The organism is Methanonatronarchaeum thermophilum, from assembly GCF_002153915.1.
GTDB classification, from domain to species: domain Archaea; phylum Halobacteriota; class Methanonatronarchaeia; order Methanonatronarchaeales; family Methanonatronarchaeaceae; genus Methanonatronarchaeum; species Methanonatronarchaeum thermophilum.
Window position 1 is genome coordinate 245,001 of the sequence record NZ_MRZU01000004.1, and the last position, 57,500, is coordinate 302,500.

Consider the following 57,500-nt stretch of genomic DNA (forward strand, 5'->3'; position numbering starts at 1 on the left):
GTATTTTTGTTGTTGTTTGCACGGTGATTGTGTTTTGGTTTTGGGTTTTTCCGGTTTTTTGGTGTATTATTGGTTCTATGAGTGTTTTGTATATTGTTAGGCATGAGGTGGGGTATCCGGGTAGTCCTATTATTAGTGTGTTGTTGTGTTTTGCTGCGAATGTTGGTTTGCCGGGTTTTATTTTGAGGCCGTGGAAGAGTAGTTTGTTTTGTAGTATTTTGTAGAGTATGTCTGTTTGACCTGCTGAGGTGCTTCCTGTTGTTAGTATTATGTCGTTTTCTTTGGCTGCTTTTTTTAGTGTTTTCTGTATTTTTTGTTTGTTGTCTGGTGTTACTCCGTATTTTTGGGGTTTGGCGCCTGTTTCTTTTATTGCGCTGTATAGTGTGTTTTGGTTGATGTCGTATATTTGGCCTGGTTTTGGTTTTTTGGGTGGTGTTGTTATTTCGTCTCCTGTTGATATGATTGCGATTTTGGGTGGTTTTTTTGTTTTGATTGTTTGGTGGCCTGTTGCGGAGAGTAGTCCGATTTCTCTGGGGGTGAGTGTTTTGTTTTTGGGTATTATTTTTTCTCCTGTTGTTATGTCGGTTCCTGCGTGCATTACGTGTTGTTCGGGGTGTACGGGTTTTCTTATGTTTATTTTTTGGTTTTGTTGGTCTGTGTGTTCGATCATTACTACGGCGTTTGCGCCTGCGGGCATTACTGCTCCGGTTGCTATTTCTATTGTTTCTCCGGTTTTTATTTTTTGTTTTGGTGTTTCTCCGGCTTTTATTTCTCCTTTTATGGTTAGTTGTTTTGGGTTGTCTTCTTCTGCTCCGTATGTGTCTTTTGCTTTTACTGCGTATCCGTCCATTGCGGCTCTGTCGAATGGTGGTACGTCGATTGGTGATTTTATGTTGGTTGTTGTGGTGTGGCCGGCTGCTTGGTGGATTGGTATTTCTTGTGTTTGTGTTTTTATGTGGGGTTTGATTATTTTTCTTGCTTTTTCTATTGAGATTAGGTTGTGGAATTGTTTTCTTTTGTTTTGTTTATTCAATTGGGATCACCTCTATGGTTTCTCCTTTGTCTTTTCCTTCGCTTTGGCTGGGGATTATTGCTATTCCGTCGGCTCTGGTTATTGAGGTTATTATTCCTGCGCCTGATGTTCTTAGTGGTGTTGCTTTGTTGTTGTTTAGTTTTACTCTTGTGTAGGTTTGGTATCCTGGTTCTGAGTGTATTTTTCTTGTGAGTGTTGCTTGTGTTTTCCATTGGTGTTTTGGTTTGATTTTTCCTTTTTTGTGTATTGTTGGTTTTAGGAATGTTTGTGCGGCTATTGCAGCTGCTACTGGATATCCTGGTAGGCCGATTGTTGGTGTGTTGTTTGTTTTTCCGAGTATTGTTGGTTTGCCGGGTTTTATTGCTATTCCTTCTATGTAGATTTCTCCGTTTTGTTTTATTACTTGGGCGGTGTGGTCTCTTTTTCCAACGGAGCTGCCTCCGATCACTGTGATTATGTCTTTGTCTTGGTTTTGTTGGATTGCTTTCTCTATTTTTTGAGGTTGGTCTGGTGTTATTGGGTGTGTTGTTGGTTTTCCACCCCATTTTTTTATCATCATTGATATGGCTATTGAGTTGCTTTCTATTACTTGTCCGGGTTTGGGTTTGTTGCCTGGCTTTATGACTTCGTCTCCGGTTGGTATTATTGCTATTGTGGGTTTTTTCATTACTGTTATTTTTTCTATTTGAAGTGTTCTTAGTAGGCTTATGTCCATTGGTTTGAGGGTGTGGCCTTGTTTTAGTATTGTTTGGTTTTTGGTTACGTCTTCGCCTTTTTGGCTTATGTTTTCTCCTGGTGAGACGGGTTTGTAGGTTTTTAGTGTTTGGTTGTTTTTTTCTGTGTTTTCTATTTTTATGACTGCGTCTGTTGTTTTTGGTATTTCGCTGCCTGTGTGTACTCTTACGCACTCCATTTGGTTTGGGTTTTTTTCTTTGATTTTTAGGGTGATTGGGTTGGTTTGTGTTGCTCCGTATGTGTTTTCTGCTTTTACTGCGTATCCGTCCATTGCGGAGCGGTTGTAGTGTGGTAGGTCGGTTGGTGATTTTATGTCTCTGGCTATAGCTCGGCCTAATGATTTTTTTATCTGTATTTTTTCTGTGGTTTTTATTGGTTTTATTTTGTTTAGGTAGGTTTTTTTTGCTTTTTCTATGGGTGTGAGGTTTTTGAATCCATTTTTTTTCTTCATTATATCAATTCCGAGATTTTTTTTGTTTAGGTTGGTTTTTGAGTGTGGTAAGTTTGATATTGGAGGAAGTTTTAGTTTTTTGTATGCAGGTTGAATTGGTTATTGATGGTAAAAAACTCCCTATCAATGGTTTCGTGCAGAGAATGATTGGTAACTCTATGGAGGGTATGATTGAAGCTTTACATGGGGTGGATGAGGATTGGGATGGCGTTGAGATAAAGATTGTTCGTGATGAATGAGCTTTTTTTATCTCCTCTTCCTTATGTTTTTGTTTTTGATTTACTTTTCTTTGTAGGGTGGATAATGGTTTTTGTATTTGGATAGTTTTATTGTCTATTGTTAGGATGAGATGTCAAGATGAAGAGAGAACCTATTGTTGAGGTTTATATAAGATCTGGTGACACTAAGTTTAGGTATAAGGATCTGGAGTTGTTGAAGTCTATTGAGGAGTATGGCTCTATCAATAGGGCTAGTAAGGTGTTGAGTAGGTCTTATTCGCATTCTCAGAAAAGGATTGACAGACTTGAGAATGCTTTTGGTAGGTTGATAGATAGACGTAGGGGTGGGGTTGATGGTGGAGGTAGTGAACTAACTTCGTTGGCTGAACAGTTGGTTGAGACGCTTGAAAACAAGATAACAGATTTGGTGGTAACTGCGGATACCGAGATGACCGTTGTTGAAGGTAGGGTTGTGGAGATGGATAGAGATCTTGCGGTTATTGATACGTCTATAGGTCGTTTAAACACTATTAAGAAAGGTTGGATGGAGTTAGGCCAGGTGACTAGGGTTTTGATTAGAGCTGATATAATAACACTTCAAGATCCTGGTAGAACTCGGAGAACGAGTGCTTTGAACACAGTTTTAGGTGAGGTGGTGGGGTTGGATAGGTCTGAGTCTGGTGGAACGGCGATAGTATATCTAGAGGTGGGTGGCACGACAATTAAAGCGGTTGTTACAAAAAACAGTATAAAGAACTTGGATATAACGCGCGGTAAGGAATTGACAGCTACGTTTAAAGCAACTGCTACAAAGGTAATACCTGATGCGAAACTACCCGATTTTTATAATAACAAATAAACTTATTGGATGTTTATTTAATTGGTGGGAATATGAAGGGTAGAGCAAAGGCTTGTGGTGCGATAACGATAGTGAACGCTATAGCGGGTTGGCGGGGAGCAGCTCTTGCTGTTGATTTGCATACGACTGCTGAGGTCAATTTAGATTCTGAGGCTGATGGGGTGATGGGTGATGCTGGTGGTCTTGACCCCACGTTGATAGAGACCTGTGTTGAAAAAACACTTGATTGGTTCGGCTATGATTTTGGGGGTGGTGTTAAGACTGAGAGTGAGATACCTCCGAGCAGGGGGTTGAAAAGCAGTAGCGCTGCTGCTAATGCGGTTGTTTTAGCTACGGTTTCGGCTTTAGGTAAGGTGGATGAGATTACGGAGAAAGAGGTGCTGGATATCGGTGTTGAAGCTGCAGTTGAGTCTGATGTGACGATTACCGGTGCTTATGATGATGCGTCAGCATCTTTGTATGGTGGGCTAACCATAACCGATAATTGGGAGCGTGAGGTATTGAAGCGTAGAGAGATAGATGAAGAGGTTTTGATTTTGGTTCCGGATAAACAGGCACATTCCAGCGAAACGAATGTTGAGAGAGCTGAACTACTTGAACCCCTTGTATTGAAGGCGCATGAGATGGTTGTTGATGGTATGTTGTATGATGCATTGACTTTGAATGGGGTGTTGTATTGTGCAACACTTGGATATAAACAGGATATTGCTTTAGATGCTCTTGAAGCGGGAGCCAAGGCTGCAGGGCTGTCTGGAACCGGTACGGCATATGCTGGTTTGGTTGAATCAGGTTCAAAGGAAACGGTTAAGGAAGTATGGCAAGAATATGGAGACGTAATAGAAACGAAGGTGGATAACGAAGGAGGTATTGTTTTATGACACTTGATGAAATAAGAGATGAAATAAGAGAGATAGATCAAGAGATAATTGATTTGATAGATAAAAGAACTGCTTTAGCCAGCGATATAGCAAAGATAAAAAAAGAAAACGACATCCCGGTTAGGGATATGGAGCAGAATAAAAAAGTGTTGTCTAGAGCGACTGAGATGGCTGTTGAGAGTGGATTGGATACCGGGCGGGTTAAAAAAATATTTGAAACTTTGATAGAGATGAATATCGAGAAACAGGAGAACCTTATGGGGAAAGGAAAACTACCCTAATCCTTTCCTCTCAATTTGGATATTTCTCTAGTTTTCTAGGTTTGTATTTTTTTGGTTTTTTTGGTTTTGTATGTAGTTGTCTATGTTTTCGATTATTTGGCTGAGTTTTTCAGTGTCTTGTGTCTCTATCGTTTCCAACATTTTTTGGTAGTCTTTTATTGTTTTTTTATGTATCATTGGTATGTATCTGTTGTGTGTTTGTATTGAGGCGTATAACTCTGGATTTTGTACCAATATTCTGTCGAGGTCTTTGTGCAGCAGTCTGAATGTTGGTGTTGTTAGGTCGTTGTTTTGGTTTATATTGAATTTCTGGTTTTTAAGGATTGAGCCGAACAGGATAAGTAGTAGGTGGGATGCTCCTTGAACAACTGCCATGGCTTTGTCGTGTTCGCTGGCAGTCATTGTTCTTATGTTCCCGCCTTGGTTTGTTATGTATTTTTTAACTTTGTCTAGCCATTTATCTGCGTTTATTGGCACTAAAACGATGTTTTTATCTTTGAAGGTGGTTCCCTCTGGGCCGAACAGGGGGTGTGTGCCTATTTTTTCTACGTGTTTTGGTACGTGTTTTTTCATCGCGTTGACTGGCTGTTCTTTTATTGATGTTACGTCCATTAGTAGTGAGTTTTTTTTCATTTTGGGGCCGACTTCTTTGATTACTTTGGTGGTTGCTTTTATAGGTACGCTTATTATTACGATGTCTGAGTTTTTTATTGGGCTGTAGTTTTGGTGGTATTTGATCTCCAGTTTTCTAGCTGTTTTTTTTCCCTTTTTTTTGTTTTTGTCGGTGATGTGGATTTCTGTGTTTTGGTTTTTTAGGTTTTGTGCTATCCAATGTCCCATTCGTCCTGCTCCACCGACTATTGTGATTTTTTGTTTTTTGTTCATTGTTTTAGCTCCCTGTGTACGGCTTCCCTCATTTTATCTGTTGGTGGTTCTCTGTTTGTCCATATTTTGAAGGATTCTGCTCCTTGTTGGACAAGCATTTCAACTCCGTTTATTGTTTTTGCACCAACCTCTTCGGCTTGTTTCAGTAGTTTTGTTTTTATTGGTCTGTAGACGAGGTCGAAGACAATGAGGTCTTTATGTAGGTTTTCTTTTGTGGTAATTGATTTATTGGTGTTTGGATACATGCCTACAGGGGTTGAGTTTATAAGTAGGTCTGCGTTGGATAGTTCTTGGCTTAGTTTGTTCAGTGGCCGGTAACTGGATTTTGTGTTTTGTTTCTGTAGGAGTTCGCTGAGTTCGCGTGCTTTTTTAGGTGTTCTGTTGATTATTGTTATCTGTTTTGCGTTGTCTTTTAATGCTATGCATACTCCTCTTGCTGCACCACCTGCACCTACGATCACTGCTTTTTCGTAGTGTTTTTTTGGTTGTGTAACTGCTTTTTTTGCTCCGATTATATCTGTGTTGTATCCATGGATTTTTTCTTTAAGGTCGATTGTGTTTACAGCGCCAGCTATTACTGCTTCTTCACTGGTTTCTGTACAGAGTTTTAGGGCTTTCTGTTTGTGGGGAATTGTTACATTCAACCCACCTAGGTTTAGTGCTTTCGCTCCTTCGATTGCTTTTTTTAGGTTTTGTTTTTTAACGTGGAACAAGTGGTAGGTGTGTGGTAGTTTTTTTGTTTTAAAAGCAGTGTTTTGCATCTGAGGAGATAGGCTGTGGCTTACAGGGTCGCCTATCAATCCATATACCTTTTGTTTCAAAATAATTCCCTCAACAGCACTTTGATTTTATCAAGCGATATCTGGCCTGGTGCTGTTTCTGCTCCAACGGGGGCGTATATAATGTCGGAGCCGTATGCAGGGCCTATTACTCTGGAGTGTTTACCGGTTTCACCCATAGCTATTGAGCAAACCGGTTTACCTATCTCTTTTTTTGTTGTGTATGTGGCTTCCATGAGTGATAGTACGTCGAGAGGTGTTTTAGCCATGTATGCAACTTTGGCTATATCCCCCAACTCCATGCATTCCTCTATCTTCATCTTAATTTCGGATTTGTCTGTTGTTTGTTGGTGGTTGTGGTGGGAGACTATAACTGGAGTTCCTTTCTCATTCGCCTTATCGATTATCTTTTCTCTTTGTTGTTGCGGGGTCTGCAGCTCTATGTCGACTATGTCTGCAAAACGCATCATGGAGAGAAGGTCTTCAACTCTGTTTTTCTCAGGTCCATCATACTCTCCACCCTCTTTTTCACGTCGGTTTGTGATTATTAGGGGTTTTTCGTTTACATCACTGGACAAAGCCCTTGAAAGTTTTCCATAACTATCTCTACTTAGTTTATCTATCCTCAACTCTACTAAATCAGCTTCAACTGCTCTGTACAACGAAATTTGTTTTTCCACCGTTTTTTCACCTATAGAAGCACATATGACTGGTTTTTCACCAATCTCTATATCTCCTGTTGAAACCGGTTTACTGGCTGTTGGCCTCATAAGATACCTCTACTTAATAATCTGTTTTTTTGTTTTTTGTTTGGGGTTTTTGTTTGGGTTGTTTATTTTTCTGTTATTGTTTCGGTTACTTCCATTCCGAAGTGTCTTGCTTTTTCTTCTGTGTTTACCAGTATTTTGTCGCCTTCTTTTAGTTTTGATATTGATTTGGGGTTTCCTTCTGTGTCTACTAGTCTTATTGTTTCTGCGTTTTGGAGTACGGTTTTTATTTTTTTGTTTTTTGTTTCGGCTTCTATTAGCATTAGTGGGCGTTTTTCTATTTTTGATCTGCCGACTATTGCTTTGCGTGTTTTTCCGTCTTTGTTTACGATTAGTACTTCGTCTCCGGCTTTTAGTTCGGAGAGGTATTTTGTTTTGTTTCCGGGTGTTTTGAGGTATGCGTGCACTCCTCCTGCGTTGACTCTGAATGGTCTTGCTGCTACGTATGGTGATTCTATTGATTCGGAGTGTACTAGGAATAGGCCGTTTGAGCTGCTTCCGACTAGCATGCCTTCTCCTTTTGTCATAAGGCTGCAGGTGTCTACGCATACGCGGTCTCCCATTCCCACTGGCTTTATTTTGGTTATTGTTGCTTCTATTAGGTTTATTTCTTCTTCTTGTAGTTGTTGTATTTTTTCTGATGCTGTTATTATTTCTTGTATGTTGTTGGTTTCTATCAGTACTCCGTCGGACCCTACTTCTAGTGTTTTTAGGGCTGTCTCTATTTCGTTTGTGTTTTCTACTCCTGTTATTATCTTTACGTCTTTTTCTTGTAGTTCTGCTATTAGGTTTTCGAGTGGTATTATTTTCCAGTCTTCTCCTCGTATTATTATGTAGTCGACTTTGTCTGCTATTTGGCTTGCGAACTCTTCGTGTTTTTTGTCTTTTATTATTATGTATTCGGCTGTTTCTCCTTCGAAGTTTTCTAGTTTTTTTATGTCTTCGGAGGATTTTGGGCTGGTTGGTAGTGTTTTTGATCCGTCTCCTTCTCCTTTTATTCCGGCTATTTTTATGTCGCCTGAATCTCCGGGGGAGGCTGTTTTTATGGTTCCTAGTTCACGTGTTTTTTCCACTTCGTTGTCGTTTATTAGTATTGTGTCGTATCCTTGTTCGAGTGCTGTTGTTATTTTTTCTTTTTTGTTTTTCCATTTTTTTGTGTCTGCTTTTAGCCATAGTTCTTTTTTCATTGGTTATCAGCTCTATCTAGTTAGTTGTTGGTTTTGTTTAGTTTTTTAGTTCTCTGTATGCTTCTTCTGCTTTTTTGTCTTTGTGGACGATTTGGGATATGGCGTTTGTCATTGCGGGTACGTTTTTTGATTGGAATACGTTTCGGCCTATTGCTACGCCGCTTGCTCCTCCTTTTATTGCGCCTTCAACCATTTCAAGAACTTCTTTTTCGTTTTCCATTTTTGGTCCTCCGGCGACTACTATTGGTACTGGGCATCCTTCTACTACTTTGCTGAAGGTTTTGGAGGATCCTGTGTAGTTTGTTTTTATTATGTCGGCTCCTAGTTCTGCTCCTGCTCTTGCTGCGTGTTTTACGTATTTTAAGTCGTATTCGTCTTTTATTTTGTCTCCCCGTGGGTACATCATCGCTATGAGGGGAACTCCCCATTGGTCGCATTTTTCAGCTACTTTTCCTAGTTTTCTAAGTTGCTGTGTTTCTGTTTTTGAACCTACGTTTACGTGTACGCTTACTCCGTCAACTCCGTATTTTAATGCTTCTTCGACTTCGCAGACCTGTATTTTGTTGTTGGGGTTTGGCCCCAGTGATGTGCTTGCACTTAGGTGTGTTATTAGGCCTACGTCTTTTCCGTAGCCTCTATGTCCATGTGGTATCATTCCTTTTTGCATTAAGACGGCGTTTGCTCCGCCTTCCGCTACTTTCTGTACTGTTTCTGAGAAATCGACCAGTCCTTTGATTGGTCCAACGCTTATTCCATGGTCGAGTGGAACTATTACTGTACGCCTGCTGTTCCGGTCTATTATTCTTTCTTTCCGTATGTTTTTCCCTATTTCCATGCGTGTTCACCCAAAAGTGTGAAACTGTGTGACACAATTACATAATTAGTAATTTATAAACACTTAATACTTTCTCCAAACACACAAAAAACCACAACAAACCCAAAAACAACACTATACCAAACAAACACCAAAATAAAAACACCCAACCCAAAACAAAACCACCCCAACAAAACGGTGCAAAAATGGAAACAAAAGTAAAACTACTCATAACATACGCAACACTAGCCTCCCTATCAATGGGAATGATATTCCCCTACATCCCACTATACGGCCAAGAAATAGGAATGCCAATTTCATTAATAGGCTATCTAGTATTCGTCTACTACCTCACAGAAATGTTCACAAGAATACCAGTAGGTCAAATAACAAACCAGATAGGGTATCCAAAAATAACAATAACCGCCGGAATCCTATCAATCATCTCAGCAACACTATACCTAACTTCAAACCTGATATGGCCCCTACTCTTCCTAGCACAAATAACATTCGCAATAGCATTCGCAATAGCATGGGTATCGATACCAGCATACATAACAAAAGCCAAAGGATCACTACCAAAATACACATTCCTAGTTGGAATTGGATGGCTATTCGGCCCACCAATAGGAGGAATAACAAGAGACTACTACGGAATGACACACCTATTCATAATACTAACAATAATCAGCATAACACTACTAACAATATCAATATACTTCTACAAACACACCCAAACCCAAAACCACAGTAAAAACCTCCAAAAAAACACAAACAAAAACAGAAAACCCACACTAAAAAACACAATAAAATCAACAAAAAACTCATACAAAAAAGCACACCACCTCCTACTGAACAGAAAAAAAGTACTAATCGCAACCCTCGTATCACTAATAATGTTCATGTCATTCGGCCTACTAGCATCAGTAATACCACTACACCTCGAAGATATAGGATTCACATCCTTCATGATAGGAATATTTGCAGCAACACAAACAACAATATCCTCAGCAATCCGCCTAAAAACAAACCCAATAGTAAAAATCCTAGGAAGAGTAAACATCCTAATAATAGGAACCGCCATATGCGGAATAGCAATATCCACAGTCTCAATAATAACCCACCCCACCACACTGATACTAATATCAGCAATATGGGGACTCGGACACGGCCTCTACCTCCCAATAGCATTTGACCTAATAGCCGATGACACAAACATAGAAGAAAGAGACATCGGAATGGGACTAAGAGGAACCGTAGGAACAGCAGGCTCAGCAATCAGCGTACTCACATTCATGTATCTAGCCGAAATAACAACCTTCTCACTATCAATAGCAACATTCGGAATAATAATGACAACATTCGCCATAACACTCCACATATACTGGAAACAAAAAGGAACATGCCGGTGAACCACCTCTAAACAAACCACCTTTAACAACGCACCACTCCATAAAGACAAAAAACCAGCCAAACTCAAACACCGTAGATTAACTTTATAAAATAAACGAAGCAAAGTTGTTTGCAAAAAAGCCTATTTAACTATAGATTTAGCCGTATCAACTGAAATGTGCATTAAAACTTAAATAAAAATAAAGTATTTTATTAAAGTAGTTGCTACCTTGGATTCATTTAATGTTTTGTTTTGTAAATAAGTAGTAGGTTTGAAAACCGAGTGAAAAATTATGATGTATACTCTATCTAATTTGAATTCAAACTCAGATAGCCTAAAAAAGCGATAACAATATATAGGATTATTTAAAACATTTAATGAAAAACTTTTCACCAATGCTTTGCCATCATATTAGGAAATATAAATAAATTTAATCATAATAAAAGGGATTCCCAGATGAGTGTTAAACCACAGGGGACTAAAACTATTTCCTCCGATTTGAGGAGGCTTGCCGGTAGGCACAGACACCTGAAAAGACATGTAATTAGGTTTAAAAAAATAACCGGAACATATCCGGAACTCATTGGAAGTCCTGACAGCAAACATAAAACCTCTTATCCAAACGTGATATATCCCGTAGGAGAATCAATATTCTGCCATATATATGGAAGTCCAACACAAGACTCCAGATACTACGCAGTAGAACCAACCATATCAAAACAAGAGATACAGAAATTCTACGAAGTAAAACGAAGAATCCTCGACAGAAGCATAAACGTAAAATCTCCAGAAACCAGCAATGAATTCGATGACAGAATAGAACAACTACTAGGTGAAACCACCATAATATCAGACAACATACCCGCTGGAAACATACTATCCAAAATCTGGAAAACAGTTAAATACCTACTTGGAAACGACGTAGTCACAGTAGACCGCAACCAATACAACAAATTCCGATACAGACTAAACAGAGACATAATCGGCCTAGGACCACTAGAACCAGTAATGAGAGACAAAGCAATCGAAGACATACACGTCGTAAGCCCTGAAGACGTATTTGTAGAACACGATGTATTCGGCCTAAACCAAACCAACATCGAATTCAACGACCGAGAAGAATACGACCGATACCTACGTTCAACAGCGGAAAGAATAGGAAACCCGGTAAGCGACTCAAACCCAATTGTAGACGCAACACTCCCAGACGGCTCAAGACTAAACCTAGTATACAGCGATGACGTATCACTAAAAGGACCAACACTAACCGTACGACAACAAGACGAAACACCACTAACAATCACACAACTCGTAAAATGGGGAACATTCTCACCCAAAGCAGCAGCATACATGTGGCTCGCACTAGAAAACGACATGAGCGCGTTCGTAGTAGGGGAAACAGCATCAGGAAAAACAACATCACTAAACGCCGTACTATCCTTCATACCAAGAAACTCAAAAATATACACCGCAGAAGACACCGCAGAGGTAGTACCACCACACAATGCCTGGCAACAACTACTAACAAGAGAGTCCGACAGCCATGAAAACAACGGCTCCGGCCAAGTCAGCATGTTCGACCTAATAAAAACAGCCCTCCGATCCAGACCAGACTACATAATAGTAGGAGAGGTCCGAGGAGAAGAAGGCCGAATGGCATTCCAAGCAATGCAAACCGGCCACCCAGTAATGTGCACATTCCACGCATCAGACGTAAAAAGCATGGTACAGAGATTCACAAGCGACCCAATAAACGTACCAATAGCGTTCTTTGGAAACCTAAACATAGCGATATTCCAAAACTTCATAAGAAGAGGCGACCAAGACCTACGAAGAGTAACCTCGATACACGAAATAGAAGGATACTCACAAGACATGGGTGGAGTTGTAACCAGAGAGATATTCGAATGGGACCCAATAAAAGACGAAATAATATTCAAAGGAATGAACAACTCCTACATACTAGAAAACAAAATAGCACCAAAACTCGCATACGAAGACAGCAGAAGAATATACGTCGACCTAGAACTCCGATCAAGAGTAATAGAAGCAATGGTCAGAGAAGCAATATTCGAATACCACGAAGTAAACAAAACACTCAGCAGCTTCCAAAAAAACGGATTAGAAGGACTATCATTCGAAGTAAAAAAACCAGAAGCCATGTTAAGATAACCCTAAAAAAACCCATATAAACAGCCACACAGTAAAATGAAAGACAATGAAGTAAAAAAAGGAACATACACACTATCCTGGAGGAGGGCAGTAGAAACCCTCCTAAACGAATCAGTCTTCAGTTACCTACTCAGATATGTTCTAGGCTCCGCAATACTCGGATTCACATTATACTACATACTAAACCTACTTATAGCAGACCTCCTTGGCGAACTACAACCAATACTATTCTTAATACCCATATTCATAATATCGGTTTCAATATTATATCCAAAATTAATCGCAGACCGACGTAGAATAAAAATAGACCAAGCCATCCCCCTCTTTATAACCAGCATGGGCGTACTCAGCACAACAAACATACCAAGAATAGACGTCATCGAAACAATCTCCGAACAAGAAGAATACGGACCAATCGCCGACGAAATGAAAAAAATCGTCGAACTCGTTAAAACATGGAACATGTCACTAGACGAAGCCGCAAGATTCCAATCCGAAATAACACCCTCACCACTACTAAGAGACTTCCTAGAAAGAATGGCATACAACGTCAGCGCAGGACAAGGCCTCGAAGAGTTCCTCCGGAACGAACAAGAAGTAGTCATGTCTGAATACGAAACAATGTACATGAGCGTCCTAGAAGACATGGACGTCCTCAAAGACCTATTCATATCGATGACCCTATCCGTAGCATTCATAATAGTATTCGCAACCATAATCCCAATACTAACCGGAATAGACCCCAACTTCCTCCTTTTCGCAAGCATAATCCTCTACGGATTAATAGAAGGAATGTTCCTATACGGAACATACGTTAAAGTACCATTCGACCCAGTCTGGTACGAATACGAAGACATCACATACTTCGACAAAAAAATAATAATATCAATAATAGCAAGCATCGCCGGAGTAATCCTCCTATCCATACTACTAGCACTCAACCTAAACCACAACCTACCGATAATAGGGCACATAGAGATGCCACTACCCCTCTACTTCGCAATCGGCATAACCCCAATGCTACTACCAGGCCTACTAATGAGAAAAGAAGAAGCCAAAATCAAAAAAAGAGACCGAGCATTCCCATCATTCATCAGGTCATTAGGATCAAGCGAATCGGCCAAACAAACAACAACCACAAAAGTCCTAAAAACACTCCAAACCAAAGATTTCGGAGACCTAACAAAAGAAATAAGAAACCTATACAAACGCCTAAACCTCCGAATCGACCAAGTCAGATCATGGAAAAACTTCGCAATGGAAACCAAATCCTTCCTGATCCAAAGATTTTCCGAAATGTACTACAAAGGAAGACTAAAAGGTGGAAACCCCGAAAAACTAGGATACATCATCGGAAAAAACTTCAACAAAATACTAGAACTCCGACAACACCGAAAACAAACAACATCAACATTCATAGGAGTCATCTACGGAATAACAGCAAGCTCAGTATTCGCCTTCTTCTCAGGAATAGAAATCGTAAAACTAATGATCGACATAATGGAAGATGTACAAATGCCAGACGAAGACTGGATCCAACAAATAATCTTCACAGATGTATACAACATCCCCGACGTACAGATACTAATAATGATATTCATACTCGTAAACGCCGTAATGAGCTCAATGATGATAAAAGTCGTAGACGGTGGCCACCACATAAACACATACCACCACCTAGTTGGATTAATATGGACCGGAGTAATAGTAGCCATAATAACCGAAAGACTCGTCTCAATGTTCTTAACAATCTAAACAAAACCAAAAAAACTAAATTAAAATAAAAAAATAAATTTGGCTGTTTAATCTGATTTTGAGATAACTTCGAAGGTTTTTATTAGAATTGCTATAACCAGTGGTCCTACAATGATCCCGATGGCTCCGATGGTTATTATACCTCCAATAAACCCAATGAAATACTGGCTTGGTGAAAGCCCTGTTTCTACATCGGCTAGATATGGTCTCAACACTAAGTCAGGTAAACCAGCGATTAACAACAGGCCTAGTGCGAGAACAATGGCTGCAGAAACTACTTCCCCAATCAAAACTTCGAACAAAGCTAAACCAACTATCAATATAGATGGACCAAGAATAGGGATAAACTGGAGAACTCCAGCAATCAAAGATAAAAAGATAAACGGTTCATAGCCAAGTAGATAGAAAAACGGTAAACCTATAAAGAATGTTAATATAGCTGTTGATAACTGGACAACATACAGACCGATGATCGTGTCTTTTATCTTTTTATTATATCCATATAGAAGGCTATGGAACGATTCATCAAAAACACCGAGTATGTAACTGGCTATAACATTGGATTTGTATAACAGAACATAGATAACTACCACCAGAACAAAAAACTGAAGGATTATCGTTGGTGTTGCTTGAGCAGCTTCAATAGCAGCCTCGCTCAGATACTCCCAACTCACATCAACAATAACACCGACATCGAGAGATAACTCAAACCCGAAAACCTCAAACTCAAAGGATTCAGGGATATCCCTAAGAAACTCAAATAAAACATCTCTACGTCTGTAAACAACAATTATAAAAGGGAACGCTAACGCTACAATAGCAAACATACCTATAAAAGTTGAAACAATACTCGAAACAAACGCAGACAAACCCTTACGCCTCAAATAACTAAAAAATGGATATAGAGTATAAGCAATAGTTGCAGCAAAAACAAAGGTCCAGAGAATCCCAGACAAAACGTACACTGAAACAAATAAACTCACCAAGAGAGCTAAAACCAACAAAACAAACCTAGAATCCTCTTTAAAAATACGAACCATAGATCAAACCAACCTGATACACTTGATTACCCTACTTTAAACTTAACAACAAACACAGTAATACCCTTCTATACAAAAAAACTTGCCTTAAAAAAACAAATAAAACACATAAAACAAATATTTAAACCAAATAACAAAAACAACTCAAATAAACAATATATATCTAAACGTTGATAAAAACCCTAATATACTATATTTACATACTATATGTTGTAGAAATTATTTAGAGTTTGTTAGGGATTTTGAAAACACAGAAAAAACCAATACACAACCCAGCCCCACACCCTAACAAGGAGTAGGTAAATGAAGAAAATAATAGTCTTAATAACACTACTCGCCGTAGTTATAGGGCTAACAACAATAACAGGATGTTTAAACGACACAGAAGACATAGAATTCTCCATACCAACCGACTACATACAGCAGTCAACAGCGGTCGTAGAAGGCTTCCAAATGACACAGTACATAGTGGAAGATAAAACCACATCAGAAATAATCAATGAACTCACTAAATCAGCAGAAGACGCTGACTGGAAAATCTATTCAGATGAACTCGACATCGGTCCACACATAGGTGGAATTGCTTTCGAAAAAAATGACGAACTCCTCGTCATCTATGTAATGGAAATCGAAGAACAGATAATGGCAATGATAATGACAGGAGATAAAGAACTACTTGACGAAGAAACAAACGACCAAGACCCCACAAACGGAGTTGATCAACCTCCAAAAACAGATGTATCAGGTGAAGAACTATCTGAACTACCCAGATACACAGACGCAGTCAGAACAGCATACTGGCAATTGACCACAGCAGATGAATCAGTCCACCACGTAACATACATAACAGAAGATGAATTAACAGAAGTAAAAACATTCTACGAAGACATACTGAAAGACTGGGACGACTATCAATACCTGCAATACCAAGACGCTGGTGAAACAGTAACCTGGCTATCAGCAGAAAAAACACAACCAAACATATCAACTATAATCATAATCGGATCCAGCGATTTCGAAGGATACACAGAAATATACATAACATACGCAGAAGCATAAAAAACACATAAAAAACAAAATTAAGCCCTAAAAAAAGAGATACCGTGGCCAAAAACAACAAGCAACAAAACTAAATGCCACGGTATTAATTTTTATTAAAAAACACATAAAGACTATAAAATCATATTATACCAACCAAAAAACGATTTATAGTGTTATAAAGCACCATAAAACCCTAAATCTATTTTGGGAAAATTTTAATAGATTTCATATTTACAAAACTATTGGTGATGAGTTATGAGTTGGGACCCATTTCGCGAGATACAAAGAATGAGAGAACGTATGGAAGACATATTCGAAGAAATTGAAGACGAAGGACTACAACAAACCCGTGGAACAACAGCATTCAAGCCATTCGTTGACGTAATAGAGCACGAAGACAAAGTAATAGTTACAGCAGACCTACCAGGCGTAGAAAAAGAAGGAATAAAAATCAACATAACAGAAAACATACTAACAATATCTGCAACACGAGAAAAAGAAAAAGAAACAGAAGAAAAAGGATACGTCAAACGAGAAAGAAACATCGGAAAATTCCAGAGAAAAGTAAAACTACCAACAAAAGTAGACGAAGAAAACGCAGAAGCAACATTCAAAAACGGAGTACTAGAAATCAAACTACCAAAAAAAGAAGAAGAAACAGGAAAAGAAATCCAGATACAATAACCCCCCACTATTTTTTTATTAAAAAACAAAACAACCCCCATAAAAAACATAGACAAAAAATATAGAATGAAAAAGATGTTATTTTAATTCATCCCAGATATCAACCAACTTATCCGCTCCCTTCTCATTCTCAACAAACTCAAGTTCAAGACCACCATCGAAATCGATTTTAGCAACCTTAATACGACTCCTATACAACTTAATATCCCCCCCATCCTCCGAAACAGTTTTACCATCAACCTCAATCAAATCTGCTTCCTCAAGCTCCTGAATCCTACGATACCCAGTAGCAATTGGAACACCAACCTCATCAACAATCTCCTTAACAGGCTTAGGCTCCTGAGCCTCAGACAAAATCTCAACACTATACTTACTACCAAGCGCTCGAACTACTTTAATAGGATCCATCGATTATCGTATAAATACAAAAGAATATAAATTCTTCCACCAAAAACCCAACAAAAAAGAAATAAAACACCAAACACAACCAACCAAACCACAGATAAACAAAAAAAAATACAAATAAAACTAAATATATAATGGAGAGCCTAAATGAAAAAACACACAAAAATCCTCATAATCACCACAATAATCCTAACACTCGCATTAACCCCTGGCTGCCTTGGCGAAAAACAAGAAACACCCACATACCCCAACGCAGAAAAAATAGAAACACCAACAAACATATCAAAAGAAATAATAAACGAAACCGGTTTTGAAGGCATAATAAACATATACAAAACAACAGACAACCCAGAAAAAATAGAAACCTGGTACGAAAACGAAATGACAAACCAAACATGGAAAGAACTAACAAAACAATCAGGAATCCAATTCTGGGAAAAAGAAAACACAATACACGGAATACAAACACTAACACCACAAGAAGCACAAAAAGAATTAAACATAAACCAAACAGTAATAATCACAATAACAGTCCCACCAATCCAACTCTAAAAAACACCAACCTCATCAACACCCCACCCAAAAAACCGCCAAAAAACAGAAACACCAACAAACATCATTATCAAAAATAAGAAACGTAGATTATATTTATAAACAAGTCCTCAAAAAAACTATATAAAAACAAGGACTTGCTAAAATGGAGACCATCGAAATACTATACATAATATTCAGCGCCACATTATCAATATCCGGCCTCATACTAGTCGGAATATCACTAAGAGCATACAAAAGAACATACAGAACAGACATGATACTCCTATCACTAGGATTCGCATTAATAGTTTCCGCAGCAATAGGAACAACAATAAGCGCATTCCTAAGCAACTTCGCACACCCCCAACTACTACTAACAATAAACTACTTCATAACAACAATCGGATTCCTCCTACTAATAACAAGCCTCATAATAAAATAAAAAAACCAAAAACTGAATAACCCCCAAAAAACAAAAAATAAAACATGCAACCAGAAAAAAACAACCAAAAAAAACCAAAAAACCAAAAACAAAACACAGAAAACCAAAACTACCGACAACCAGACCTACAACAAAAAGGATACACAAACAAAACATGCTTCAGATGCCAAAAAAAAGGCTTCCCAGTACTACAAGCAGGAGAAAAAACAGCCATAATACACCTATGCCCAAACTGCGACCACATGTGGATAATAAACCACCAAGAACAAAAAATAGAAGAAATACCAAAAGAACTACCACACTACAAAGAAATCGCCAAAAAACTACGCCAACAATACAAAGAAATACTATAAACAAAACAAAAACAAAATTAAATTAAATTAAATTAACTTTTTACCCATGAAGTCACCTTCCTAATTTTTTGTTTTAGGTGGGTGGTGAATTGGGGTGGTTTTAGATGTTCGAATGTAGATGTATTGTATGTGGATTTGGGATGTTGGAAAGTCTCTAGTTCTCCGAGTTGGTGGAGAGCGTTAGGGTAGGGGTGGATGAATAACTCTCCTGAATGAAGAAAGCCTCTTTTGACATTAAGAGTATCTTGACCGTGCTTGAGACCACTGGCGTTGACCTGACCTCTGCAACCCGTAAGTCAGTGAGGTAGGTGGCAACCGTCAAAAAGGTGGATGTTCTACTCTATCAGGACGTTCCTGATAGATTTCGTCGGTAACTCGAAAACCAGTTGGCACGAGCGAAGGGACGGAAGCACCTTCCCAACCAACGGTTAGGTAGGTGAGGAGGTCACATCCTACTTATTGAATTAAGTTGAGTTAAGTTTGGTTGAGATATATGTAAGTTGGTTTAATTTTTTTATTCTTTTTTCTTGAAACTGGATGGTGATACACCACGTTTCTCCATTAAATCTTTTTTAACGTAGATTGGTGATCTCACTCTGGTTGCGATTGCGATTGAATCGCTTGGCCTAGCATCTATAACCAGTTCTTCACACTCTTCTTTTTGGTAGAGTGATATATGAAGTTCAGCGTAGTATACTGAGTCCTTCATCTCTGTTACAAGGACTTTGTCTAGTGCGCATCCAAGCTCGTTTAATATTTCTACAAACAGATCGTGGCTGTGAGGCCGGCTATTTGACAGTTGGGACATACCCATTTTTATACTACCGCCTTGCATAGGGCTGCAGAGGATGGGGAGTACTTTTTCACTCATGTCGTCAACGCCTTGCAAAAGGATGATCGCTCCATCACCAGTTCTACCAACTTCGTAGACCTCAACCTCAATAAAATTCATTAGATAGAATATATGGGTTCCCACTGTAAAAAACTATCAATTGACTATCCCATTATGAAGTATTATCAATTACCTGGGTAAAAATGGTTTGGTAAAAACCATTAATACTGATTACTTAGAGAAAATATACCTGGGATGAAATGAAAGACCCAGAGATAGTTCTACAGAAAGAAACTAAAATAGAGAACCCGGTGATAATTGAGGGTTTTCCAGGAATAGGATTGATTGGAAACATTGCAGCCCGTTACATGATAGATGCAATGGATTTCAGAGAGATAGGCCTAATAAAATCAAATAGATACCCACCAGTTGCTATAATTCAGGAAGGAGAGGCACAACACCCCTTAAGAATCTACAAAAAAAACGAGTACATCATATTCACCTCCGACATACCATTAACAAGCGACCTTGCAAAAGACGTAGCCAGAGAAATAGTTCAATGGAGTATACAAAAAAACTCGCAAATAATAATTTCAATAGCAGGAATATCAACCACAAGTAGAGACGCATCAAGAGTTTTTTCAGCTGCAAGAGAAAAAAAAGACCTACAGGGTATAGAAGAACAAACTGAGAAATTCACAACCGGTAACATACTTGGATTCACTGGATGCATACTCAACGAATCAAAAATACAGGGTATACCAGCTATAACACTATTAGGGGAAACAAGAGGAATCGGTCCAGACCCAAGGTCAGCAGCTGACGTGATACAGATACTTAACAACTACCTAAACATAGATATAGATACAACAAAACTCATAGAAGAAGCAGAAAGAATCGAAGAAGAAATGAACAAAATGATGCAGCGAATGGAAGAAATGGAAGAAACAAAAACACCAACAGCCAAATCCCCGATGTACCAATAAGGAGAGATAAAAATGAAAATGAAAGTACTAAGCGGGATAGCACAGCCAGTACTAGACGACCTACTGCGCGATGGCACAAGAACAATCGAACTCAGAAGCGCAAACAACATAATGACAATATTCGACCAAAAACCAGGAGACTACATACTCCTATCAGACAAAAAAAGAGACGACATAACCAGGGGAACAAACGGAATAATAGCCAAAATAAAAAACAAAAAAATATCAATGCACCACATCTCATACTCAACAAACTCCATCTACGAAGAACGAGAACTCACAATAGCAAGAATCAAAACACAGACAGCAGGCCTAGGAACAATAAAACAAATAATAAAACAAACACCGCAAGGAATAACAACCGAAGTAAAAGAACGAACAGAAAAATACTCAGCCGGCTAAAACCACCCAACACCAAGAAAGTTTAAATCAATACAAGAACATAAAAACCAAGAGCCTTTTTTATGGGCCCGTAGCCTAGCGGATAAGGCACCAGCCTTCTAACAACAAGGAAGAAAGCTGGTGATCGCGGGTTCGAATCCCGCCGGGTCCGCTCACCACAGCGAACTTGTATAAAACTCTCGTGCGTAACTTTTTTATTTTTTGTTTTTTTATATTTGGTATGTCGTGTTGGTTTAGATTTGGTGGTTTGTTTGAAGGATATTTCAAGAAGGAGTTTTCTTAAGTTTCTTGGTGGAGTTGTAGTTATGGAGACGGTTGGTAAGTCATTTGCAAGTGAGTTGGGTTCTGATAGTTTTGTTAGTTTTGCTAAAAAGACTGTTTCGGATATTCCTGGGGTTGAGTTTGTTGAAGCAGATAGTGAATATGGTTTTAATTATCCCTATTTTATTTATATACCTGATGAAATAAGGAGTGGTGAGCCTCCTATTTTGGTGGAGCCCAACAATACTGGTACTTCTACCGATGATTTTGAAGAACATATTGAAGGTGCTGAGTTGCAACTGAGGGAAGGCACTGGTACTAGACAGATAAGTGATGAATTGGATATTCCTTTGATTGTTCCGGTGTTTCCTAGGCCTCGTTCAGAGCCAGTAGATTGGGAACATTATACTCATGCATTGGATGTTGAGACTTTAGAGATTTCAAGTGGGAAGTTGGAGCGGATTGACCTTCAGTTGTTGAGTATGGTTGAGCATTCTAAGGAAAACCTGCTTTCGGATAGGCCTGTTAGTTTTAGCGATAAGATTATTTTGAATGGTTTTTCAGCATCTGGAAATTTTGTTGATCGGTTTGCGGTATTGCATCCTGAATCGGTTCTTTCAGTAACTGCTGGTGGCTTAAATGGGATGGCTTTGCTTCCAAAGGCGGAGATGGATGGCCATGAACTTCCATATCACGTTGGTATATCCGATATAGAATCGTTAATTGGAAAGTCTTTTGATCCGGATGAGCTTGACAGGGTGAACCAATATCTGTATATGGGTTCTGAGGATGACAACGATACAATTGGTTATGGTGATGCATGGACTGAGGATGGGCTGGAGGAAACTGCACTTGAGGTTTATGGAGAAGATATTATCGGGGAGAGATTTCCAAAATGTCAGGAGGCGTATGAAGAAGTTGGGATAGAGGCCCAGTTCAAGATATATGAAGGGGTTGGACATAGTCCAAGAGAAGCAAGAGATGATATCGTAGAGTTTCATAGAAGGAGTATTGAGGGAGATGATGTAAGTGAGTTTGGAGAAAAACTTGGAACCCATCCCGAATTTGAAATTAACAAAGAGAAGTTAGATACTGGTGAAACATTAGAGCTGGATGCTTCAAAATCAAAAACTAACCCAGGAGAAATAATAAAATACACCTGGGATTTCGGAGATGGTGAAACAGCAGTGGGCAAAACAACTCAACACACCTATACTGAACCAGGAACTTACGAAATAACATTGAAAGCCATAACTGAAATTGGAGCCACCGATACAATATCAAAAAATATTGAGGTTGAAACATCGGAAGAAGATATAAACGCAGATTTCAAAATAGATCCTGAAAATCCAATGGAAGGCGAACAAATAGAATTAAATGCAGATGATTCAAAATCCCCGGAGGAAATAAATGCATATACCTGGGATTTCGGAGACGGTGAAACAGCAGTAGGGAAAACAACTCAACATACATATAACGAAGCCGGAGAATACCAAATAAAACTAGAGATACATACAGAGAAAGGCAGACAAGCAACCAAAACAAAACAAATTGAGATCCAAGAAACAACAACCGAAGAAACACCAGGCTTAAAAACAATATCAGCCCTATCAGGCCTAGCAGGATCAGCATACCTACTAAACAAACAAAAACAAAAACAACAAGAAAAAGACCCAGATTAAGAAACAGAAAAACAAAAAAAGAAAGACAAGGAATAAATTTCTACAAACACTTAGAGTTTAAAACCTTATGGCTATCAAGAAATAAAAGTAAGATGATAGATTTACCCATCAAATTTCAATGGAAGTTATCTTCGAATCCCTCTTGCCATCATGCTCTTCAAAACTACCAACCACCTTATCTTAACCACAGGAGTCAATAAAAATAGTAGCAACAGTAACTTTAGTACTTTCTGATGGATCTAAAAGTTCTACAGAATTATCCTTTCATAGTATCTCAAATCCGAATTTTTCTCTATTTGAACCATCATTCTTAACCTTCAATTCACCAGCCAATTCCCCAATTTCTGCTTCAGTTGGTTCTGTGTCCGTTTGGATTGTTTTTAGTATTGTTTGTTCTTCATTGTTCCATACTACGGATATTTCTTCTTGTTATTGTTCTGGTTCTAGTTGTATTCTGTCTCCGGGTTGTATTTTATCTGGTATGTTTTCTGAGTTTGCTCCTTTTACTTCTATTTTATCTCTGTCTAGTGTTTCTCCTTCGCTGTGCACTATAACGATGTTGTCTTAGTTTTCTTCAGCTTATAGGTTTGTGGTTGATGGGGCTTAACATAGCTGTCCGGTTAGTGTAGGTGTGAATGTAAAAAATAATACAGCTATCAATTCGGTTATGGTAGCATTAGATGTTTGTTTAATTAAAAACGTATCTGAAAAAAAGAATATCGATAAAACACGGCTTTATAAGGTATGCTTGAAACCTACTTGGGAGTAGGGAGTAATGGTGTTGTGGCAACACTAAAGGAATAATAGTGCAATTAGCTGATTGAACTTATTTGGAACGCCCCTATTATTTAGGTCAGGAAGGTTGTTACTGGATCTATTGTGTGTGGGTAGGGCTGAAAATTAGATTGACATCACCTTAATGATTTTTGGGTGTTGTTTTGTGGTTGGTGGTGGGTTTTGATAGAATTTGGGTGGATGGTTTTTGGTTTTGTTTTTTTGGGGTTGCGTTGGTTTTATTTTATTTTGGGTCCGTAGGCTTTTTTTAGTGTTTGCATTGCTTCTTTGTTGTTTATCTGTTTGTTTACTCTTAGTTTGATTTTTTTTCCTGGTGTTTTTATTAATATTCTTACTTCTGTTTCTGGGAATCCTTGTTGGTCGATTGTTCTTTTTCTTACTTTGATTTTTTTGATTGTCTGGTTGTTTATCATGAAGTTCTTTTTGTGTTCGTTTATTATTTCTTGGATTGTCATGTCTAGGTATTTTTGGTGATGTGATAGGTGGGCGCCCATCTGGTTTTTTATTTTTTCTAGTCTTCCTCCACCACTATTCTCAGTTTTTTCTCTGGCTTTTTTTGCATGTTTGTGCATTATTTTTGAGGTTGTTCGGGCGAAAACAGTCTTGTCCTGGGTGAAAACCATTGTATATGGCTTGCTTAAAATTAAACCTTTCATCTCCACCGGTAACACACCCCAGACCTCACTTTCTTTTTCATCAATATATTCCGACATTTAAACCAATTCCAGTTACAGGTAGAAAACGACTGAACATAAGAATTTATTGTTTAATCCACCTGAAACTCTATATAATAATCTCTATACCACTCTTTAAATACATTATGTTCTCTATTCAAACTAAATGAAACATTATATACAAAAAAAGTTTTTTTTATCAATGGAGTAGGCCTTGAAACCTATTTTCTTAAGGATACTGGAGATGTGTCTTATTTTTGTATTGAGTTTTTTATAGAGTGGGTTTGTTTAGGTTATGTAGGTAGTCTGGGTGGTGTGGCCATCGGTTGTCTTAATTGTTTGAATCCGGATATGTATGAGCTGTCTTTGTGAATTGATTTCGGTGGGGATAGGAGTTTGTTGGATAACAACAATCTATATGGTTTTTTTATTGGTTTTTGTATTGTTCTTGTGGTTTGCATCGATCCTTGTTTTTTATGCGATTTAATTTTTTTCCCAGTCTTTATTGCAAATAGGTTTTTTATTATTGTGTTGTGTTGTGTTGTGTTGTGTTGTGTTGTAAGGGTTTATTTGGTTTTTTTAGAGGTTTTTTCTGTTGGGCTTCGTCTTGTTGTTTTTTTGTGTCTAGATCACATTTTTTTAGTTGTTTTTATAAGATTTATAATGATGTTTAGCTAATATGTGTATTATAATAATTGTTACAAACTTGTATGGATTTATTTTTGGTATTTAAGTTTTTATGAGACTGGGTAGTAGGTATGCGGTCTCCAAAGCGTTATAATCTCGCCGGGTCTGTTGATGAATAAATATCTATGTATTTGTCTATAGGTTGTTTTTTTAGTTACATTTAAATACAACAAAGTACCAATGTGTATTTAAATATGGTTGAACTTAACTAGCTGGTTTTTTGATGTGGTTTGAAGTTTTTTAGTATAGATTTGGATAGCTGGATTTAAGTTATAGTTAGTTGGTAAATAAGGTAGCACTATTTTTATATGTTATAGAAAATAAAACACCACGACGAAGGTTCCTACATTATTGTAACTTATGAGTGTATAACTAAGTAACGATTTAGACCTCAATTAGAAAACTTTTTTGAAGAAAATGTTTGAAGATGGTAAGTTGGTTTAGATGTCTGAATCTAAAAACAAAGAAAGTAATAAAATGAATTATAACAAGCTTGGATGGATAAAGGCCAGTAAGTACCGTCAAAATATATTGAAAGCCTTGGAGGCGGGTCCTAAAACACCTAAAGAGCTGGCAGAAGAGAATGAATATAGAATGAGTCATGTGAGCCGCACACTCTCAAATTTAAAGGGAAGAAACCTAGTTGAATGCCTAAACCCGGATTGCCGGAAAGGCAGGTTATATGCCTTAACAGATGAAGGATTACAGATGTTGAAAGCACTATAACTAAATGGGAGATGACACACATCTATATTCATATTTTTGTTTACATGTTTAGAGTTAAAGATATTTTTTAAATTCTCTTTTTTTACTTCTTTGATAGAGTTTGGAATAATTAATTGGGGCCTATAGATGTTTTGTATTGTTTAAAGCTCATGATATGGTTTTTAAGGTTGTTTATCATCTTAAAACAGGGCTAAGACCCCTCTTCCTTTAGGGAGGGGATGCAGCCCGATAGATATAATGGCCAAAGAGAAAGTATGTCTAAATAGTAGTAGACTATTGCTTGGTCAAAACGTGTCCACAAAACAACAAGTATGGACTAAAAAAGGCAGGTATAGGTATGCTTGAAACCAAATTGGGGGTGGAGAGTAGTGGTGTTGTGGCAACACCACAGAGAATAAGGTTGGCTGGACCAACAACCTTCTCTGGAAGCCCTGTCCTTCAGGGTGGGGGAGTATGTCACAATGGCATTACCTGATTTATACAGGTTCTTGAAGTTTTAGGTATATACTCGATTTAGATTTTTAATTGTATTTTTGATAATGCTGGAGTTTAAGAGGTTTTTTTTGATAAGCCATCTACAATTTAAATAAACCCTAAAAAAACATTAAACCAATTTAGTTTAGTTTAGTTTAGGTTAGGTTAAGTGTGTTATTCCTTGTATTGTTGTTATTGTTAGTATTGTTGTCCAGCCTATTATGCTGAGGGTCATGTATAATGCGAGTTTGTTTTTGTTGGAGCCTATGGTTAGTGCTACTATGGTTGCTAGGTGGATTCCTATTAGTGCTGGTGAGATGATTGCGAGTCCTAGGATGCCGTATTTTTCCCAGTATTTTATTGCTTTTTTTCTCTGTTTTTTGAATTTTTTTGTTTTTTCTTGTTGGTTTGTATGGATGTTTTTTTTCCACCAGTTTTCTAGTTTGTTGTAGCCGTATATTATGATGTATATGGGGATGATGTTTCCTAGGCTTGCTGTTATTGCTACAAGGTATGGGTTTAGTCCTGCTATTATTCCTGCTGGGACGACTATGAGTATTTCAATCCAGGGTGTTGCTGCTAGTATAAAGATTAGTATGTATTGCCATGCACCATAGCTTTGGGTTATTATTTCGGTGGTGTCTATGAGTATTGGGTTTAACAATATCTCTGGATTTAGCATTGGTTCGAACTAGCTTTTTGTTTATATATTTAATTTGTTAGGTATGGGGTATGTGACAAACTTATTTTTGGTGTTAGGTGGGTTAGGTCCATTTGAGATTTAGTTTTATGTTTGTTTTTGTTTGTTTAGTGTTGTTTAGAGTAGTTCTGCCATTAGTAGGCTGGCTAGTCCGAAGTATATTAGGAGTCCGCTTACGTCTTTTATTGTTGTTATTAGTGGGTTGGATGCTGCTGCGGGGTCTTGTCCGGCTAGGTATAGTATCCAGGGTATTACGAATCCTACTAGGGCGGCTACTATGCTTGTCCCTATCATTGATCCGAATACTACGATTGCGAGGTCGGTTCTCTGCATCCATAGGTATGCGCCTAATGCTGCTATTCCGCCTATTAGTATGCCTATTAGTAGGCCTGTTATTGCTTCTTTTATTACTCTTTTCCAGACGTTGGTTTTGTCGATGTGGCCGAGTACTACTCCTCTTACGAATATTGTTGAGGATTGTGTTCCTACGTTTCCTCCCATGTCCATTATTACGGGTATGAATATTGCTAGTAGTACTACTGTTTCTAGTGTTTCTTCGAATATTCCGATTACTCCTCCTGCTAGGAATCCGCCTATTAGTGCTACTACTAGCCATGGTATTCTTATTCGTAGGATTTTGTGTATTGGTGCGTCGAGCATTAGTGTGCTTCTTTTTGTTTCTATCTCTGTGAAGTCTGTTGTTTCTGGTAGGTCCATTCCCTGTAGTTTTAGTAGGTCTTCTGTTACTGTTTCTTGTACGACTTCTATTAGGCGTTCTGATCTTACTATTCCTATTAATCGGCCTTCGTTATCTGTTACTGGTACTGCGGGGAAATGGATTTCTGATACGTCGACTGCTGCTTCTTCTGCATCTGCGTCGACGTGGAATGATAGGAGTTCTGTTTCCATGATCTCTGATATTGGTTTTTCTGGTGACGTGTTCAGCATTTTTCGGAGTGAACAAACTCCTTTTAGATGTTTTTCGTCATCTACAACATATGTGTAGTAGATTGTGCTTTTTTCTGGATCTTCTGGTGTATAGTCTCGGAATTTTTTTATTGCCTCTCCAACCGATGTACCTTCTGTTACATGTACGTATTCTTGGGTCATTACTTCGCCGACGGATATGTCGTAGTCGGCTGCATCTGTTGGCTCTTCGTAGTCCTTTTCGATTGGAGATATCATGGGACTTCTATTTTTTTATTTTTGTTTTTATTTTTGTTTGTGTGTTGTTTGTGTTGTTTTTGTGTTTGTGTTGGGGTTGGTTGTTGTTTTATTCTATGTATATTGCTGGTCTGTGTGGTCGTGCGTTTTTGGCTTTTTCTGTGTTTTCTGTGTTTTCTTCTTTTTGTATTGTTATTTTTGTTTCGAATTCTTGTTTTAAGTAGTTTTTGGCTCTTTGGAGTACTTGTTTTTCGTTTATTTGTGTGTTGTCTGTGTTGTTTTTCTTGATTTCTGTTGTGATTTTGTTTAGGAGTTTTTTTACTTTGTTTCCTTTTTGTCTGAGTTCTTGGTTTTGCATTAGTTCGCTCATTATTTGGCCTTGGTTTTGTGTTTTCATTTTTTTGGCTTTGTTGTATACTTTCCATTTCCATTTGCTGGCTGTGTAGATGTTTATTTTGTTTGGTTTTGTGCCTGTTACTTCTATTATTTCTTTTATGTCTTTTCTGGTTTGTTTTATGAGTTTTTCTTCTTGTTCTAGTTGGTTGTTTATTTTGGTTTTGTCTGGTGTTGGGTATTTTTGTTGTGTTATTTCTCCTTTGTTTGTTTTTGAGTAGAGTTCTTGTGTCATGTAGGGTATGAATGGTGCTAGTAGTTTTATCCAGTCTGTTGCTATGTTTTTGAGTGTTTTTTTAGCGGCTGTGCGGTTTGTGTTTGTTCTTTTGTTGTACCAGTCTATGTCTTTTTTGAATTTGTAGAATGCTGTTTGTAGGGCTTTTCGTGTTTGGTGTTGTTCTAGTGATTCTCGTGTTTTTTTGATTGTTTTGTTGAATCGGCTTTCTAGCCATTGGTCTATTGGTTTTTGTTCGGTGGGTTTGTTTATTTTGTAGTTTAGGTATTGGTTTGTTTTTCTCCAGAATGATTTTAGGTTTTTGTGTGTGGATTTTACTGCGTTTTCTCTCCAATCGAAGTCTTGCCATGGTTCTGCGCTGGCTGATAGGAAGAATCTTACTGTATCTGCTCCGTATTTGTCTATTGCTTCGTTTAGTAGGACTACGTTTCCTTTTGATGATGACATTTTTTTGCCTTCTAGTAGTCCCATTCCGCATACTGACATTCCTTTTGGCCATAGGTTTTGTGGTAATAGTGCTGTGTGGTGGAATATCTGGAAGGTTAGGTGGTTTGGTATCAGGTCTTTTGCTGAGAAACGGTAGTTGTATGGATACCAGTATTCGAATTCTTTTTTCATTTCTTCGATTTCATCGGTGGTGAGTTCTGATTTTTTGGCGATTTCGTTTGGTGTTCCTTTTCCTAGGAAGATGTAGTCGAAGAGGGATGTATCGATTTCTCGGTTTTTTATGTGGTTTGCTATTGTGTAGTATGCCATGTATAGGGTTGAGTCGCTTAATGGCTCTATTATCCATTCTTGGTCCCAGGGTAGTTTTGTTCCTAATCCGACTCTACGTGTTCCAGCCCATTCTTCTAGCCAGTTTATTGTGTGTATGAAGTCTTTTTCTATTTCTTTTGGGATTAGGTTGGAGTTTTTGATTGCTTGTTTTGTTTTTGTTTTCCATTCTTGGTTGCTGTAGTCTATGAACCATTGGTCTTCTACTATTTTGACGACTGCGTGTTCTCCACAACGACAGATTACTGGTCTTTCGTTGAATTCGTACATTTTTGTGGCTATCCCTAGTTCTATCATGTCTTTTTTTATTGCTTCTCTTCCTTTTTTTACCCCCATTCCTCCATATTCTCCGAGTTGGCTGGATATACGGCCTTTTGCATGTTCTATTCCATATAGGTCTTCTGTTGCTTTCTCCAGTTTTGGGTCTGTCTGGCTTTCAATGTTGTATTCTTCTAGTATTTTTTCTGCCGGTATCTCCCCTTTGTATCTGTCTGTTTCGATTACTGTTATTGGTTTTATGTTTGTTGGTTTTTCTTTTAGTTGTTTTAATGCGGCTAGGTCGTATGGTGCGTGTGCTGGAACTGACATTACCACTCCGCTGGCCATGTTGGGGTCGAGGAAGTCTGCTGGAAGTATTTCCACTATGCCTGGGTAGGGATGTTTTGCTTTTTTACCTATGATTTCTGTTCCTTTTAGTTTTTCAAGTTTTTTTATGTCTTTGTTTTGTGCTTTGAGTTTTTCTGCAGCTATTTCGCTCACTATCCAGGTTTCTTTTCCTACTTTTATTTTTAGGTATTCTGCGTCGGGTTTGATCCAGAGGTTTGTTACTCCAAAAATAGTTTCCGGCCTTAGTGTGGCGCAGGGTAGTATTTCGCCTGTTTTTAGTTTGAATTTTATTAATGTGAATTCGTCTATCTTTGCTTCTTCGCCTTCAAGTAGGTCGTGATCTCCAAGGGCGTTTTTGTCGTGGGGACAGTATTTAACTGGGTGTGTTCCTTTTTTGATTAAACCGAGTTCTCGGAGTGATTCGAACTGCCATTTGATAAATGATTTATATTCACTGTCAACGGTTCGGAATTGACGTCTCCAGTCTATGGAATATCCCATCCGGCTCATAACTTTCTGATATTCCTGGCTGAAGTAGTTAACTATCTCTTCAGGATCTGTAAACGACTGGAGCGTTTGTTCAGGAACCCCGTACAAGTCTCTATATAGTTTGGTGGTATCTTCATCACCATCAGCTATCCTACGTGAGATCCCTATGACAGGCGTTCCAGTAACGTGCCAAGCCATTGGAAAAAGGACGTTGTACCCATCCATTCGTTTATACCTGGCTATTATATCGGGCAAGGTATATGTTCTGCCGTGCCCAACATGCATTGACCCACTTGGATAGGGATATGCAACATTAACATAATATGAATCTCTAGATGAAGGATCTGCTTCAAAAACACCTTCTTCTCGCCATCTCTGCATCCATTTCTCTTCAATTTCAGCCGGAATGTATTCTTCAACCATAAAAACCAATTCCCCACATATTAATTTAGATTAACTTACTGTTAGAGACAGAGTATGGTGTGGATTTAGTACAATTATTTTAAATTTTAACTATAAGTTATCTTTCTCTGCCTCTCCTCTTATCAAATGGGTTTATACAGTAAAAATTTGACTACTTATGGAAAAGTTTTTCTTCACAAAACATAGTAGTAATGTAGTTAGTGATGTAGTTGGTCTTTGGAGTACTGGTTAAAATGAATTTAAGTCTTAATTTTTTTGTTATGGGGGGTTTTGTTTTTGAGTGACGATGTAACCAAGGTAGCCATTGTTAGGTGTGAACGTATATCTGAGGCTTGTGCCGGCTATGGATGTTTAACGGCTTTCAACGACCGGAGAGTTAAGTTCGAGGAAATTGGTGATGCAGAGCTAGTTGGTTTCTTCACCTGTGGTGGCTGTCCAGGCCGTAGGATAAAGCGGTTGGTTAAGAAACTTCAGAGCAAGGATCGAGCTCCAGACGTCATCCATCTAAGCTCCTGCATGCTATATGACGAAGAACAAGATTATATAAGCTGTCCAGCAGTCGATGAAATCGAAAGGATGATAGAGTCGATGAATATAAAAGTTGAAAGGGGAACTCATCACTAAAATAAAATATAACAATAAACTGAAACAAAAATCGTCACAAAGGTAAATGTAGAAGAAAAAAATAAAAGTGGGGTTGGTTAGGGTAGGGTAGGGTGTTGTTCTTTGGTTTGTGTTGCTGGGTGTGTTGAGGTATTTTCTGTTTTTTGTGGTTTTGTTTTTTTATTCTACTTGGAGTTTTTTGTCTTTGTGTTTTTCGAATTCTATTTCTATTTCTAGTTCGTTTTCTTCTAGTTCGATTTCTACTTCGACGTCTTCTCTTATTTTGAATGGTAGTTCCCAGTCTTGGGTGGTTATTTTTATTTCGTTGCTTTTTTCTATTTCGTCTGCTAGGTTTCTTAGGAATTCTGCTGTTTCTTTTCTTGTCATGTAGAATTCTTCTTGGAATCTTCCTTGGATTACTCGTTTTGGTCCTTCGTCTTTTTTATCCATTTTCATTTTTGATCATATAAAAAAACACAGGATAAATATATATAATTTCTTTGTAAAAATACACATGATGTTGTTGGATATACTCGCATCCAAAAAAAGACTACAAATACTCAAACTACTAAGCAACGAAGACCAATACGTATCACAAATAATGAAAAAACTAAAAATGGACGGAAAAAACACCAAACACCACCTAGACACACTAGAAAACACAAACATAATAACAAGCTACAAAAAAGGAAGAAAAAAATACTACAAACTAAACACAGAAATCAAACTAAAAGTAACACCACCCCCAGAAGGAACATTCCAACTACTAGCACTACAAAACCAAAATCAAAACTAAAAAATAAAAAAAGGGGGAGGTTGAGATAGTTATTTGGTTGATTTAAGATATCGGGGAGGTTGATATTCCAACTGTACCTCCAGATTCTAAATCAACGACTCTTACCTCGATCTCATCTTCAGGATAGACAGCGTCCTCGGAATTACCTATGTCTATATTGGTTGTTATTCGTTCACCTGTGGACCAAGTATCGCTGTTCATAGATTGATTAAGGTTTTTCGTATCTGTTTGACTTGTATTCAAGTTGGTTACAACCAGACTGGTTTTTTCTGGGTATAATGTTTCACCTGACTCATGCAGCAAAGTAATCTGTATGCCTTCATCATTTATCTCGGCTTGTTCGATCGATATGCTGGCGGTTGGTGTGACTGCTGGTAGGTTTATAACTCCAAAAGTGAAAGCTGCTATTACTGCTGCAAGCAACACCACTATAGAAACCATCATTATCACGCCTATTACTGGACTAACACCCGATTCCTCACTCACGAAATCCGTTAAACCAATTTCTTTCAAAAAACATTCAACTCCATATAAAACAACTCTATAGCTATTTATACGAGATATAAAGTTTTTAAAATCCTTTATATAACTATAAAGCCCTTTAATCTCTATGATAACTAATAGACAATATATAAAGTTTTTTATCCAATTTAACAACTTTAAAAACGGTTGATTCAAAACAGATAAAACTATAAATACGATATATAAACAACCAAAAACCAGAACCAAAAATTCGTAAAATATAGAGAGCTGACAGAAAGACAGAAACAAACAATTTTTGTTTTTTGGTTATTTTTGTTTTTTGTTTAATTCTTTTTTTAGATTATTTAGTATGTTTTTCGCGCCGTGTTTGTCGAGTGGGTTGTTGTTGTTTCCGCATTTTGGTGAGTATATGCAGGAGGGACAGCCTTGTTGGCAGTTGCAGTCGTTTATCAATTCGTGGGTTGTGTTGGTTAGTTTGTTTATTATTTGGTAGCATTTTTTGGTTATTCCGATTCCACCTTGGTATGCGTCGTATATGAATATTGTTGGTTGGTCGGTGTTTCTGTGTTTTAGTGATGATACGCCTCCTATGTCCCATCGATCACACATGGCGTGGTAGGGAGTCATTGATATCATTGCGTGTTCAACTGCGTGTAAAGACCCTTCAGGGTCGTATCCTTGTTTTTCGTTTTGTTTTATCAGTTGGTTTGGTATTTCGATCCACATTCCCTCTGTGTCGAACTCTATTGGTGGGAGTTCGAGGGGGTGTATTCCGAGTACTTCATCTCCGTTTTTTGTTCTGTATGCTGTATAGTGTTCTGAGACTCTTACTCCACCGTGTTTTATAACATTGTTTTTTTGTGTTTCTCTTGTTTCATTTATCTGTATCTCTGTTGTTGATATTGGTTCGGTATAATGTTCGACATCTCTTTTCTCAACCTTTATCTCTCTTTTTTTGTTGGAAAACTCTTCAACGATGTAGGAGTCTCCTTGATGTAATAAAACGGCTCCCTGATGTGCTTCTCTGTAAGCTTGCCATGTGTCCATTGTTTCTAAAACCCGGTTTTTATATTTTATTTCGTATATCTCACCGGAGATGTTGTTCAACCTCACCTTTTGGTGTGGTTGGTTGTTTGGTGTGTAGTAATAGTCGGTTCCAACTTTTTTTAGAAGCCCTTTTTCTGTTAGGTATTGGAGTTGTTTTTTGTGTTTCTCTTTGAATTCTTCGCTCCTGATTGGGAGTTCATGTGCTGCACAAGCTAGATGCCCCATAACTATCTTCGGGTTTTCGGTGTCGATTATCGCGTGTTCATGTGGTTTGTCGAACAGTTTTTCTGGATGCCTCATGAAGTATTGGTCCAACGGGTTTTCAAAACCCATCAAGAACACCAATGATTCCCTCTTATTTCTCCCAGCCCTACCTGCTTGTTGCCATGTTGAGGTTATCGTTCCAGGATATCCTGAGATTATTACCGAATCAAGATTACCAATGTCGATTCCAAGCTCTAAAGCGTTCGTTGAAGCCACACCTTTTATACTACCGTTTTTTAGTTGTTTTTCTATTTTCCTACGTTCTTTAGGTAGATAACCCGCCCTATACGCTTTTATAACGTCATCCTTACCTGCCCAACGACTAACCAACTCAGCAATCCTCCTAGACACTGTAAAACATAATGTCTGAAGGTCTTGTTGAACTAGATATCTCAATAAAGCACTTGCCTGCATATGAGGCGAATAATCAGGATTTTCCTTCGTATCCCAAAAAATAAAATGCTTTTCACCAGATTCAGAACCATCATCAGTTATCTTAGTAAATTTACGGCCAGTAAGTTTTTTAGATAGCTCTTGGGGATTTGCAATTGTAGCACTCGACATTATTATCTGCGGATCAGACCCATATTTCTTGGAAAGCCTTAACAAACGATGTAATAGATGGCTTACATTTGAACCAAAAACACCCCGATAGTTGTGAACCTCATCCAACACAATAAACTTTAGATTTTGAAAAACGGTACTCCATTTTTCATGCCAAGGTAGATAATAATGCAACCCATAAGGATTCGTCAAAATAATCTTAGAACGGTTCCTAATTCTCACTTTCCTATCCCTCGGTGTATCCCCATCATAAACACCCGGCCACCCACCACTACCCAAAAAACTATCCATCTCTTTCAAAGTAGTAAGCTGGTCATTAGAAAGCGCTTTAGTAGGATAGATATAAAGAGCCCTAGCCTCCGGATCCCTAAGCAGCTCCTCAAAAACAGGTATATTGAAAACCAAAGTTTTACCAGAAGCCGTTGGAGTAGTAATTATAACGTCATCCCCATCCTTCACACTACGAACCGCTCTTGCCTGATGACTATACAACCTAATATCATTCTCACCCAAATAATCCCTTATTTTAGGGTGCAACTCAACCTCACCATAAACAGCGTCCTCCTCAGGCAAAACCTCCCTATGAGCTATCTGCCCATCATACCAATCCTCCTCTTCAAGACCATCTAAAACCCCCTCCACCCCCAACATATTATCACAAACCATACAAAAAAACACCTAACAAAAACCACTCCATATTAACCTTAAACCAACATTAAATCAATTTACAAAACCAACAAAAAAACACCAATAAAAAAACTAAAACACAAATACAATACAAAATAAAAAAAGACAGCAAACCCAACTAGTGAACCAAATAAAAATATAATTCATACATACATACAATAGGTCTAATCAAACACCCGGAAAACATACTGGCAAGAAACTTAAAAAACCTATCTGATTTAAATATTGTTCTTATAAACAATGGTTTGAACAAAGCCAACATATATTGAAAGCCAAATATGCCCTATTAACCGATATGATAACTGGAGAGTAGTGGGTTATTGATAAAACCGTGGAAAAATAAGGGTAGTAAGATATCAAACTTCTCTGAAACTCCATGGATTTTAAAGTAGATGAGGTTTTCTGTTGTTGGTAAGATGGTTGGTTTTTTGTGTTTTTGGGGTGTGTTTTGGAAACCAGTTAATAGGTATTGAGTTTAATGTTTGTTGTTAGCAGTTATGTTTATTTGTTATTTAGCTTAGTATTGATAATTTGAATGGTGTTTGTATGGTTGAAGTTGAAAAGTTTATTGAGGAAGCGGTTAGTGATATCGATGGTGAGATTGATGGAGATGCAATGATTGCTTTATCTGGTGGTGTTGATAGTTCTGTTTGCGCTGAACTTGCGTATAGGGCTATTGGGGAAAACCTACATCCTGTTTTTGTTGACACTGGTTTGATGCGGAAGGGTGAGGTTGATCAGATAAAGAAGACCTTCAGTCACATGAATTTAAGGGTTGTTGAGGCTAGAGATAGGTTTTTGGGTGAGTTAGAAGGTGTTGTTGATCCTGAAGAGAAAAGGCATGTTGTTGGCCGGGAGTTTATACGTATTTTCGAGGAGGTTGCTAGGGAGCTTGATATAGATTATCTTATTCAAGGAACCATCTATCCAGATAAGATAGAGAGCGATGGTGGGATTAAGAGCCATCACAACGTTGGTGGACTTCCTGAGCGTATTGAGTTTAAAAGTATTGTCGAGCCGGTTAGTGATTTGTATAAAGATGAGGTTCGGGAGGTTGGACGTGCTCTTGACCTACCTGAAGATATTACAGAGAGAATGCCGTTTCCAGGACCGGGTCTTGGAGTACGGGTTATTGGGGAGATTACTAGGGAGAAACTAGATGTTGTACGTGAAGCTAACGCGATAGTGGAGGAAGAGATAATGAAGTATGAACCATGGCAGGCTTTTGCAGCTTTACTTTCACGTGGAACAGGAGTTAAAGGTGACAAAAGAGTGCATGGATGGATTATATCTATCCGGTCCGTTGAATCACGTGATGGAATGACTGCACGCGCTATGAACATACCTATGGAGAGCTTAAAGAAGATGGGTCAGAGAATAACAAGTGAGATATCAAGTGTTAGCAGGGTTGTATATGATGTTACCGATAAGCCTCCAGGCACCATTGAATATGAATAACTGATCGTTTTTCTGAGTGATATAAATGAGTTATGAAGAGATTTCTATGTTAGGTGAGAAACACCTAATCAATGTTTATAATAGATTGCCTTTATTGTTGGAGCGTGGTGAGGGAACACGTGTATGGGATTCTGAGGGCAATGAATATCTTGATTTCGTTGCAGGGATAGCTGTTAACTCTGTTGGCCATTGCCATCCAAATGTTGTCGAGGCAGTTAGGGAGCAAGCTGGTAAGTTGATTCATTGCTCCAACCTCTATCACATTGAGAGTCAGGCAAAACTTGCAGAGAAGATATCTGAACTATCGTTTGGAGATAAAGTTTTTTTCGGTAATAGTGGTACAGAAGCGAATGAAGCCGCTATAAAACTGGCTAGAAGGGCGACTGAAAATAATGAGATAATAGCTGCAGAAGGTTCTTTCCATGGCCGTTCACTTGGTTCTTTAAGCGCTACATGGAAAAATCGGTATAGAGGTCCGTTCAAACCATTGGTGCCAGGATTCTCTTTTGTGAAGTATGGAGATATTGAGGAACTGAAGAACCGGGTTTCTGGGGAAACAGCTGCGGTGATATTGGAGCCTATACAAGGAGAAGGAGGTGTGAATGTACCTCCAGAGGGATATATAGAAGCTGTGCGAGAGGTATGTGACGACACTGGAACGCTATTGATTTTCGATGAAGTACAGACCGGTATGGGTCGGACAGGTAGGTGGTTTGGATACCAACACTACGATGTTGAGCCCGACATAATTTCACTTGCCAAATCTCTAGGTGGTGGATTTCCAGTAGGGGCATTGGTTGCTAGAAAAGAGGTTGCAGAAGCCTTCACTCCCGGAGACCACGCCTCAACATTCGGTGGAAACCCAATCGCTTGTACATCAGCTCTAGCTACAATAAAAACCATAGAGCAGGAAGGGTTGGTTGAACGCTCCAGAGAGCTAGGCAGTTACATGAGAAACCAACTGAAAAAAATAGGAGAGGAAAACAGTTGGGTATATGAGGTTAGAGGTAAAGGATTGATGATAGGGTTTGAAACAGATGGTAAAGCCCAAGAAATAGTTGACAACGCCCTAGAACAAAACGTCTTATTAAATAAAGTCAGCGATGACGTAATACGTTTTGTACCTCCATTAACAGTTACAAAAAAAGAAATCGATAAGGTGGTATCTCTAATTGGTTGAAATGAACAAAATAGCCAGAGAGATAGATGAATACCAACGAGGTAAAACCAAAGACGAAATCGCAGAGAAATACAATTTAAATCCCACTGAAATCGTCTCACTCGCATCAAACGAAAACTCTTACGGCCCACCCCCTAAATCGATACAAGCCATAAAAGAAAATGCCGACAGAGTATACCGATACCCATCACCGAAAGATGCAGACCGAATACGAAACGAGATAGCATCTAAAACAAAACTTGATATCGATAACGTCGTTCTAGGCACCGGTTCGGATGGAATAATGGAAAGCCTAATGAAGATGTACATAGAGCCGGGAGACCAAGTCCTAATCCCAACACCCACATTCTCATATTACACATTACTAACAAAAATCTATAAAGCCGAACCAAAACACATAGAGAGAGATCAAAACTATAACATACCTGAAAATATAACTGAAAAAATCGATTCAAAGACAAAAATCATTTTCCTATGCAGTCCAAACAACCCAACAGGAAACACCATCGACAGAGAAAAACTAAAACAAATATTGGAAAAAGACATCCTCGTAGTTCTCGATGAAGCCTACGTAGAGTTCGCAGACCAAACACACGCACAACTAATAAAAAAACACGACAACCTGGTTGTACTAAGAACATTCTCAAAAGCATACGGACTAGCTGGATTGAGAATTGGATACGCATTAACAACCCCACAGATAACCAAGAAATACAAAGCAGTTTCACCACCATTCCCACTCGCAATACCATCAATAGAAGCAGCTATAGCAGCCTTAAACGACAAAAAACACCTAGAAAAAACAATACAAAAAACCCGTAGAGAAAGAAAAAGACTACAAAAAGAAATACCATTAAAAACATACCCCTCCCAAGGAAACTACATCTTCATCGATGCATCACCCCACAAAGCAACCAAACTGACAGAAAAACTAATGCAAAAAGGCATTATAGTCAGGGACTGCACACCAATCCCAGGATGTAAAGACACAAACATACGGATAACAGTAGGAAAACCCAGAGAAAACACCAAAACAATCCAAGCAATAAAAAAAATAACAAAAAAGTGAAAAAATGAAGATAGCAATAACCGGAACACCAGGAACCGGAAAAACAACAGCCACAAAAAAACTACCCAAAAAATACAGCGTAACACACCTCAACGAACTGGTCAAAAACAAACAACTCTACACAGAGAAAGACAAAAAAAGAGACAGCTACATAATAGACCTACAGAAAATAGAACAAACAATCCCAGAAAAAGGAGTTTTCGAAAGCCATTTCTCACACCAACTAGACGTAGACCGAATAATAATATTAAGATGCCACCCAACACAACTCCGAAAAAGACTTAAACAAAAAAACTTCAACGAACAAAAAATCAACGAAAACGTCATGGCCGAAACCGTCGACGTAATACTCCTAGAAGCAATGCAAACCCAGAAACCAATAAACGAAATCGATACAACAAACCTAAACCCAAAACAAGTCGCTGAAAAAATCCAAGAAACCATAGAAAAACAACCAGAAGAAAACACTGGAAAAATAGATTGGATCAACGAACTAAACGAAGAAAACGACATCCAACTATAAATATAAGAGGCTCTCTACAATGCTAAACAGACTAAGACCACTAGCCAGTCAAACAACCCAACCAATAACAAAAAAACTAGCACAAAAAAACATCACACCCGACCAACTCTCAATAACATCACTAATAGCAGCAATACTCTCCGCAATCGCATACATACTTGGAAACCTAATACTAGCCGGGACACTCGTACTAATAAACTCAATACTCGACCTACTAGACGGAGAACTAGCAAGAACACTAGGAACCACAAACCGAAAAGGCGATTTCGTCGACCACATAATAGACCGATACGCCGACATACTAATACTCACCGGAATCACACTATCACCCTACGCCCCAACAGAACTTGGAATAATCGCAATAACAACAGTACTAATGACAAGCTACCTAGGAACGCAAGCCCAAGCCGTAGGAGCCGGAAGAGTATACTCAGGCCTACTAGGAAGAGCAAACAGACTCGTACTAATAATACTAGCCACATACCTCACAGCAATATACCCCACCAACATAAATAGATACACAATACTAGGATGGCTATTAATCATATTCATAACACTAGGAATAATAACAATAATCCAGAGAGCAATCCAAATAAAAACCAATATAAAATAAAAATGAATAAAAAACAAACCAACAAGTTCTCCATAGGTGTTATAACAGCAGGTCTTGCCAACATCGGATACCAAACAATAAACAACACAGTTGGACAAGGAGAACCCTGGACATTACTCATCGGAACAATCGTTATAATACTCGGAACAACAACACTGATAAAACAAAAACTCTCCCCAGCACTAGCCGGATACATACTGATAATCCCAACCGCAACAGTCTCATTAATAGGATTACTACTACCACTAACACCACCACCATACCAATGGGTAATACCAGCATACTACCTAATGACATCAATCATGTTCATAGGAATAGGATACTCAACATATATCGGAATAAAAACAATACTCAAAATAACCTAAAAACAAACCTAAATATAAAGTTATAAAATACCTAACCTGCATACAGAATATTTTTTTTACAGTTGTTTTTTTATCAAACCAAAGATAATTATGTCTATATGGCTTGTTCCATTGAAGATAGGTATGGCCGTGAAATAACAAACTTGAGGTTTTCTCTAACACAGGCATGTAATTTAGACTGCATCTACTGTCATAACGAAGGTGAAAATGGAGATAGATGCAGCCAGATTACACAGCAACAGATTGTAGAAGCAGTTAAATTAGGAAATAAATATGGGATTGAAAAGGTGAAGCTTTCAGGAGGCGAACCCTTACTACGACCAGACCTAACAACAATAATAAAGAAAATCTCTCCCTACTTAAAAGACCTATCTTTAACAACAAACGCAATTCTACTACCCCAAAAGATAGATGAACTATATAAAGCCGGTTTAAACCGCGTGAACATAAGCCTAGATTCCTTAAACCCATCAACATACAGAGACCTCACCGGTGGAGGCAACCTAAAAAAAGCTTTAAAAGGAATCGATGCTGCAGAACAATCAGATTTGTATCCAGTTAAAATAAACACAGTATTACTGAACACCTTAAATACAAACGAAATCAAAGAGTTCATAAACTACGCCAAAAACAAAGACATCATATTACAGTTCATAGAGTATCACGACACAAACACACTTCAAGACCAAGAAAACTACAGCCAATATCACTACAACATAGATCCAATTGAAAAACAACTAAAAAACCAAGCAGACCAAATCGAAACACGCAGAATGCACCATAGAAAAAAATACTACATAGATAATGCTGAAATCGAAGTTGTCCGACCGATGCACAACACAGAGTTCTGTGAAAACTGCACCAGACTAAGAGTCACAAGCTGTGGAGAATTTAAACCATGCCTCATGCGAGAAGACAACCACATCCCATTCAAAAAAGACATGGAAAAAGCATTACTAAAAGCAATTAACCAAAGAGAACCCTACTTCTAAACCACAAAAAACACAAAAATAGGATTGATAACCTGATTTCAAGAAGGAATAGAATGGCCTTTAATACTATCCTTTAATACTACTTTTTGGAGCACCAGGAATCATAGCCACATATATAACAGCTAGATTAGTGTTGGAACTACCATTGACAATATTACCCCAATTGTAGGGTTTATATTAGTTTTTTTTATGTACCCTATTTTTTTACAATCATAGCTTCAGTTTACCAAAAAATAAGGCAACACCGATAGTCTGAGGAACACTCTATGGAACCTTAGCAGGAATATTCGGAACCGGAGGCGTAGTTAGAGGGCCTTCCTAAATGTCCACTACCTACCTAAGTCAATATACATAGCAACAACAGGAGATATCAGCATAGTACTCGATACTGCAAGGATAACAACATACATAATTAGTGGTGCTATTCTACCAACACCAATGCTAATCGGACTATTGATCTTACCAACATCATATTTAGGATTAAAAACCGCAGGAAAAAAAATAGTCAGAAAAACAAACAAAACAAAAATTTATAAAAACGATAGTAATATTCCTTCTAATAATCGATATAAAACTGATAGTTGCAACAACCCTGTAAACCAACCACAGTTTACATGTAAAAAATCAAAACAATTAAAGTTAATACCTCTTCCGACCGCCTCTTAATAGATCTGATTTAGGTTTCTGATCACCGTCATTCTTAAATAACAATCCATACAACAGACCTATTCCAAGGCCACCTAGATGTGCTAAACTGGCTATCGGGCCTTGACCAATCATAGCTACATTAAGCACTACAAAAATCACGGTTGCAACCCACAACTTCATTGGAATAACAACCAAGAAGATACGCATATTCGGCGCCAACATCGTTAAAGCCCCGAAAACACCAAAAATCGCTCCACTCGCACCAACCACATAACTATCCATAAATAAAACGTGAGCCAAGCCACCAACAATACCTGCTACTAAGTATACCTCGATCAAACGCCTACTACCAACACGTCTCTCTAACTCAGGTCCAAAGAAAAACAATACGATGGCATTGACAAATAGATGGAACTCATTACCATGAGCAAACATACTTGATAAAATCGACCAAGGTCTTTCAACAAAATCAGGGCCTAAAAAGAAAACTGAAACCTCCAACAAAGGATCTATACCTCTCAATACAATTTGAACTACATAAGCTATGAAAATCAAGCCAAGTAAAAGTAAAGCAACATTTCCCTTAAAATATGATAAAAATGGAAGATATTTATCAACCAAACTAGGTTCTGAACCCACACTACCGTTCTTTGGATCCATTATCTTCCCTTGACTCCTCAACTTAGCCTTATAATCAGATAAACCAGGACATGAATGGTTTTCAGGAAGCCTGTGTTCAGCACAAAACTCCTGCCCACAGAACTTACATGTATAAGGCATGTATTCAATCTCATCACATTCAGAACATCTAGTCGATATACTAACCAACCTCCAATAACCAATCAACCAACAAACACACCAAACCAACTCAACATATAAAAACCCAACTCAACACAACTCGTCTTTAATCTCTTAAATTTAAGGTATTGTCTTTCAGGAAAAATCCTTCTGGAATAAACTTGTATCTTTTGCTTCTTATAACGTGAAAACAAGTTTTAACTTGTTTTTTTAATATAAACCAATATTTTTTAGGTTTTATTCAATTAGAACTGTGGTATAGAGTATTTGGGTTGTTGTGTTTTTTGTTGGTTGGGGAAAAAGTGGGGGGAGTTAAAGCGCCGCCAACCGGACTCGAACCGGTGGCCACCACGTTAACAGCGTGGCGCTCTACCAACTGAGCTATGGCGGCATTTGAAGTAAGAAGTGATGTTTTTAGAGGTGTCCGTTTTGGACAGACCTTACTTATCGTTTCTAGATTAAAAACCTTATGGAGTTTTTTTGTTGGTTGGGGTTGGTTGAGTGTCCCGACCGGGATTTGAACCCGGGTTCACGGCTCCGCAGGCCATAAGGATAGTCCACTACCCCATCGGGACATGTCTCTGTATGTTTAGTACCGATATTGTTTTATGGTTTTCGGTGTGGTGTCTTGTGTGGTTGGTTTTGTTTTATTCTTTTTTGTTTTGTTTGTTTTTCTGGGTGATTTGTTTTATTGTGTCTTCTATTTCTTGTTCTGTTAGTTCTTCTGTTTCTTTGTCTCCGTGTGAGAGTATTGCGTTTAGTACTTCTTCTTCGATGTTTTCTGGTTTTTTCATTATTTTTATTCCGTCGTTCGATCGGCATATTTTGTTGATTTTGTTTTTTATTTCTTTTTTATCCATTTTCGTGTATCCTCCGAGCTATCTCTGTTCCGACTTCGTCTGTTCCTGCGTTTCCACCCATGTCGTAGGTGAGTGTTTTTCCGTTTTCTACGGTTTCTGATATTGCTTTTATTATTGTGTCTGCGGCTTTGTCTTCGTTTATGTGTCTTAGCATTAGTGCTCCGGACCAGATTGTTGCTATTGGGTTTACTTTGTTTTTACCTGCGTGTTTTGGAGCTGTTCCGTGTATTGGTTCGAACATGCTTGTTCCGTTTGGATTTATGTTTCCGCCTGGTGCTAGTCCGAGGCCTCCTTGTATCATTGCTCCTAAATCGGTTATTATGTCTCCGAACATGTTGGGTGTGACGACTACTTGGTACCATTCTGGGTTTTTAACGAACCACATTGTTGCTGCGTCGACGTAGTTGTATTCGTGTTCTATGTCTGGGTATTTGCTGCTTGTTTCTTCTAGTATTTCTCTCCAGAATCCATATATGTCGGATAGTACGTTTGCTTTGTCTACGCCTGTAACTCTTTCTCGGTTTGTTTTTTCTGCGTAATCGAATGCGTATTCGATTATTCTTTCAGCTCCTTCTTGGGTTATAACTCCGAGTTGGTATGCGATTTCTTCTGAATCGCTTTCGATGTCGAGGTCGAATTTGAGGTTGTAGAGTTCTCTTTCTATTTCAAGTGTTTTCTGTGATTTGCCTTTTTCAGCTCTGCCGCCAACACCTACGTAGAAGTCTTCGGTGTTCTCTCTTAATACTACGAAATCTATGTCTCCAGGGTTTTTTAATGGACAGTCTGCTCCTGGTAATAGTTTTATTGGTCTTAAATTTACGTATTGGTCGAAATAAAACCTTAGTTTTAGTAGTATTCCTTTTTCAAGCACTCCTGGTTCTACTCTAGGGTCTCCTAACCCACCTAGGTATATTGCGTCGTATTTGGAGAGTTCTTTAAGGGCGTGTTCAGGGATTGTTTCCCCTGTCTCTAAGTAGTGGTCTGCGCCGTATGGATATTCTTTCCATTTGATGTTGAAGTTGTGTACGTCTGCTGCGGCTTCAATTACTTTTTTTCCTTCATCTATTATTTCGGGGCCTATTCCGTCTCCAGGTAATACAGGTATTTCATGCATTTATAGCATCTCCTTCTCTACGTATTTTAACAATCCATTGTGCTGAACTATGTTTTCTATGAAGCTAGGGGCTTTTTCTATGTTGTATGACTCGTTTTTGGTTTTGTTCACGATTTTGTTGTCTTTTATCTCTATTTCGTCTCCATCTTCTATCTTGTCAGCTTCATCTGAGATAGCAACCATCAAACCTAGGTTTATGGAGTTTCTGAAGAAGATTCTAGCGAAGCTTTTAGCTATAACTGTGTCAACACCAGCTCCTTTTATAGCTAGTGGTGCGTGTTCACGACTGCTTCCACAACCAAAGTTCTCACCGGCAACGATTATGTCACCTTTTTCAACCTCACTTGCAAACTCGTTTCTTTCACTTTCAAATACATATTCTGCGAGTTCTTCCGGTGTGTTCATAGTTAAGTATCTACCCGGTATTATTGCGTCTGTACTTATATCGTCTCCAAACTTCCAAGCTCTACTCATTAAAAATCACCTCTTGGTTTAGCTATCTTTCCTTGTATACCGCTTTCAGCAGCAACTTCCGGTGAACTAAGATATACTTCAGCGTCAGGTGAACCCTCTCTTCCACGGAAATTACGGTTAGAAGTAGCTAACCCGACTTCACCACCGGCAAGCAAACCAAAACTACCACCCATACACGGGCCACAGCATGGTGCTTCAACAACAGCGCCGGCTTCAAACAATGTTTTTAAAAATCCTTTTTCTTCAGCTTTGTTGTATACATCTCTACTTGCAGGAACCACTATAACACGAACATCTTCAGAAAAACTACGTCCTTTAACTACCTTGGCTGCAGCCTCTAAATCTTCAAGACGTCCATTAGTACAAGAACCGATAAACACCTGATCGATTTTGGTGCCTTCAACCTCTGTTATATCGTGGACGTTGTCGACCTGGTGGGGAACAGCTATCTGCGGCTCCAAAGAGGAAACGTCTAATTCGATTTCCTGTACGTAATCTGCATCAGGATCGGAATATAGCCATTCCGGTGCTTCAACTCCGGTGTATTCTTCTGTTTTTTTGTCTGGTTGTATTATTGCTGTTTTTGCTCCCATTTCTATTGCCATGTTGGTTAGTGTTGCTCTTGATGGGATTGTTAGGTTTTTTGTTGTTGGTCCTGTGATTTCTAGGGCTTTGTAGAGTGCTCCGTCTGCTTCTATTTTTTTGCATAGTTTTAGGATTATGTCTTTTGCGCTTACGTTTTGTTTTGTTTGTCCTGTTAGGTTTATTTTGATTGTTTGTGGTACTTTGAACCATAGTTTTCCTGTTGCGAATGCTGCTGCCATGTCTGTTGATCCTACTCCTGTTGCGAACGCTCCTACTGCACCGTAGGTGCAGGTGTGGCTGTCGGCTCCTATAACCAACTGCCCTGGCTCCACATGGTTCTCCAACATTAGTTGGTGGCAAACACCTTCACCAACATCATACAACTTAATACCCTGCTCCCTAGCAAACTCCCTCAATTTTTTATGGTTTTCTGCGGCGTTTATTGAGTCTGCTGGTGCTTGATGGTCTAGTGGGATATATATTTTATTTGGGTCCCAGACTTTGTCTGCTATTTGTTGGAAACCTTCTACGGCTAGTGGTGCTGTTATGTCGTTTGCCATTGCTAGGTCTATATCTGCAAAGGCATAATCTCCAGCCTTTAGGTCTTTTCCACTGGATTTAGATAGTATTTTTTCTACAATTGTTTTTGGCATTTAGGTTACACCTATTGAATCGTTATTTTGTCATGCTGTTTCTTATGCTTCTTTGTATACATGACAGTTTTTTATGTCTTTTTTAAATGGCCTTAGCTCTGGTTATTTTTTATGGATGTTTTTAGAGAATTAGTGTTTCCAATGTAAACATTCTGATTTAGGTTTTAACCTAAATATAATTAATATACCCACATAGTTCCAGCCACAGCTGTGGGTACCTTTATTTTATTTTATCTATTTTATTTGTTTTATTGGGTTTGGGGTTTTGGTTTAGGCTGTTACTTTTTCTATGACGCTTTGTAGTTGTTGTTTTGGTAGGGCTCCGACTGTTCTGTTTACTAGTTCTCCGTCTTCGAAGAACAGTAGGGTTGGTATAGACATTATTCCGTATTTTCTTGCGACTCCGCCGTTTTCATCGACGTTTAGTTTTCCGAAGATGATTTCGTCTTGGTATTCTTCTGCGAGTTCTTCTATAACTGGCTCTAGTTTTTTGCATGGGTTGCACCATTCTGCCCAGGCGTCGATTATGACCATTTCGTTTTTGCTAACTACTTCTTCGAAGTTTTCGTCTGTAACTTCTATAGGTTTACCTTCGTTCATGTTTTCTTTCTCCAGTTTCTCTTTAAGTTTTTTTATTTTCTTTTTTCTAATCTTGTCAAGATCTTTATCTCGGTTCATATTCACTGTTAAATATCAACTTTACCAACACAAAAAAGGTTTCGCATCTAATGACATCTAATTATGGGGGTTGAAAAAAAATGTTGGATGTTTTTTTAGAGTTTGAGTGCTCTGAGTCTTTTTTTGATGTTTGGGTGTGTTGAGAACAGTTCCATTAGTTTTTCTCGTAGTGATAGGTCTTGTTCTGCGTATTCTGTTATCTGTCTTCTGTCTGCTAGATTTCCTGTGACGTCGGGGTCTGCTATCAATAATGGTTTCATTGAGAGTGCCATTGGGCTTGCGCCACCCATCATTCCTGACATACCTTGTGCTCTTGGATTTCTAGATCTAGATCTAGATCTCTGTGAGTCTTGTTTTTTGATGCTGTCGATTCCATTGCTTATTTTCATTAGGCCGCTTGCTAGTTTTTGATCGCCGTTTCTAACTACGTTTGCTGAATGACGGTCTGCATAGTATTCTCTGAGTCTGCTGAAGTACATTATGCATATCTGTAGTATTAGGTAGAAGACCATTGAGGCTACAGCGATGAGTATCATTGGTTTGCTGTCGTTTTGTGACCCGAAAAGTGATGAGTAAAATAACATCCTACCTAGAACTAGGAATAGTGCTGGTAGTATTGATAGAACCATCATGTATGTTGAGTCGTTGTGTTTTAGGTGTCCGATTTCGTGAGCTATTACGGCTTCAACTTCTTCCCATTCAAGTCTTTTTAGCAATCCAGTTGTTATAGCAACTTTGTCGCCACTACGGAAATTTCCGTAGGCGAATGCGTTAGGTAGGTCCATGTCAGCGATCATGACGTGTGGTTTATCTATCCCTGACTGCCTAGCTATTCTTTCAACCGATTCATGGTACTGTCTGTATTGCTGTGGATCTGCTTCTTCAACCTTGTATGCTTTCTCCACTATTGTTGGAGCAAAAAGCCATTGTAGTAGGAAGAACGGAACCACTAGTAATACTGATAGTAGTATTGGTGCGTCAGCGAACATTAATACGATTGCTAATGCCAGTGTTGTGGCTCCAATAATAGCTCCTAAAGAAGCCATCATCGATGCTTTTAGCTTTAAGTTTGAAAACATCGAATCCTATTGTTCCTATAAATAATTATCTCTTTCGCATTATCGATAAAAAAATAGAGGAATTGGAGGGGAGTAAGTAGCATGCGATTCAATTCACTACGTTTATATTTATTTTGTTGTGTTATAGGCCGAGTTTCGGTATTTTTTTATTTATGATGTTTCTATGTCGTTTGGATGCTCAAAATCCTATAAAACAAACCAATAACAGAAACCCAAATAACCAAAAAAATCAACAATACCCATCCGCCTACAAGAACTGCAGAAAATAAACCTAATCAAAACCTAAAAACACCAACTCGGCCAAATACAAATACAAAACAACACAATCACAGTAAAAGAATGCTTCGACTCCCAGCGATATGCCAAATGTAGGCAGACCACTATGCTCCCTAGACGAAGGAATCATAGAAGGAATAATCAACACAAAAACCCAACAAAACATAAAAATAAAAGAAACAGAATGCCACGGCCTAGGACACAAACACTGCAAATTCAAAATAAAACAACAAAAAAACAACAACTAAAATAACAACAAACAACAATTCAAACTAAACATGCCGGAAATAAACGAAAACGGAGTACAAATCCAAAACCAAAACAAAATCAAAGACCTACAAGAAAGCTATTACGGAAAAATAACAAACAACACCCTACTACTCAACCACATAGAAGCAGCATACCTAACAGAAAAAAACAAACTAAAACTAAACAAAGAAAAACTAATCGAAACAGCCAGCAAACACACACCAAGATTCGAACTAAAATTCATAGTATACAGAGACCTCAGAGAAAGAGGCCTATTCATGAAACAAGGCGGAGAATCCGCAGACCTATTCCTATACGACAGGGGGAAAAAACCAGACAAACACCAATTCAAATACCTAGTACACATCTACTCAGAGAAAGACAAAATAAACATAAACTGGATACTCAAAAGAACCAAAAAATCAGAAAACCTAAGAAAAAAAACACTACTCGCCCTAGTAGACGGAGAAGGCGACATAACATACTACCAAACCAAAAAAACCAACCCAAAAGGAACAGCCAAACAAATAAAAAACACACAAGCAAGAGGAACACTACTCGAAGAAAGAACACTACTATGGAAAAACGGAGAAAAACTATACAACAAATACTTCTACGGAAAACCATTCTCAGGAAACATATACCAACTATCACTAACAGAAACCCAATACCTAAAAGACAAAAAACACCTCAAACTCAAAACAAACAACAAAAAAATCAAACAAAAAACAGCCGACCCCAAAAGATTCACCAAAAAATACCAAGTATACAAAGACCTTAGGGAAAGAGGCCTAATACCAAAAACAGGATTCAAATTCGGAACAGACTACCGAGTATACAAAAAATATAAAAACCCAAACAACCTAAGCCACGCCGAATACCTAGTACACACAACAGACAAAAAAACAGAACTACACCCACCAGAACTATCAGGAACAGTAAGACTAACACAAAACGTAAGAAAAAAAATACTATTCGCAGTAGTCGACCGAAAAATCAACTACATAGAAATAGAAAGAATCAAACTCTAAAAACAAAAAAAAGGAGGAAACAAAACTGCAAATCGACCCATGGACCTCAGACAAAATAGAAGACTACGGAAAACTAAAAAAAGAATTCGGAATCCAAGACCTAGACAAAACAAAAATTAAAAACCCACACCCCCTAATGGAAAGAGAAATAGTCTTCGGACACAGAGACTTCAACCTAATACTAAACGCAATCAAAAACAACCAACCATATGCAGCCATGAGCGGGTTCGTACCAACAGGACAACCACACCTAGGCCACAAAATGGTGATGGACCAACTAATCTGGCACCAACAACAAGGAGCCCAAATATACGCAGCTATAGCAGACATGGAAGCCCTAGCAGCACGAAACCTACCACTAAAACAAAGCAAAAAATCAGGCAAAAACTACCTACTAAGCCTAATAGCACTCGGCCTCAACCCCGAAAACACACAACTATACTACCAATCACAACAACAACAAGTCAGAAACCTCGCATTCGAAGCATCAAACAAAATGAACTACGGCGAACTAAAATCCATATACGGATTCAACAACCAAACAACACTAGCCCACATGTACGCAGCACCAATACAATCAGCAGACATACTATACCCACAAACACCAAGCCAAGGCGGTCCAAAACCAGTAATAGTCCCAGCAGGAACCGACCAAGACCCCCACCTCCGGCTAGTAAGAGACATATCCAAAAGAATGCGACTATTCAGCATAGAAAAAACAAACAACCACTACAAAATAAGATCAAGACACGCAACACAAAAACAAATCAACCAACTAAAACAAAAACTCCAAAAACACGGAAAAACAAAAACCTACACAGAACACATCGAAATAAAAACAAACAACCCAAAAATACCAGAAATAGTCAGACAACACGAAATACAAAACAAAGGATACGGATTCTACCCACCCAGCTCAACATACCACAGATTCATGACAGGACTAAAAGGAGGCAAAATGAGCAGCAGCGTAAAAGACAGCTACATAGCCCTAACAGACAAACCACAAAAAGCCGCAGACAAAATAATGAAAGCAAAAACAGGAGGCCAAGAAAACCTCAAACAACAAAAAAAAGAAGGCGGAGAACCAGAAAACTGCGCAATATACGAACTACTATACTTCCACCTAATACAAAACAACAAACACATCAAAGAAATATACAACAACTGCAAACAAGGACAAAGACTATGCGGCCAATGCAAAAAAGAAACCGCCGAACACATGAAACAATTCCTAAAAACACACCAAGAAAAAAGAAAACAAGCCAAAAAAACACTCAAAAAACACCTAAACTAAAAAACCCACCTCCAACTTTTTTTATCTAAGTGATCGAGAAGACACCATCCTAAATCTTTGATTTAGGTGGCTGATGAATCGGTCTGTAAGGAAAAAACTAGATAACTATGAAAGGATATGATAAACAATGAAAAAGACGCTACCTCAGAACCTCAGAAAACTGGACAAAAAGGAATACGAGATACTGCGTAGTCTCTGCCATCTATCCAAGAATATGTACAACGAAACACTTTACGAAATGAGACAGTAATTCTTCGATAACAGAGAATACCTAAACTACTACAACACATGGGAAAGACTCAAAAACAAAAGTTGAAACTACGAAATACTCCCTTCACAGGCCGCCCAACAAACAATGAAACAGGTAGACAAAGCCTTCCAATCCTACTTCAAGTTGGTGGAGAAAGCTAGAGAAGGTAAATACGACTCTAACAAAGTATCACCACCAAACTACCTCGATAAGGAAGGATTCTACTTACTCGACTTCCCCAACCAAATGTTCCAAATCAAAGATAACTATCTCAGGATTGGCGTACCCAAGAAGTTTAGAGAAGAGTTTGGGTACGAACAGAAAGAAATCCAAACACTATTCACATACAAAGAAGTGAGAAATAAAAATATAAAAAGACTACAGATCCTACCAAAAGCCAACGCAAAATACTTCAAATACAGACTAGTATACAAAGAAGAAAAAAACCCTATCGAAACAAAAGAAGATACATTCCTATCCATAGACCTCGGTGTGAATAACCTCGCCACCTTTGCCGACCACTCTGGACGCTCAGCCATAATAGACGGGCGTAAACTCAAATCAATAAACAGATGGTACAACAAGGAGATAGCAAGGTTGAGAAATATCAAGGACAAACAAGATATAGAATGCGATACTAAACAGATAAAAAAACTATTCAAGAATAGACGGAACAAAATACACGACTACCTAAACAAAACCGTACACAAAATAATTGAACACTGCAAAGATAACAGGATAGGAACTGTACTGGTCGGTAATGGTAAAGACTGGAAACAAAAGGTAAATATCGGTGATAAAAAAACCAAAACTTTGTCCAGATACCGTTCGACACATTCAAGCAGAAGTTGAAACACAAGTGCGAATACTACGAGATAGACTTTAAACTGGTGAACGAATCACACACAACCAAATGTTCTTTTTTAGACGGAGAACCTGTAGAACATCACGAAGAGTACATAGGTACGAGAATAGAAAGAGGTCTCTTTAAAGCAGGTGACGGCACTCTCATAAACGCTGATGTGAACGGTGCACATAACATAGCCAGACGGGGCATCGGAAAGTACAATGAGACCTCTTCTGATGTCAGGGGTGTTGTGACAACGCCCGAAACCACTACTGTTGACCCGACCTCTGCAACGCAAGTCGGTGAAGTAGGTGGTAACCATTAAACGGTCGGAAACCCCGTCCTCTAAGGTCGGGGAGGATGTCACTCGAGAGTATACTTATCTATTTTAACAACAGCCCTCCTATATCCAAAAATAGGTATTATAACTGCTAAAACCAACACCAATATCGATCCCCACAACAACAAGCTTGTTCCAAGCTCCAATCCAAACGGCAATACCCACCCTGAAAATGCAGAGACAATCTCTCTAGCTTCATCACTGTAGACGAAAACACTTGCTGAAATACATAACGCTAGGTAGAAGGTGAATCCTATATAAGCCATCTTGCTGGGGAGAACAACGCTCATAGATTTAGTTATTTTTATAGAGTCGAATCGAGGGAATACTGTTCCAAGCCAAACTGACATAAAACTACCTAGAACCATCAATAAGATAGTTGAACCCAACAACAGGCCCAGTTCAGCAAGTTCAACACCAACCCAATAACCGGTTAAAAGCACCAAGACTACTCCAACTGGAACACCTATGAACAGGGTTGGCAATAAATGTGCCCAAACCAACTCCTTTCCTCTGACACCAGTCAATAACAATGTAGGTAGAAAACTACCCTGATCTCCCAGTATATTCAAGCTGAAAAGACTGCCAGCAGCCCAAACAACCACAAACAATACAAGAAACGGCAGGTAGCCTGGCATTTCAACAAACATTGGACCTACAATCAATATAGGTAAAGCAGCGTAAATCGATTTGATAGGCTTCCTGACTGTCTGCCGAACCACATTAGCCATTAAACTTTCAACCTTACCGCCCAACAAACCACTTAGAACTCCAGGCTCAAGATAACTATTCAGATCCTGAACAACCTCCCCCCCACTTTTTTCATCAACCAGAACCGGATCTGAAAACCAGTTCTTACCACCAACAAAACGCGTGGCAAAAACAGACAGTGGTAACAATAAAAATGAAAACAACAAAACTAAAAATCCATTCAAAACCGAGGTACCCACATCCTCAACACCAATCAGTAATAGGTCTGCATACCAAGCCATAGGTGTCGATTGAACGGGTTCATACATTGAAACTGCAATGTTCTCCAGTAAACCAAAAACAACCAGAAGGATATACAGGAAGAACACCCCGATAATCAAAGGGACCTTATACTTAACTATAAACCTGAATCTAGTGAGAACGTAACGTAGGGCTATGCCTAATGGATATCCAACAGCAATGGAGCTTATGGCAAAAAGAACCACAACCAAAGGTACAAGTAAAACCTGGACAACGCCACCTCCGCCCAAAGCGAATCCAACTCCAACTCCAACAGCGGGAATGAGAATCCACATTAAAATATATACAATCTCTGAGAACAGTATCCCCCAACAAACACCATACAACGGAGTTACATGAAGCAGGTTATCAACCACAGTCGGAGTTCCACGCTCACCCAATGCCCTAAAAACCATAATAAAGACTATAAAAACCCAGAAGACTGCTATAATCCCACCCAACATACTTGTTATCGGTAGGCCGGCCAGCTCGCCACCACCTAACAAACCTGCAGCTTGATATCCAGCGTAACCACCGGCCACAGCACCAGCCAAAACTATGATTAAATAAACCGCTATAGTGGCGACTTCTTCCATACCCCAATACGTTTTGACTGTTCGCCGTACATCGAGTTCTCCGATGGTTAATCCATGTTTAACTTCAAAGAAATCCATGTGTTATCTACCTTTACTTTCTTCTTTATGGTCGGCAGTAACGGAGAGAAATACCTCTTCCAGACTCCTGGACTCTCCACTCTCAACCTTCTTTTTGAGGTCTTCTGGAGCGCCCTCAGTAACCAGATCACCGTTCTTTAAAACACCAACTTTATCTGACAACTCATCAACAACGGACAGAATGTGGGTGGAGAGAAAAACAGTGGTTTCACTGGAACCAGAAAGCTCCGAGATAAGATCTTTTACAGTTCTAGCTGATTTTGGGTCAAGACCACTGGTCGGTTCATCCAGAAAAACAACTTCTGGTTTATGGATAACGGCCTGTATAATACCTATTTTCTGACGCATACCTTTGGAATATCCCTCAATCTTACGTCCTGCAGCATCAACCATATCCAACTTCCTAAGATAATACTCAATTCTTTCACCTGCAACATCGCTCGACAAACCATATAACTTAGAAACATAACTAAGCTGCTCCAACCCACTAAGCTCCTCAAACAAAGGCGGTTGTTCAGGCAGATAACCAATCTTACCTATAACCCGCTCCCTATCCTGAATATCAACACCCATGATCTCTGCCGAGCCAGATGTAGGTTTAGTGAGAGTCGTAAGCATCCTCATCGTAGTTGTCTTACCAGACCCATTAGGCCCCAAAAAACCATACACACTCCCCATAGAGATCTCCAAATCCAAATCCCTAACCGCCCACAAATCACCAAACCTTTTCGACAAACCAACAGTTCTAACAGCAAAATCACAACTCATAACAACCACAAATAAAATACAGTATAACTATTCAACCGTAATATTACTACAATTAAACTACATATACTCAGTTCAACATATATAATGCTATCGTTAATAAAGGATAATAGAGCACTTAGATTTATATATAACTTGATTAGATAGTTGATAAGGAGATTATAATGAAGAAAATACCACTTCAAGCAATATTCGCTTTAATACTTGTGTTTTTAGGTCTATTACTACTTCTACGGACAACAGGAATCTATGACACAACCAGCTTAATCAAATACACACCAACCCTATTCGTTCTATTTGGAGCATACATACTGATAAAAAGTAAATTCCAAAACCTCTCCGGACCGATCCTAATAATCTTAATATTCGGACTACTACAACTCTACCTAATAGACCTACTAACCACAGCAATGATAAGAGATTGGTGGCCCCTAATAATCATAGCAATAGGCCTCTCAATACTGCTAAACTGGTTCAAATCAAAAACAATTAAAAAAGAACAAACAGACTACATCGACCTCTTCGCAATGTTCGGAGGAATAGAAACAAGAATAACATCAAAAGAATTCGTAGGAGGAAGTTCAACAGCAATATTCGGAGACATACAACTCGACCTAAGAGACTCAAAACCAAAACACAAACAAACAACCATCAACAGCATAGTACTATTCGGAGACACCGAAATCAAAGTACCAAACGAATGGCAACTAAAAATAAACATAACACCAATACTCGGAGACGTACACGACAAAAGAACAAGAAAACAAAAACCCACAGAAAACAAACCCAAAACCCTCGAAATAAAAGGAATAGTATCCTTCGGCGACATAAAAATAACAGACTAAACCAACACAAACCAAACCCAAACCAAAAACAACCTCCCACCCTACCCACTCAAATAAAACAATAAAACCAATAAAAATCAATCGAATCAATAAAAAACTTAATGCCAACTTAATAGGTAAACTAAACTTAATACCACCTAAATCAGATATATAATATTGAAAGGCATAGTTTATGAAAAAAATAACATTTCAAGCAGTATTAGCCGTAATACTCATAGCTATAGGTGTAATACTATTATTAGAAACCACAGGAATCTATGACACAACCCACCTAATCAAATACACACCAACCCTGTTCGTACTTTTCGGCATCTACGCAATAATAAAAAGCAAACTAACAAACATCTTAGGCCCACTAATAATCATACTCTTTTTCGGAATACTACAGCTACTTATACTCAATTTAATCACAACCACAGTAATCCGTGAATGGTGGCCCCTAATAATCGTAGCAATCGGTTTATTAATACTAATAAACTGGCTTCAAGTATCTAAGATAAAAGGAAAAGAAACCGATACAATCGACCTTTTCACGATGCTCGGTGGACATGAAACACTCAATACATCAAACAACTTCAAAGGGGGAAACATAACCGCAATACTCGGTTCAGTCAACATAGACCTCCGGGACGCAGAAATAAAAAACCCACCCGCAACAATAAACTGCATAGTAATCCTTGGAGGCGCAGAAATAAAAATACCAGAAGGATGGGAAGTCAAAAACAACATCACACCAATACTCGGAGCAGTAGAAGACACAAGACTAAGAACAGAAAAACAAACAGAAAACAAAAAACAAGAAATAACAATAAACGGAATAGTCCTACTAGGAGGACTAGACATAAAAGACTAAACAAACCAAAAAAACCATTATATACACCTAAAAATCGATAGAAACCCCAATAAAATAAAAAAACTTAATAAACCAGCTTATAAAAAATAATTTATAAAGAACAAAACACCTTCTATCCACACCAACCAACATTGAGGTGCAGCTACTTGTGTTCTAAAAACCAAATTAAAGCCCTATTAATAGATGATGACCCTAATTTTCTCGAACTCACAAAACAATACATCGACCAGAAAAACACTAAAATAGATATAGACACAACCCACAACCCAATAAAAATCCTCGACCAAAACCTAAAAAAATACGATTGTTTTGTCTGTGACTACAAAATGACACCAATCAACGGCATAGAACTATTCGAGAAAATAAAACACCACAAAAAACCTTTTATTCTAATTACAGGTGAAGGGTGTGAAGAAGTAGCAATGGAAGCACTCAACACAGGAATCAATAGATACCTCCCGAAAACCAACAAACCCAACGAATTCTATTCCGCATTAACAAAATCAATCAAAAACGAAGTAGAAAAACACAAAACTGAACA

The 57,500-nt window shown here is 38.4% G+C and carries 59 protein-coding genes, 3 tRNA genes and 1 pseudogene (2 of these 63 cut by a window edge); 34 read left to right on the plus strand and 29 right to left on the minus strand.

The features are described from left to right. Both AMET1_RS06160 and AMET1_RS06165 read right to left on the minus strand, forming a co-directional pair. Window positions 1–1,033: the 5' portion of a molybdopterin biosynthesis protein gene (locus AMET1_RS06160; protein ID WP_086637613.1), read on the minus strand. 899 nt of this gene lie to the left of the window's left edge; only the first 1,033 of its 1,932 coding nucleotides appear in the window; it begins with the start codon at window positions 1,031–1,033; the stop codon falls past the left edge of the window. Then, window positions 1,026–2,219 carry a molybdopterin molybdotransferase MoeA gene (locus tag AMET1_RS06165; protein WP_086637614.1) on the minus strand — a complete coding sequence of 398 codons (1,194 nt, stop codon included), beginning with the start codon at window positions 2,217–2,219 and terminating at the stop codon, window positions 1,026–1,028. Before AMET1_RS06165 ends, AMET1_RS06160 begins: the two co-directional genes overlap by 8 nt. Before the next feature lie 83 nt (window positions 2,220–2,302). Here AMET1_RS06165 and AMET1_RS07935 point away from each other — a divergent pair, with 83 nt between their 5' ends. The 4 genes from AMET1_RS07935 (at window position 2,303) to AMET1_RS06180 (ending at window position 4,455) form a co-directional block, all read left to right on the plus strand. Beyond that, window positions 2,303–2,458: a hypothetical protein gene (locus tag AMET1_RS07935; RefSeq protein WP_161490810.1), complete on the plus strand. Its 156-nt coding sequence runs from the start codon at window positions 2,303–2,305 to the stop codon at window positions 2,456–2,458. 118 nt (window positions 2,459–2,576) lie between these two features. Next, complete coding sequence (locus tag AMET1_RS06170; protein ID WP_086637615.1) at window positions 2,577–3,296, plus strand: molybdenum-dependent transcriptional regulator; 720 nt, start codon at window positions 2,577–2,579, stop codon at window positions 3,294–3,296. Between the two features lie 32 nt (window positions 3,297–3,328). After that, window positions 3,329–4,174 (plus strand): shikimate kinase, encoded by an 846-nt coding sequence (locus AMET1_RS06175; protein ID WP_086637616.1) that lies wholly within the window; start codon window positions 3,329–3,331, stop codon window positions 4,172–4,174. Beyond that, complete coding sequence (locus AMET1_RS06180; protein ID WP_086637617.1) at window positions 4,171–4,455, plus strand: chorismate mutase; 285 nt, start codon at window positions 4,171–4,173, stop codon at window positions 4,453–4,455. The genes AMET1_RS06175 and AMET1_RS06180 overlap by 4 nt, the downstream gene beginning before the upstream one ends. Window positions 4,456–4,482: 27 nt before the next feature. Here AMET1_RS06180 and AMET1_RS06185 read toward each other — a convergent pair whose 3' ends face one another. The 5 genes from AMET1_RS06185 to AMET1_RS06205 all read right to left on the minus strand — a co-directional run bounded on the left by AMET1_RS06185 (window position 4,483) and on the right by AMET1_RS06205 (window position 8,908). Continuing rightward, on the minus strand, window positions 4,483–5,340 hold the full coding sequence (locus AMET1_RS06185; RefSeq protein ID WP_086637618.1) for a prephenate dehydrogenase/arogenate dehydrogenase family protein: 858 nt from the start codon (window positions 5,338–5,340) through the stop codon (window positions 4,483–4,485). Beyond that, window positions 5,337–6,161, minus strand: coding sequence for a shikimate dehydrogenase (gene aroE / locus AMET1_RS06190; protein ID WP_201721300.1), 825 nt, complete (start codon window positions 6,159–6,161; stop codon window positions 5,337–5,339). Before aroE ends, AMET1_RS06185 begins: the two co-directional genes overlap by 4 nt. Beyond that, window positions 6,158–6,889 carry a type I 3-dehydroquinate dehydratase gene (gene aroD / locus AMET1_RS06195; protein WP_086637620.1) on the minus strand — a complete coding sequence of 244 codons (732 nt, stop codon included), beginning with the start codon at window positions 6,887–6,889 and terminating at the stop codon, window positions 6,158–6,160. Before aroD ends, aroE begins: the two co-directional genes overlap by 4 nt. Window positions 6,890–6,951: 62 nt before the next feature. Beyond that, a complete protein-coding gene (locus AMET1_RS06200) occupies window positions 6,952–8,073 on the minus strand; it encodes a 3-dehydroquinate synthase II (RefSeq protein WP_086637621.1) in 1,122 nt (373 codons plus the stop codon). Window positions 8,074–8,110: 37 nt separating this feature from the next. Next, complete coding sequence (locus AMET1_RS06205; RefSeq protein ID WP_086637622.1) at window positions 8,111–8,908, minus strand: 2-amino-3,7-dideoxy-D-threo-hept-6-ulosonate synthase; 798 nt, start codon at window positions 8,906–8,908, stop codon at window positions 8,111–8,113. 116 nt (window positions 8,909–9,024) lie between these two features. Between AMET1_RS06205 and AMET1_RS06210 the strand changes: the two genes are divergently transcribed. The 3 genes from AMET1_RS06210 to flaJ all read left to right on the plus strand — a co-directional run bounded on the left by AMET1_RS06210 (window position 9,025) and on the right by flaJ (window position 14,207). Then, window positions 9,025–10,299 carry an MFS transporter gene (locus AMET1_RS06210; RefSeq protein WP_330848024.1) on the plus strand — a complete coding sequence of 425 codons (1,275 nt, stop codon included), beginning with the start codon at window positions 9,025–9,027 and terminating at the stop codon, window positions 10,297–10,299. A 437-nt stretch (window positions 10,300–10,736) separates the two neighbouring features. Further along, window positions 10,737–12,452, plus strand: a complete 1,716-nt coding sequence (locus AMET1_RS06215) for a type II/IV secretion system ATPase subunit (RefSeq protein ID WP_086637624.1) — start codon at window positions 10,737–10,739, stop codon at window positions 12,450–12,452. 36 nt (window positions 12,453–12,488) lie between these two features. Next, entirely contained in the window at window positions 12,489–14,207 is a 1,719-nt protein-coding gene (gene flaJ / locus AMET1_RS06220; protein WP_086637625.1) for an archaellar assembly protein FlaJ, read from the plus strand. 47 nt (window positions 14,208–14,254) lie between these two features. Here flaJ and AMET1_RS06225 read toward each other — a convergent pair whose 3' ends face one another. Further along, on the minus strand, window positions 14,255–15,247 hold the full coding sequence (locus tag AMET1_RS06225) for an AI-2E family transporter (RefSeq protein WP_086637626.1): 993 nt from the start codon (window positions 15,245–15,247) through the stop codon (window positions 14,255–14,257). Between the two features lie 303 nt (window positions 15,248–15,550). Between AMET1_RS06225 and AMET1_RS06230 the strand changes: the two genes are divergently transcribed. Both AMET1_RS06230 and AMET1_RS06235 read left to right on the plus strand, forming a co-directional pair. Beyond that, a complete protein-coding gene (locus AMET1_RS06230; protein WP_086637627.1) occupies window positions 15,551–16,306 on the plus strand; it encodes a hypothetical protein in 756 nt (251 codons plus the stop codon). A gap of 237 nt (window positions 16,307–16,543) precedes the next feature. After that, on the plus strand, window positions 16,544–16,972 hold the full coding sequence (locus AMET1_RS06235) for an Hsp20/alpha crystallin family protein (protein WP_086637628.1): 429 nt from the start codon (window positions 16,544–16,546) through the stop codon (window positions 16,970–16,972). Between the two features lie 78 nt (window positions 16,973–17,050). Here the strand turns inward: AMET1_RS06235 and AMET1_RS06240 are convergent, their stop codons facing one another. Then, window positions 17,051–17,380, minus strand: a complete 330-nt coding sequence (locus tag AMET1_RS06240) for an ArsR/SmtB family transcription factor (RefSeq protein WP_086637629.1) — start codon at window positions 17,378–17,380, stop codon at window positions 17,051–17,053. 144 nt (window positions 17,381–17,524) lie between these two features. On the opposite strand from AMET1_RS06240, the gene AMET1_RS06245 reads away from it, so the two are divergent. The 3 genes from AMET1_RS06245 (at window position 17,525) to AMET1_RS06255 (ending at window position 18,706) form a co-directional block, all read left to right on the plus strand. Beyond that, window positions 17,525–17,929 carry a hypothetical protein gene (locus AMET1_RS06245; RefSeq protein ID WP_086637630.1) on the plus strand — a complete coding sequence of 135 codons (405 nt, stop codon included), beginning with the start codon at window positions 17,525–17,527 and terminating at the stop codon, window positions 17,927–17,929. Between the two features lie 145 nt (window positions 17,930–18,074). Next, window positions 18,075–18,353 carry a DUF7521 family protein gene (locus AMET1_RS06250; protein ID WP_086637631.1) on the plus strand — a complete coding sequence of 93 codons (279 nt, stop codon included), beginning with the start codon at window positions 18,075–18,077 and terminating at the stop codon, window positions 18,351–18,353. Window positions 18,354–18,397: 44 nt separating this feature from the next. Beyond that, on the plus strand, window positions 18,398–18,706 hold the full coding sequence (locus AMET1_RS06255) for a hypothetical protein (RefSeq protein WP_086637632.1): 309 nt from the start codon (window positions 18,398–18,400) through the stop codon (window positions 18,704–18,706). Between the two features lie 514 nt (window positions 18,707–19,220). Here AMET1_RS06255 and AMET1_RS06260 read toward each other — a convergent pair. After that, on the minus strand, window positions 19,221–19,658 hold the full coding sequence (locus tag AMET1_RS06260) for a bifunctional nuclease family protein (protein WP_086637633.1): 438 nt from the start codon (window positions 19,656–19,658) through the stop codon (window positions 19,221–19,223). A gap of 140 nt (window positions 19,659–19,798) precedes the next feature. On the opposite strand from AMET1_RS06260, the gene AMET1_RS06265 reads away from it, so the two are divergent. The 4 genes from AMET1_RS06265 to AMET1_RS06280 all read left to right on the plus strand — a co-directional run bounded on the left by AMET1_RS06265 (window position 19,799) and on the right by AMET1_RS06280 (window position 22,869). Next, on the plus strand, window positions 19,799–20,524 hold the full coding sequence (locus AMET1_RS06265) for a proteasome assembly chaperone family protein (protein ID WP_086637634.1): 726 nt from the start codon (window positions 19,799–19,801) through the stop codon (window positions 20,522–20,524). A gap of 12 nt (window positions 20,525–20,536) precedes the next feature. Continuing rightward, complete coding sequence (locus AMET1_RS06270; RefSeq protein ID WP_086637635.1) at window positions 20,537–20,926, plus strand: DUF473 family protein; 390 nt, start codon at window positions 20,537–20,539, stop codon at window positions 20,924–20,926. A gap of 64 nt (window positions 20,927–20,990) precedes the next feature. Continuing rightward, window positions 20,991–21,077, plus strand: a tRNA-Arg gene (locus tag AMET1_RS06275). A gap of 100 nt (window positions 21,078–21,177) precedes the next feature. Beyond that, complete coding sequence (locus tag AMET1_RS06280) at window positions 21,178–22,869, plus strand: PKD domain-containing protein (RefSeq protein WP_086637636.1); 1,692 nt, start codon at window positions 21,178–21,180, stop codon at window positions 22,867–22,869. Window positions 22,870–23,882: 1,013 nt separating this feature from the next. On the opposite strand, the gene AMET1_RS06285 is transcribed toward AMET1_RS06280, so the two are convergent. Together AMET1_RS06285 and AMET1_RS08070 are read right to left on the minus strand one after the other, a co-directional pair. Then, the gene (locus AMET1_RS06285; protein WP_143406875.1) at window positions 23,883–24,377 is read right to left on the minus strand and encodes a hypothetical protein; all 495 of its coding nucleotides are present in this window, start codon (window positions 24,375–24,377) and stop codon (window positions 23,883–23,885) included. Window positions 24,378–24,631: 254 nt separating this feature from the next. Next, the gene (locus AMET1_RS08070; RefSeq protein WP_236629449.1) at window positions 24,632–24,799 is read right to left on the minus strand and encodes a hypothetical protein; all 168 of its coding nucleotides are present in this window, start codon (window positions 24,797–24,799) and stop codon (window positions 24,632–24,634) included. Window positions 24,800–25,469: 670 nt separating this feature from the next. Here AMET1_RS08070 and AMET1_RS06290 point away from each other — a divergent pair. Then, window positions 25,470–25,751, plus strand: coding sequence for a helix-turn-helix domain-containing protein (locus tag AMET1_RS06290; protein ID WP_086637638.1), 282 nt, complete (start codon window positions 25,470–25,472; stop codon window positions 25,749–25,751). A 634-nt stretch (window positions 25,752–26,385) separates the two neighbouring features. Here AMET1_RS06290 and AMET1_RS06300 read toward each other — a convergent pair. The 3 genes from AMET1_RS06300 to leuS all read right to left on the minus strand — a co-directional run bounded on the left by AMET1_RS06300 (window position 26,386) and on the right by leuS (window position 31,009). Beyond that, complete coding sequence (locus AMET1_RS06300) at window positions 26,386–26,907, minus strand: small multi-drug export protein (protein ID WP_086637640.1); 522 nt, start codon at window positions 26,905–26,907, stop codon at window positions 26,386–26,388. A 135-nt stretch (window positions 26,908–27,042) separates the two neighbouring features. Continuing rightward, window positions 27,043–28,110 (minus strand): magnesium transporter, encoded by a 1,068-nt coding sequence (gene mgtE / locus AMET1_RS06305; protein WP_086637641.1) that lies wholly within the window; start codon window positions 28,108–28,110, stop codon window positions 27,043–27,045. A gap of 88 nt (window positions 28,111–28,198) precedes the next feature. After that, window positions 28,199–31,009 (minus strand): leucine--tRNA ligase, encoded by a 2,811-nt coding sequence (gene leuS / locus AMET1_RS06310; protein ID WP_086637642.1) that lies wholly within the window; start codon window positions 31,007–31,009, stop codon window positions 28,199–28,201. Window positions 31,010–31,285: 276 nt separating this feature from the next. Between leuS and AMET1_RS06315 the strand changes: the two genes are divergently transcribed. Beyond that, on the plus strand, window positions 31,286–31,633 hold the full coding sequence (locus AMET1_RS06315; protein WP_086637643.1) for a CGGC domain-containing protein: 348 nt from the start codon (window positions 31,286–31,288) through the stop codon (window positions 31,631–31,633). Between the two features lie 159 nt (window positions 31,634–31,792). On the opposite strand, the gene AMET1_RS06320 is transcribed toward AMET1_RS06315, so the two are convergent. After that, window positions 31,793–32,068 carry an amphi-Trp domain-containing protein gene (locus AMET1_RS06320; protein WP_086637644.1) on the minus strand — a complete coding sequence of 92 codons (276 nt, stop codon included), beginning with the start codon at window positions 32,066–32,068 and terminating at the stop codon, window positions 31,793–31,795. Window positions 32,069–32,126: 58 nt separating this feature from the next. Here AMET1_RS06320 and AMET1_RS06325 point away from each other — a divergent pair, with 58 nt between their 5' ends. Continuing rightward, window positions 32,127–32,408 (plus strand): ArsR/SmtB family transcription factor, encoded by a 282-nt coding sequence (locus AMET1_RS06325; protein ID WP_086637645.1) that lies wholly within the window; start codon window positions 32,127–32,129, stop codon window positions 32,406–32,408. A 42-nt stretch (window positions 32,409–32,450) separates the two neighbouring features. Here AMET1_RS06325 and AMET1_RS06330 read toward each other — a convergent pair whose 3' ends face one another. Further along, window positions 32,451–32,921 (minus strand): type IV pilin N-terminal domain-containing protein, encoded by a 471-nt coding sequence (locus AMET1_RS06330; protein WP_143406876.1) that lies wholly within the window; start codon window positions 32,919–32,921, stop codon window positions 32,451–32,453. Between the two features lie 276 nt (window positions 32,922–33,197). Next, window positions 33,198–35,432 (minus strand): DEAD/DEAH box helicase, encoded by a 2,235-nt coding sequence (locus tag AMET1_RS06335; RefSeq protein ID WP_201721301.1) that lies wholly within the window; start codon window positions 35,430–35,432, stop codon window positions 33,198–33,200. A gap of 567 nt (window positions 35,433–35,999) precedes the next feature. Between AMET1_RS06335 and guaA the strand changes: the two genes are divergently transcribed. The 7 genes from guaA to moaA all read left to right on the plus strand — a co-directional run bounded on the left by guaA (window position 36,000) and on the right by moaA (window position 41,653). Continuing rightward, complete coding sequence (guaA, locus tag AMET1_RS06340; RefSeq protein WP_086637646.1) at window positions 36,000–36,911, plus strand: glutamine-hydrolyzing GMP synthase; 912 nt, start codon at window positions 36,000–36,002, stop codon at window positions 36,909–36,911. A gap of 25 nt (window positions 36,912–36,936) precedes the next feature. Beyond that, on the plus strand, window positions 36,937–38,091 hold the full coding sequence (locus tag AMET1_RS06345; protein WP_086637647.1) for an acetylornithine transaminase: 1,155 nt from the start codon (window positions 36,937–36,939) through the stop codon (window positions 38,089–38,091). A gap of 1 nt (window position 38,092) precedes the next feature. Then, complete coding sequence (gene hisC, locus AMET1_RS06350) at window positions 38,093–39,160, plus strand: histidinol-phosphate transaminase (protein WP_236629474.1); 1,068 nt, start codon at window positions 38,093–38,095, stop codon at window positions 39,158–39,160. A gap of 4 nt (window positions 39,161–39,164) precedes the next feature. Next, window positions 39,165–39,683 (plus strand): adenylate kinase family protein, encoded by a 519-nt coding sequence (locus tag AMET1_RS06355; protein ID WP_086637649.1) that lies wholly within the window; start codon window positions 39,165–39,167, stop codon window positions 39,681–39,683. 19 nt (window positions 39,684–39,702) lie between these two features. Then, window positions 39,703–40,296 carry a CDP-alcohol phosphatidyltransferase family protein gene (locus AMET1_RS06360; RefSeq protein WP_086637650.1) on the plus strand — a complete coding sequence of 198 codons (594 nt, stop codon included), beginning with the start codon at window positions 39,703–39,705 and terminating at the stop codon, window positions 40,294–40,296. Between the two features lie 2 nt (window positions 40,297–40,298). Next, window positions 40,299–40,661 carry a hypothetical protein gene (locus AMET1_RS06365; protein ID WP_086637651.1) on the plus strand — a complete coding sequence of 121 codons (363 nt, stop codon included), beginning with the start codon at window positions 40,299–40,301 and terminating at the stop codon, window positions 40,659–40,661. 98 nt (window positions 40,662–40,759) lie between these two features. Continuing rightward, entirely contained in the window at window positions 40,760–41,653 is an 894-nt protein-coding gene (gene moaA / locus AMET1_RS06370) for a GTP 3',8-cyclase MoaA (RefSeq protein ID WP_086637652.1), read from the plus strand. 639 nt (window positions 41,654–42,292) lie between these two features. Here moaA and AMET1_RS06380 read toward each other — a convergent pair. From AMET1_RS06380 to AMET1_RS06415, 9 genes are all read right to left on the minus strand, one after another. Beyond that, the gene (locus AMET1_RS06380) at window positions 42,293–43,129 is read right to left on the minus strand and encodes a rhomboid family intramembrane serine protease (protein WP_143406877.1); all 837 of its coding nucleotides are present in this window, start codon (window positions 43,127–43,129) and stop codon (window positions 42,293–42,295) included. 288 nt (window positions 43,130–43,417) lie between these two features. Beyond that, window positions 43,418–43,490, minus strand: a tRNA-Asn gene (locus tag AMET1_RS06385). 111 nt (window positions 43,491–43,601) lie between these two features. After that, a tRNA-Arg gene (locus AMET1_RS06390) sits at window positions 43,602–43,674 on the minus strand. Window positions 43,675–43,746: 72 nt separating this feature from the next. Further along, window positions 43,747–43,959 carry a hypothetical protein gene (locus tag AMET1_RS06395; protein WP_086637655.1) on the minus strand — a complete coding sequence of 71 codons (213 nt, stop codon included), beginning with the start codon at window positions 43,957–43,959 and terminating at the stop codon, window positions 43,747–43,749. Continuing rightward, the gene (locus AMET1_RS06400) at window positions 43,952–45,073 is read right to left on the minus strand and encodes an isocitrate/isopropylmalate dehydrogenase family protein (protein ID WP_201721302.1); all 1,122 of its coding nucleotides are present in this window, start codon (window positions 45,071–45,073) and stop codon (window positions 43,952–43,954) included. Before AMET1_RS06400 ends, AMET1_RS06395 begins: the two co-directional genes overlap by 8 nt. Then, entirely contained in the window at window positions 45,074–45,547 is a 474-nt protein-coding gene (locus AMET1_RS08005) for a 3-isopropylmalate dehydratase small subunit (RefSeq protein ID WP_201721303.1), read from the minus strand. Continuing rightward, window positions 45,547–46,785: a 3-isopropylmalate dehydratase large subunit gene (locus AMET1_RS06405; RefSeq protein ID WP_086637656.1), complete on the minus strand. Its 1,239-nt coding sequence runs from the start codon at window positions 46,783–46,785 to the stop codon at window positions 45,547–45,549. Before AMET1_RS06405 ends, AMET1_RS08005 begins: the two co-directional genes overlap by 1 nt. Window positions 46,786–47,055: 270 nt before the next feature. Beyond that, on the minus strand, window positions 47,056–47,463 hold the full coding sequence (gene trxA / locus AMET1_RS06410; RefSeq protein WP_086637657.1) for a thioredoxin: 408 nt from the start codon (window positions 47,461–47,463) through the stop codon (window positions 47,056–47,058). A 95-nt stretch (window positions 47,464–47,558) separates the two neighbouring features. Beyond that, window positions 47,559–48,542 carry a zinc metalloprotease HtpX gene (locus AMET1_RS06415; RefSeq protein ID WP_086637658.1) on the minus strand — a complete coding sequence of 328 codons (984 nt, stop codon included), beginning with the start codon at window positions 48,540–48,542 and terminating at the stop codon, window positions 47,559–47,561. A gap of 356 nt (window positions 48,543–48,898) precedes the next feature. Here AMET1_RS06415 and AMET1_RS06420 point away from each other — a divergent pair. From AMET1_RS06420 to AMET1_RS06440, 5 genes and pseudogenes are all read left to right on the plus strand, one after another. Next, a pseudogene (locus AMET1_RS06420) lies at window positions 48,899–49,066 on the plus strand (V4R domain-containing protein); the annotation flags it as partial. 30 nt (window positions 49,067–49,096) lie between these two features. Continuing rightward, complete coding sequence (endA, locus tag AMET1_RS06425) at window positions 49,097–50,098, plus strand: tRNA-intron lyase (RefSeq protein WP_086637660.1); 1,002 nt, start codon at window positions 49,097–49,099, stop codon at window positions 50,096–50,098. Window positions 50,099–50,129: 31 nt separating this feature from the next. Further along, window positions 50,130–51,395 carry a tryptophan--tRNA ligase gene (locus AMET1_RS06430; protein ID WP_269088004.1) on the plus strand — a complete coding sequence of 422 codons (1,266 nt, stop codon included), beginning with the start codon at window positions 50,130–50,132 and terminating at the stop codon, window positions 51,393–51,395. 355 nt (window positions 51,396–51,750) lie between these two features. After that, on the plus strand, window positions 51,751–52,497 hold the full coding sequence (locus AMET1_RS06435; protein ID WP_086637662.1) for a transposase: 747 nt from the start codon (window positions 51,751–51,753) through the stop codon (window positions 52,495–52,497). Then, complete coding sequence (locus tag AMET1_RS06440) at window positions 52,494–52,817, plus strand: zinc ribbon domain-containing protein (protein WP_086637663.1); 324 nt, start codon at window positions 52,494–52,496, stop codon at window positions 52,815–52,817. The genes AMET1_RS06435 and AMET1_RS06440 overlap by 4 nt, the downstream gene beginning before the upstream one ends. Window positions 52,818–52,855: 38 nt before the next feature. Here AMET1_RS06440 and AMET1_RS06445 read toward each other — a convergent pair whose 3' ends face one another. Both AMET1_RS06445 and AMET1_RS06450 read right to left on the minus strand, forming a co-directional pair. Beyond that, window positions 52,856–54,496, minus strand: a complete 1,641-nt coding sequence (locus AMET1_RS06445; protein ID WP_086637664.1) for a hypothetical protein — start codon at window positions 54,494–54,496, stop codon at window positions 52,856–52,858. 3 nt (window positions 54,497–54,499) lie between these two features. Next, entirely contained in the window at window positions 54,500–55,264 is a 765-nt protein-coding gene (locus AMET1_RS06450; RefSeq protein WP_086637665.1) for an ABC transporter ATP-binding protein, read from the minus strand. A 161-nt stretch (window positions 55,265–55,425) separates the two neighbouring features. Between AMET1_RS06450 and AMET1_RS06455 the strand changes: the two genes are divergently transcribed. From AMET1_RS06455 to AMET1_RS06465, 3 genes are all read left to right on the plus strand, one after another. Continuing rightward, entirely contained in the window at window positions 55,426–56,106 is a 681-nt protein-coding gene (locus AMET1_RS06455) for a LiaF transmembrane domain-containing protein (RefSeq protein WP_086637666.1), read from the plus strand. Between the two features lie 172 nt (window positions 56,107–56,278). Then, a complete protein-coding gene (locus tag AMET1_RS06460) occupies window positions 56,279–56,959 on the plus strand; it encodes a LiaF transmembrane domain-containing protein (RefSeq protein ID WP_086637667.1) in 681 nt (226 codons plus the stop codon). Window positions 56,960–57,105: 146 nt separating this feature from the next. Further along, window positions 57,106–57,500, plus strand: the beginning of a protein-coding gene (locus AMET1_RS06465; RefSeq protein ID WP_143406879.1) for a PAS domain S-box protein. Its footprint extends 1,714 nt past the window's final position; the window shows 395 of its 2,109 coding nt (coding positions 1–395); its start codon is at window positions 57,106–57,108; its stop codon lies off the right edge, out of view.

Bases quoted from the DNA above. Each gene is read 5' to 3' on its own strand.
- hisC (WP_236629474.1), top strand. From the start codon at position 38,093: ATGAACAAAATAGCCAGAGAGATAGATGAATACCAACGAGGTAAAACC.
- AMET1_RS06435 (WP_086637662.1), top strand. From the start codon at position 51,751: ATGAAACAGGTAGACAAAGCCTTCCAATCCTACTTCAAGTTGGTGGAG.
- AMET1_RS06415 (WP_086637658.1), bottom strand. From the start codon at position 48,542: ATGTTTTCAAACTTAAAGCTAAAAGCATCGATGATGGCTTCTTTAGGA.
- AMET1_RS06265 (WP_086637634.1), top strand. From the start codon at position 19,799: ATGAAAGACCCAGAGATAGTTCTACAGAAAGAAACTAAAATAGAGAAC.
- AMET1_RS06230 (WP_086637627.1), top strand. From the start codon at position 15,551: ATGAAGAAAATAATAGTCTTAATAACACTACTCGCCGTAGTTATAGGG.
- AMET1_RS06395 (WP_086637655.1), bottom strand. From the start codon at position 43,959: ATGGATAAAAAAGAAATAAAAAACAAAATCAACAAAATATGCCGATCG.
- AMET1_RS06365 (WP_086637651.1), top strand. From the start codon at position 40,299: ATGAATAAAAAACAAACCAACAAGTTCTCCATAGGTGTTATAACAGCA.
- leuS (WP_086637642.1), bottom strand. From the start codon at position 31,009: ATGGTTGAAGAATACATTCCGGCTGAAATTGAAGAGAAATGGATGCAG.
- AMET1_RS06175 (WP_086637616.1), top strand. From the start codon at position 3,329: ATGAAGGGTAGAGCAAAGGCTTGTGGTGCGATAACGATAGTGAACGCT.
- AMET1_RS06355 (WP_086637649.1), top strand. From the start codon at position 39,165: ATGAAGATAGCAATAACCGGAACACCAGGAACCGGAAAAACAACAGCC.
- flaJ (WP_086637625.1), top strand. From the start codon at position 12,489: ATGAAAGACAATGAAGTAAAAAAAGGAACATACACACTATCCTGGAGG.
- mgtE (WP_086637641.1), bottom strand. From the start codon at position 28,110: ATGATATCTCCAATCGAAAAGGACTACGAAGAGCCAACAGATGCAGCC.
- AMET1_RS06450 (WP_086637665.1), bottom strand. From the start codon at position 55,264: ATGAGTTGTGATTTTGCTGTTAGAACTGTTGGTTTGTCGAAAAGGTTT.
- AMET1_RS06250 (WP_086637631.1), top strand. From the start codon at position 18,075: ATGGAGACCATCGAAATACTATACATAATATTCAGCGCCACATTATCA.
- AMET1_RS08005 (WP_201721303.1), bottom strand. From the start codon at position 45,547: ATGAGTAGAGCTTGGAAGTTTGGAGACGATATAAGTACAGACGCAATA.
- AMET1_RS06260 (WP_086637633.1), bottom strand. From the start codon at position 19,658: ATGAATTTTATTGAGGTTGAGGTCTACGAAGTTGGTAGAACTGGTGAT.
- AMET1_RS06240 (WP_086637629.1), bottom strand. From the start codon at position 17,380: ATGGATCCTATTAAAGTAGTTCGAGCGCTTGGTAGTAAGTATAGTGTT.
- AMET1_RS06460 (WP_086637667.1), top strand. From the start codon at position 56,279: ATGAAAAAAATAACATTTCAAGCAGTATTAGCCGTAATACTCATAGCT.
- AMET1_RS06455 (WP_086637666.1), top strand. From the start codon at position 55,426: ATGAAGAAAATACCACTTCAAGCAATATTCGCTTTAATACTTGTGTTT.
- AMET1_RS06405 (WP_086637656.1), bottom strand. From the start codon at position 46,785: ATGCCAAAAACAATTGTAGAAAAAATACTATCTAAATCCAGTGGAAAA.
- AMET1_RS06345 (WP_086637647.1), top strand. From the start codon at position 36,937: ATGAGTTATGAAGAGATTTCTATGTTAGGTGAGAAACACCTAATCAAT.
- AMET1_RS06245 (WP_086637630.1), top strand. From the start codon at position 17,525: ATGAAAAAACACACAAAAATCCTCATAATCACCACAATAATCCTAACA.
- AMET1_RS06320 (WP_086637644.1), bottom strand. From the start codon at position 32,068: ATGAAAATGGATAAAAAAGACGAAGGACCAAAACGAGTAATCCAAGGA.
- AMET1_RS06200 (WP_086637621.1), bottom strand. From the start codon at position 8,073: ATGAAAAAAGAACTATGGCTAAAAGCAGACACAAAAAAATGGAAAAAC.
- AMET1_RS06165 (WP_086637614.1), bottom strand. From the start codon at position 2,219: ATGAAGAAAAAAAATGGATTCAAAAACCTCACACCCATAGAAAAAGCA.
- AMET1_RS06290 (WP_086637638.1), top strand. From the start codon at position 25,470: ATGTCTGAATCTAAAAACAAAGAAAGTAATAAAATGAATTATAACAAG.
- AMET1_RS06285 (WP_143406875.1), bottom strand. From the start codon at position 24,377: ATGTCGGAATATATTGATGAAAAAGAAAGTGAGGTCTGGGGTGTGTTA.
- endA (WP_086637660.1), top strand. From the start codon at position 49,097: ATGCCGGAAATAAACGAAAACGGAGTACAAATCCAAAACCAAAACAAA.
- AMET1_RS06170 (WP_086637615.1), top strand. From the start codon at position 2,577: ATGAAGAGAGAACCTATTGTTGAGGTTTATATAAGATCTGGTGACACT.
- aroD (WP_086637620.1), bottom strand. From the start codon at position 6,889: ATGAGGCCAACAGCCAGTAAACCGGTTTCAACAGGAGATATAGAGATT.
- AMET1_RS06225 (WP_086637626.1), bottom strand. From the start codon at position 15,247: ATGGTTCGTATTTTTAAAGAGGATTCTAGGTTTGTTTTGTTGGTTTTA.
- AMET1_RS06325 (WP_086637645.1), top strand. From the start codon at position 32,127: ATGATGTTGTTGGATATACTCGCATCCAAAAAAAGACTACAAATACTC.
- AMET1_RS06400 (WP_201721302.1), bottom strand. From the start codon at position 45,073: ATGCATGAAATACCTGTATTACCTGGAGACGGAATAGGCCCCGAAATA.
- AMET1_RS06360 (WP_086637650.1), top strand. From the start codon at position 39,703: ATGCTAAACAGACTAAGACCACTAGCCAGTCAAACAACCCAACCAATA.
- AMET1_RS06185 (WP_086637618.1), bottom strand. From the start codon at position 5,340: ATGAACAAAAAACAAAAAATCACAATAGTCGGTGGAGCAGGACGAATG.
- AMET1_RS06235 (WP_086637628.1), top strand. From the start codon at position 16,544: ATGAGTTGGGACCCATTTCGCGAGATACAAAGAATGAGAGAACGTATG.
- AMET1_RS06270 (WP_086637635.1), top strand. From the start codon at position 20,537: ATGAAAATGAAAGTACTAAGCGGGATAGCACAGCCAGTACTAGACGAC.
- AMET1_RS06180 (WP_086637617.1), top strand. From the start codon at position 4,171: ATGACACTTGATGAAATAAGAGATGAAATAAGAGAGATAGATCAAGAG.
- moaA (WP_086637652.1), top strand. From the start codon at position 40,760: ATGGCTTGTTCCATTGAAGATAGGTATGGCCGTGAAATAACAAACTTG.
- AMET1_RS06445 (WP_086637664.1), bottom strand. From the start codon at position 54,496: ATGGATTTCTTTGAAGTTAAACATGGATTAACCATCGGAGAACTCGAT.
- AMET1_RS06335 (WP_201721301.1), bottom strand. From the start codon at position 35,432: ATGGTTTGTGATAATATGTTGGGGGTGGAGGGGGTTTTAGATGGTCTT.
- AMET1_RS08070 (WP_236629449.1), bottom strand. From the start codon at position 24,799: ATGCAAACCACAAGAACAATACAAAAACCAATAAAAAAACCATATAGA.
- guaA (WP_086637646.1), top strand. From the start codon at position 36,000: ATGGTTGAAGTTGAAAAGTTTATTGAGGAAGCGGTTAGTGATATCGAT.
- AMET1_RS06300 (WP_086637640.1), bottom strand. From the start codon at position 26,907: ATGCTAAATCCAGAGATATTGTTAAACCCAATACTCATAGACACCACC.
- AMET1_RS06215 (WP_086637624.1), top strand. From the start codon at position 10,737: ATGAGTGTTAAACCACAGGGGACTAAAACTATTTCCTCCGATTTGAGG.
- AMET1_RS07935 (WP_161490810.1), top strand. From the start codon at position 2,303: ATGCAGGTTGAATTGGTTATTGATGGTAAAAAACTCCCTATCAATGGT.
- AMET1_RS06255 (WP_086637632.1), top strand. From the start codon at position 18,398: ATGCAACCAGAAAAAAACAACCAAAAAAAACCAAAAAACCAAAAACAA.
- AMET1_RS06205 (WP_086637622.1), bottom strand. From the start codon at position 8,908: ATGGAAATAGGGAAAAACATACGGAAAGAAAGAATAATAGACCGGAAC.
- trxA (WP_086637657.1), bottom strand. From the start codon at position 47,463: ATGAACCGAGATAAAGATCTTGACAAGATTAGAAAAAAGAAAATAAAA.